53 protein-coding genes, 1 tRNA gene and 2 pseudogenes (1 of these 56 only partly in view) are annotated in these 55,360 nt (G+C 63.5%); 24 read left to right on the forward strand and 32 right to left on the reverse strand.

Annotated features, from left to right (window positions below; all coding sequences use genetic code 11):
* Both I6F35_RS09825 and I6F35_RS09830 read right to left on the reverse strand, forming a co-directional pair.
* Positions 1-440: the 5' portion of an AzlC family ABC transporter permease gene (locus I6F35_RS09825; RefSeq protein WP_225117438.1), read on the reverse strand. The gene continues 304 nt to the left of window position 1, outside the view; the window shows 440 of its 744 coding nt (coding positions 1-440); the start codon lies at positions 438-440; its stop codon lies off the left edge, out of view.
* A 227-nt stretch (positions 441-667) separates the two neighbouring features.
* Complete coding sequence (locus I6F35_RS09830) at positions 668-1,618, reverse strand: lytic transglycosylase domain-containing protein (RefSeq protein WP_225117439.1); 951 nt, start codon at positions 1,616-1,618, stop codon at positions 668-670.
* Between the two features lie 83 nt (positions 1,619-1,701).
* On the opposite strand from I6F35_RS09830, the gene I6F35_RS09835 reads away from it, so the two are divergent.
* Positions 1,702-2,349 (forward strand): HAD family hydrolase, encoded by a 648-nt coding sequence (locus I6F35_RS09835; protein ID WP_225117440.1) that lies wholly within the window; start codon positions 1,702-1,704, stop codon positions 2,347-2,349.
* A gap of 16 nt (positions 2,350-2,365) precedes the next feature.
* Positions 2,366-3,301, forward strand: coding sequence for a glycine/sarcosine/betaine reductase selenoprotein B family protein (locus I6F35_RS09840; RefSeq protein ID WP_225117441.1), 936 nt, complete (start codon positions 2,366-2,368; stop codon positions 3,299-3,301).
* Between the two features lie 57 nt (positions 3,302-3,358).
* On the opposite strand, the gene clpA is transcribed toward I6F35_RS09840, so the two are convergent.
* Together clpA and clpS are read right to left on the reverse strand one after the other, a co-directional pair.
* Positions 3,359-5,761: an ATP-dependent Clp protease ATP-binding subunit ClpA gene (clpA, locus tag I6F35_RS09845; protein ID WP_225117442.1), complete on the reverse strand. Its 2,403-nt coding sequence runs from the start codon at positions 5,759-5,761 to the stop codon at positions 3,359-3,361.
* Between the two features lie 277 nt (positions 5,762-6,038).
* Entirely contained in the window at positions 6,039-6,371 is a 333-nt protein-coding gene (clpS, locus tag I6F35_RS09850) for an ATP-dependent Clp protease adapter ClpS (RefSeq protein WP_225117443.1), read from the reverse strand.
* A 493-nt stretch (positions 6,372-6,864) separates the two neighbouring features.
* On the opposite strand from clpS, the gene I6F35_RS09855 reads away from it, so the two are divergent.
* Positions 6,865-8,685: a TadE/TadG family type IV pilus assembly protein gene (locus tag I6F35_RS09855; protein ID WP_225117444.1), complete on the forward strand. Its 1,821-nt coding sequence runs from the start codon at positions 6,865-6,867 to the stop codon at positions 8,683-8,685.
* 72 nt (positions 8,686-8,757) lie between these two features.
* On the opposite strand, the gene I6F35_RS09860 is transcribed toward I6F35_RS09855, so the two are convergent.
* On the reverse strand, positions 8,758-9,093 hold the full coding sequence (locus I6F35_RS09860) for a phasin family protein (protein WP_225117445.1): 336 nt from the start codon (positions 9,091-9,093) through the stop codon (positions 8,758-8,760).
* A gap of 406 nt (positions 9,094-9,499) precedes the next feature.
* On the opposite strand from I6F35_RS09860, the gene I6F35_RS09865 reads away from it, so the two are divergent.
* Positions 9,500-11,353 (forward strand): D-alanyl-D-alanine carboxypeptidase, encoded by a 1,854-nt coding sequence (locus I6F35_RS09865; RefSeq protein ID WP_225117446.1) that lies wholly within the window; start codon positions 9,500-9,502, stop codon positions 11,351-11,353.
* 231 nt (positions 11,354-11,584) lie between these two features.
* Here the strand turns inward: I6F35_RS09865 and I6F35_RS09870 are convergent, their stop codons facing one another.
* The 4 genes and pseudogenes from I6F35_RS09870 to I6F35_RS09885 all read right to left on the reverse strand — a co-directional run.
* Entirely contained in the window at positions 11,585-12,301 is a 717-nt protein-coding gene (locus I6F35_RS09870) for a DnaJ domain-containing protein (RefSeq protein WP_225117447.1), read from the reverse strand.
* A gap of 176 nt (positions 12,302-12,477) precedes the next feature.
* The gene (locus I6F35_RS09875) at positions 12,478-13,242 is read right to left on the reverse strand and encodes a VWA domain-containing protein (RefSeq protein ID WP_225117448.1); all 765 of its coding nucleotides are present in this window, start codon (positions 13,240-13,242) and stop codon (positions 12,478-12,480) included.
* Positions 13,243-13,326: 84 nt separating this feature from the next.
* A complete protein-coding gene (locus I6F35_RS09880; protein ID WP_225117449.1) occupies positions 13,327-14,241 on the reverse strand; it encodes an alpha/beta fold hydrolase in 915 nt (304 codons plus the stop codon).
* A gap of 303 nt (positions 14,242-14,544) precedes the next feature.
* Positions 14,545-14,655: pseudogene (locus I6F35_RS09885) on the reverse strand (transcriptional regulator); the annotation flags it as partial.
* A gap of 106 nt (positions 14,656-14,761) precedes the next feature.
* On the opposite strand from I6F35_RS09885, the pseudogene I6F35_RS09890 reads away from it, so the two are divergent.
* Together I6F35_RS09890 and panC are read left to right on the forward strand one after the other, a co-directional pair.
* A pseudogene (locus tag I6F35_RS09890) lies at positions 14,762-14,992 on the forward strand (hypothetical protein); the annotation flags it as partial.
* Between the two features lie 156 nt (positions 14,993-15,148).
* A complete protein-coding gene (panC, locus tag I6F35_RS09895) occupies positions 15,149-16,000 on the forward strand; it encodes a pantoate--beta-alanine ligase (RefSeq protein ID WP_225117451.1) in 852 nt (283 codons plus the stop codon).
* 12 nt (positions 16,001-16,012) lie between these two features.
* On the opposite strand, the gene I6F35_RS09900 is transcribed toward panC, so the two are convergent.
* The 8 genes from I6F35_RS09900 to mgtE form a co-directional block, all read right to left on the reverse strand.
* On the reverse strand, positions 16,013-16,453 hold the full coding sequence (locus I6F35_RS09900) for a DUF1489 domain-containing protein (RefSeq protein ID WP_225117452.1): 441 nt from the start codon (positions 16,451-16,453) through the stop codon (positions 16,013-16,015).
* 40 nt (positions 16,454-16,493) lie between these two features.
* The gene (locus I6F35_RS09905; RefSeq protein ID WP_225117453.1) at positions 16,494-17,483 is read right to left on the reverse strand and encodes a hypothetical protein; all 990 of its coding nucleotides are present in this window, start codon (positions 17,481-17,483) and stop codon (positions 16,494-16,496) included.
* A gap of 156 nt (positions 17,484-17,639) precedes the next feature.
* A complete protein-coding gene (locus I6F35_RS09910; RefSeq protein ID WP_225117454.1) occupies positions 17,640-17,843 on the reverse strand; it encodes a hypothetical protein in 204 nt (67 codons plus the stop codon).
* A gap of 247 nt (positions 17,844-18,090) precedes the next feature.
* The gene (locus I6F35_RS09915) at positions 18,091-18,747 is read right to left on the reverse strand and encodes a glutathione S-transferase family protein (RefSeq protein WP_225117455.1); all 657 of its coding nucleotides are present in this window, start codon (positions 18,745-18,747) and stop codon (positions 18,091-18,093) included.
* Between the two features lie 92 nt (positions 18,748-18,839).
* Positions 18,840-19,643, reverse strand: coding sequence for a hypothetical protein (locus I6F35_RS09920; RefSeq protein ID WP_225117456.1), 804 nt, complete (start codon positions 19,641-19,643; stop codon positions 18,840-18,842).
* Between the two features lie 85 nt (positions 19,644-19,728).
* Positions 19,729-20,547 (reverse strand): aldo/keto reductase, encoded by an 819-nt coding sequence (locus I6F35_RS09925; protein WP_225117457.1) that lies wholly within the window; start codon positions 20,545-20,547, stop codon positions 19,729-19,731.
* 36 nt (positions 20,548-20,583) lie between these two features.
* Positions 20,584-20,880 (reverse strand): helix-turn-helix domain-containing protein, encoded by a 297-nt coding sequence (locus tag I6F35_RS09930; protein ID WP_225117458.1) that lies wholly within the window; start codon positions 20,878-20,880, stop codon positions 20,584-20,586.
* A 65-nt stretch (positions 20,881-20,945) separates the two neighbouring features.
* Positions 20,946-22,367: a magnesium transporter gene (gene mgtE / locus I6F35_RS09935; protein WP_225117459.1), complete on the reverse strand. Its 1,422-nt coding sequence runs from the start codon at positions 22,365-22,367 to the stop codon at positions 20,946-20,948.
* 121 nt (positions 22,368-22,488) lie between these two features.
* Here mgtE and I6F35_RS09940 point away from each other — a divergent pair, with 121 nt between their 5' ends.
* Both I6F35_RS09940 and I6F35_RS09945 read left to right on the forward strand, forming a co-directional pair.
* Entirely contained in the window at positions 22,489-23,271 is a 783-nt protein-coding gene (locus I6F35_RS09940) for a polysaccharide deacetylase family protein (protein ID WP_225117460.1), read from the forward strand.
* Positions 23,272-23,368: 97 nt separating this feature from the next.
* Positions 23,369-24,673, forward strand: a complete 1,305-nt coding sequence (locus I6F35_RS09945; RefSeq protein WP_346283150.1) for a polysaccharide deacetylase family protein — start codon at positions 23,369-23,371, stop codon at positions 24,671-24,673.
* Positions 24,674-24,706: 33 nt separating this feature from the next.
* Here the strand turns inward: I6F35_RS09945 and I6F35_RS09950 are convergent, their stop codons facing one another.
* Positions 24,707-25,081 (reverse strand): hypothetical protein, encoded by a 375-nt coding sequence (locus I6F35_RS09950; protein WP_225117462.1) that lies wholly within the window; start codon positions 25,079-25,081, stop codon positions 24,707-24,709.
* 463 nt (positions 25,082-25,544) lie between these two features.
* On the opposite strand from I6F35_RS09950, the gene I6F35_RS09955 reads away from it, so the two are divergent.
* The gene (locus I6F35_RS09955; protein ID WP_225117524.1) at positions 25,545-25,892 is read left to right on the forward strand and encodes a hypothetical protein; all 348 of its coding nucleotides are present in this window, start codon (positions 25,545-25,547) and stop codon (positions 25,890-25,892) included.
* Positions 25,893-25,992: 100 nt separating this feature from the next.
* Here I6F35_RS09955 and I6F35_RS09960 read toward each other — a convergent pair.
* Both I6F35_RS09960 and I6F35_RS09965 read right to left on the reverse strand, forming a co-directional pair.
* Positions 25,993-26,077, reverse strand: a tRNA-Leu gene (locus I6F35_RS09960).
* 97 nt (positions 26,078-26,174) lie between these two features.
* A complete protein-coding gene (locus I6F35_RS09965) occupies positions 26,175-26,417 on the reverse strand; it encodes a FliM/FliN family flagellar motor switch protein (protein WP_066505938.1) in 243 nt (80 codons plus the stop codon).
* 60 nt (positions 26,418-26,477) lie between these two features.
* On the opposite strand from I6F35_RS09965, the gene lipB reads away from it, so the two are divergent.
* Positions 26,478-27,224, forward strand: coding sequence for a lipoyl(octanoyl) transferase LipB (gene lipB, locus I6F35_RS09970; RefSeq protein ID WP_225117463.1), 747 nt, complete (start codon positions 26,478-26,480; stop codon positions 27,222-27,224).
* 22 nt (positions 27,225-27,246) lie between these two features.
* On the opposite strand, the gene I6F35_RS09975 is transcribed toward lipB, so the two are convergent.
* The 4 genes from I6F35_RS09975 to I6F35_RS09990 form a co-directional block, all read right to left on the reverse strand.
* The gene (locus tag I6F35_RS09975; RefSeq protein WP_225117464.1) at positions 27,247-27,546 is read right to left on the reverse strand and encodes an acylphosphatase; all 300 of its coding nucleotides are present in this window, start codon (positions 27,544-27,546) and stop codon (positions 27,247-27,249) included.
* A complete protein-coding gene (locus I6F35_RS09980; protein WP_225117465.1) occupies positions 27,543-28,421 on the reverse strand; it encodes an isocitrate lyase/PEP mutase family protein in 879 nt (292 codons plus the stop codon). Before I6F35_RS09980 ends, I6F35_RS09975 begins: the two co-directional genes overlap by 4 nt.
* A gap of 18 nt (positions 28,422-28,439) precedes the next feature.
* A complete protein-coding gene (locus tag I6F35_RS09985; RefSeq protein ID WP_225117466.1) occupies positions 28,440-30,455 on the reverse strand; it encodes an acetyl/propionyl/methylcrotonyl-CoA carboxylase subunit alpha in 2,016 nt (671 codons plus the stop codon).
* 145 nt (positions 30,456-30,600) lie between these two features.
* Positions 30,601-30,810 (reverse strand): hypothetical protein, encoded by a 210-nt coding sequence (locus I6F35_RS09990; protein ID WP_225117467.1) that lies wholly within the window; start codon positions 30,808-30,810, stop codon positions 30,601-30,603.
* Positions 30,811-30,986: 176 nt separating this feature from the next.
* Here I6F35_RS09990 and I6F35_RS09995 point away from each other — a divergent pair, with 176 nt between their 5' ends.
* From I6F35_RS09995 to I6F35_RS10005, 3 genes are all read left to right on the forward strand, one after another.
* Positions 30,987-31,748 (forward strand): thermonuclease family protein, encoded by a 762-nt coding sequence (locus I6F35_RS09995; protein ID WP_225117468.1) that lies wholly within the window; start codon positions 30,987-30,989, stop codon positions 31,746-31,748.
* 71 nt (positions 31,749-31,819) lie between these two features.
* Positions 31,820-34,270, forward strand: a complete 2,451-nt coding sequence (locus I6F35_RS10000) for a PAS domain-containing protein (RefSeq protein WP_225117469.1) — start codon at positions 31,820-31,822, stop codon at positions 34,268-34,270.
* A 74-nt stretch (positions 34,271-34,344) separates the two neighbouring features.
* Positions 34,345-34,815, forward strand: a complete 471-nt coding sequence (locus I6F35_RS10005; protein WP_225117470.1) for a DUF6496 domain-containing protein — start codon at positions 34,345-34,347, stop codon at positions 34,813-34,815.
* A gap of 15 nt (positions 34,816-34,830) precedes the next feature.
* On the opposite strand, the gene I6F35_RS10010 is transcribed toward I6F35_RS10005, so the two are convergent.
* The 3 genes from I6F35_RS10010 to I6F35_RS10020 all read right to left on the reverse strand — a co-directional run bounded on the left by I6F35_RS10010 (position 34,831) and on the right by I6F35_RS10020 (position 37,035).
* Positions 34,831-35,277, reverse strand: coding sequence for a PPC domain-containing DNA-binding protein (locus I6F35_RS10010; RefSeq protein WP_225117471.1), 447 nt, complete (start codon positions 35,275-35,277; stop codon positions 34,831-34,833).
* Positions 35,278-35,293: 16 nt separating this feature from the next.
* A complete protein-coding gene (locus tag I6F35_RS10015; protein ID WP_225117472.1) occupies positions 35,294-35,854 on the reverse strand; it encodes a type 1 glutamine amidotransferase domain-containing protein in 561 nt (186 codons plus the stop codon).
* Between the two features lie 104 nt (positions 35,855-35,958).
* Complete coding sequence (locus tag I6F35_RS10020) at positions 35,959-37,035, reverse strand: flavodoxin family protein (protein ID WP_225117473.1); 1,077 nt, start codon at positions 37,033-37,035, stop codon at positions 35,959-35,961.
* On the opposite strand from I6F35_RS10020, the gene I6F35_RS10025 reads away from it, so the two are divergent.
* On the forward strand, positions 37,013-38,041 hold the full coding sequence (locus I6F35_RS10025) for a DUF6328 family protein (protein ID WP_225117474.1): 1,029 nt from the start codon (positions 37,013-37,015) through the stop codon (positions 38,039-38,041). The genes I6F35_RS10020 and I6F35_RS10025 overlap by 23 nt on opposite strands.
* A gap of 10 nt (positions 38,042-38,051) precedes the next feature.
* On the opposite strand, the gene I6F35_RS10030 is transcribed toward I6F35_RS10025, so the two are convergent.
* Entirely contained in the window at positions 38,052-38,591 is a 540-nt protein-coding gene (locus I6F35_RS10030; RefSeq protein ID WP_225117475.1) for a DUF4142 domain-containing protein, read from the reverse strand.
* Positions 38,592-38,785: 194 nt separating this feature from the next.
* Between I6F35_RS10030 and I6F35_RS10035 the strand changes: the two genes are divergently transcribed.
* Positions 38,786-39,019, forward strand: a complete 234-nt coding sequence (locus I6F35_RS10035; RefSeq protein ID WP_225117476.1) for a hypothetical protein — start codon at positions 38,786-38,788, stop codon at positions 39,017-39,019.
* A gap of 53 nt (positions 39,020-39,072) precedes the next feature.
* A complete protein-coding gene (locus I6F35_RS10040) occupies positions 39,073-39,639 on the forward strand; it encodes a phosphatase PAP2 family protein (RefSeq protein ID WP_225117477.1) in 567 nt (188 codons plus the stop codon).
* An 11-nt stretch (positions 39,640-39,650) separates the two neighbouring features.
* On the opposite strand, the gene I6F35_RS10045 is transcribed toward I6F35_RS10040, so the two are convergent.
* Positions 39,651-42,368 carry an EAL domain-containing protein gene (locus I6F35_RS10045; RefSeq protein WP_225117478.1) on the reverse strand — a complete coding sequence of 906 codons (2,718 nt, stop codon included), beginning with the start codon at positions 42,366-42,368 and terminating at the stop codon, positions 39,651-39,653.
* Positions 42,369-42,607: 239 nt separating this feature from the next.
* On the opposite strand from I6F35_RS10045, the gene I6F35_RS10050 reads away from it, so the two are divergent.
* Entirely contained in the window at positions 42,608-43,306 is a 699-nt protein-coding gene (locus I6F35_RS10050; RefSeq protein WP_225117479.1) for an ABC transporter permease, read from the forward strand.
* Here I6F35_RS10050 and I6F35_RS10055 read toward each other — a convergent pair.
* The gene (locus I6F35_RS10055) at positions 43,280-44,095 is read right to left on the reverse strand and encodes an extracellular solute-binding protein (protein WP_225117480.1); all 816 of its coding nucleotides are present in this window, start codon (positions 44,093-44,095) and stop codon (positions 43,280-43,282) included. The two genes, I6F35_RS10050 and I6F35_RS10055, sit on opposite strands and share 27 nt — an antisense overlap.
* A gap of 155 nt (positions 44,096-44,250) precedes the next feature.
* Between I6F35_RS10055 and I6F35_RS10060 the strand changes: the two genes are divergently transcribed.
* The 5 genes from I6F35_RS10060 to I6F35_RS10080 all read left to right on the forward strand — a co-directional run bounded on the left by I6F35_RS10060 (position 44,251) and on the right by I6F35_RS10080 (position 51,433).
* Positions 44,251-44,478 (forward strand): hypothetical protein, encoded by a 228-nt coding sequence (locus I6F35_RS10060; RefSeq protein ID WP_225117481.1) that lies wholly within the window; start codon positions 44,251-44,253, stop codon positions 44,476-44,478.
* Positions 44,479-44,540: 62 nt separating this feature from the next.
* Positions 44,541-44,906 carry a hypothetical protein gene (locus tag I6F35_RS10065; RefSeq protein ID WP_225117482.1) on the forward strand — a complete coding sequence of 122 codons (366 nt, stop codon included), beginning with the start codon at positions 44,541-44,543 and terminating at the stop codon, positions 44,904-44,906.
* A 112-nt stretch (positions 44,907-45,018) separates the two neighbouring features.
* Positions 45,019-46,233: an efflux RND transporter periplasmic adaptor subunit gene (locus I6F35_RS10070; RefSeq protein ID WP_225117483.1), complete on the forward strand. Its 1,215-nt coding sequence runs from the start codon at positions 45,019-45,021 to the stop codon at positions 46,231-46,233.
* On the forward strand, positions 46,226-49,456 hold the full coding sequence (locus I6F35_RS10075) for a CusA/CzcA family heavy metal efflux RND transporter (protein ID WP_225117484.1): 3,231 nt from the start codon (positions 46,226-46,228) through the stop codon (positions 49,454-49,456). Before I6F35_RS10070 ends, I6F35_RS10075 begins: the two co-directional genes overlap by 8 nt.
* Before the next feature lie 138 nt (positions 49,457-49,594).
* Entirely contained in the window at positions 49,595-51,433 is a 1,839-nt protein-coding gene (locus I6F35_RS10080; protein ID WP_225117485.1) for a nucleotide pyrophosphatase/phosphodiesterase family protein, read from the forward strand.
* Between the two features lie 33 nt (positions 51,434-51,466).
* Here I6F35_RS10080 and I6F35_RS10085 read toward each other — a convergent pair whose 3' ends face one another.
* Positions 51,467-52,009, reverse strand: a complete 543-nt coding sequence (locus I6F35_RS10085; RefSeq protein ID WP_225117525.1) for a hypothetical protein — start codon at positions 52,007-52,009, stop codon at positions 51,467-51,469.
* A 412-nt stretch (positions 52,010-52,421) separates the two neighbouring features.
* Between I6F35_RS10085 and I6F35_RS10090 the strand changes: the two genes are divergently transcribed.
* Entirely contained in the window at positions 52,422-53,081 is a 660-nt protein-coding gene (locus I6F35_RS10090; protein ID WP_225117486.1) for a peroxiredoxin, read from the forward strand.
* Between the two features lie 242 nt (positions 53,082-53,323).
* The gene (locus tag I6F35_RS10095; protein WP_225117487.1) at positions 53,324-53,599 is read left to right on the forward strand and encodes a hypothetical protein; all 276 of its coding nucleotides are present in this window, start codon (positions 53,324-53,326) and stop codon (positions 53,597-53,599) included.
* A 1,100-nt stretch (positions 53,600-54,699) separates the two neighbouring features.
* Here the strand turns inward: I6F35_RS10095 and I6F35_RS10100 are convergent.
* Positions 54,700-55,143, reverse strand: a complete 444-nt coding sequence (locus I6F35_RS10100; protein ID WP_225117488.1) for a hypothetical protein — start codon at positions 55,141-55,143, stop codon at positions 54,700-54,702.
* Positions 55,144-55,360: the final 217 nt, after the last annotated feature.

Genomic DNA, 55,360 nt, shown 5'->3' on the forward strand with positions numbered 1-55,360 from the left:
ATGAAGGCGATGCGCCGCTCCCGCGGCACCTGCGGCAGAAAGCGATGGCATTCGACCCACAACGTGACCGCGGTGAGGTGCGCGACCAAAATGAGATGCCGCCGCTTGGTCTGTGGCGTGCGCATCATCGGCAGCACCGACACCACCATTGGAAACAGGCGGATGGCGCTGACGGTCACCGCGATCGCGGATTGCAGGATGGTCGCACCCGAGCCGAGCGTCGACACCAGAATGATTTGCGCCGGTCCAGCCCAGACGAACACGGTGCTCGCCAATGTCCAGGCCAGCGAGAATCCTGTGTCGTGCGCGAGCGCGCCGATGCCGAGATAGGTCGCAAACAGCACCAGCGCCAGGATGGTGGAGCCGACCGACCGCACGCCCCAAAAGAAGGCGCGGAAGGAGGTTTGCCATTGCGGAGAATCGAGCGGAGGAAGCGCCACGGGAGACCGGTCACGGGTTGGATGGTGGCGGCATAGGGCTGACGAAGGCCGGCCACGTCAAGCAAGGCGGCTTCAGAGCTGTCATGCAACGACAGTTTGTCGTCCCGGAACGCCCGGACCCATAACCACAGGGAGTAGTTGTTCGGCAAAGGCGTCGACCAGATCACCTCACGGATAGATTCCGCGGTATGGGTCTCAAGGCCGGGACGACAGCGACGGCTATCTGCTCACACCCTGTTCCGTAGCACAAAGCAGGCGCCCCCGGCTTTGCGGATGCGGCTGCAGAGATTGTCGGCCTCGGGCCGCGTGTCGGTGCCGATGCGCACCTGGTAGAAGGTGGCCGTGCCGCGCGTGCGCAAGCGCGAGCTGAGCAGGCTCGGGTCCTGATCGCCGATCACGCTGCTCAGGCTCTTCATCGCACGCGCATACATCGCCAGCGCCTTGTCGCGATTGAAGCCCGCCGCAAGCTGCACGCCCCAGACCTTCGCCGCGGCCAGTGTTACGTGCTGCTCGAGCCCGGCGACGAACGGGTTCGGCGCACGCTTCAGGAGCGCCATCAATTCGCGGCAGCTCGAGGTCGGCGGACGCGCAGGCATCTTGCCGCCGCGGCCCGCCCCCGCCCATTCGTCCACACTGGAGCCGGTGATCGCGTACACATAGTTGCGCGTCTCCTGCGGCATGTAGCCGGAGCCGGCGAGCCAGTCCTGCACGCGGCGCGGGCCGGCATTGTAGGCCGCGGCGGCAAGGCCGAGATTGCCGAACTGACCGCGAAGCTCGCTGAGGAATTCGGCCGACTTCGGCAGTGCCTGCACAGGATTGAAAGGATCGAGCAGGCCGCGCTCGCTCGCCGTGCCCGGCATGAATTGCGCGATGCCCTGCGCGCGCTGGCCGTTCCGCGTCATTGGGCCCACCGCATCGGGCTGAAACCGGCTCTCCTGCCAGATCACGCGGGCAAAGAATTCGAGCGGCAGATCGTTCGCTCGCGCGGCAGATTCGATCATCAGGCACATCGCCTCCCGCGCCTCGCTTTCGCGCGCGGTCTCAGGCAGCTTTTCCGGGGGCTGCGCAAGTTCCTCGACGCTCGGATGCACGACCCGGCTGACAGGCTCTTCGGCCGAGGCCGGTGCCAGCCACAGCAGAATTGCGAGAGCAGCGCTGAAACGTGGGACTATCGGCATTATCCTGGGTCAGATAAATCAGTCCTTGACTTGGCCTGCGGGCCAACTAGCAACTCGGGCATTATCAACGCGCCAGGGCCGAAATGCGCACAATCTATTTTGATCTCGACGGCACGCTGACCAACCCCAAGCCCGGGATCACCCGTTCGATCCAATATGCCCTCGAGCGACTGGACCAGGCGGTCCCAGGCGAAGACGAACTGACCTGGTGCATCGGCCCTCCCCTGCACGCCAGCCTGAAGAAGCTGGTCGGCAACGATCAACTCGCAGATCGAGCTCTGGCGCTTTACCGCGAGCGCTTCGCCGATATCGGCCTGTTCGAGAATGAAACCTATCACGGCATTCAGGAGACGCTGTCGACGCTGGCCGCGTCGCATCCGCGCATGTTCGTCGCCACCAGCAAGCCCGCGGTCTATGCCGAACGCATCATCGATCATTTCGGCCTGCGTCCCTATTTCGAACAGGTGTTCGGCTCCGAGCTCGACGGCACACGTACCGACAAAACCGAGCTGTTGCGACATGCGCTCGAAACGACGAAGGTGGATCCTGTGCAGGCGATCATGATCGGCGACCGCAGCCATGATATGGTCGGCGCGCGGAGCAACGGCATGACTGCGATCGGCGTCCTCTACGGCTATGGCAGCGAAGCGGAGCTGAAGGGCGCCGGCGCACATCATATCTGCGCGACCCATCCGAATTTGCTCGACCATTGCACATCGCTTCCGGCTTGATTACTCGGAGTACGAGATGACGGCACCATCGGATCAGGAACTCGGCTTCGCACCCGACGATGACGCGCCGATCGGCTATATGAAACGCACGCGCGATTACTATGCTGCGATCGGCTACACCACGCCCTACCGCTGGGCGCATTACGTCAGCGCGCCGTTCCAGCCGCTGCAGAGGCCGCTCGCCGAATCCCGCGTCACCATCATCACCACGGCGGCGCCGTTCGATCCCGCCAGGGGCGATCAGGGACCGGGTGCGAAGTATAACGGCGGCGCCAAATTCTATCAGGTCTACGACGGCGACACATCGAAGCAGCACGATCTGCGCATCTCCCATATCGCCTACGACCGCGTGCACACCTCGGCCGAAGACAGCGGCACCTGGTTCCCGCTGCCGCAATTGCGACGGCTGGCGCGGGAAGGACGCATCGGCGAGATCGCGCCGCGCTTCTTCGGCGCGCCGACCAACCGCAGCCACCGCGTCACCATCGAAACCGATGCGCCGGAAATTCTGGCGCGCTGCCGCGCTGATCGTGTCGACGCCGCGGTGCTGGTGCCGAATTGCCCGGTGTGCCACCAGACTGTCAGTCTGGTCGCGCGACATCTCGAGGCCAACGGCATTCCGACCGTCGTGATGGGCTGCGCGAAAGATATCATCGAGCACGCGGCCGTGCCGCGCTTCCTGTTCAGCGATTTCCCGCTCGGCAATTCAGCCGGCAAGCCGCATGATGTGGCTTCGCAGGCGTTCACGTTGGAGCTTGCGTTGCGAGTGCTGGAGTCCGCACCGGGACCACAGACGACAGTGCAGTCGCCGCTGCGCTGGAGCGCCGATCACTCCTGGAAGCGCGACTACAGCAACGCGGACGCGCTGAGCGCGGAGGAGCTGGCGCGGCTGCGTCGCGAGTTCGATGCGCAGAAGCAGATCGCGCGCGGCATCCGCGAGAGCGCGGCTTAATCCCGCACAAAAAAGGCCGGCTTCGTAGCCGGCCTTTTCAATATCATCAGAACCTCGTCAGACCTTCACCAGCGGTCCGCGCGCCGGCCCCTTGGAGCCACCGCCGCCGTTGGGGCCGCCCGGCTTCGGCTTGCGCTTGCGGGCGCCGGGGAGTTTTTCCGGCTTCGGCGTAACCGGCCCCTCGACGAACTCGAAGCCGATCTTGTCCTTGGCCGCGGCCTCGTCCTTGACCAGGACGACGCGGACATGGCCGCCGCCCTTGAGCTGACCGAACAGAACTTCATCAGCCAGCGGCTTCTTGATGTGCTCCTGGATCACCCGCGCCATCGGGCGCGCGCCCATCTGCTCGTCATAGCCGTGCTCGATCAACCAGGCCTTGGCCGGCTCCGACAGTTCGATGGTGACGTCGCGGTCGGCGAGCTGCGCCTCGAGCTGCAGCACGAACTTCTCGACCACCATGCCGATGACGTCGGCGTTCAGGTGACCGAAGGAGACGATCGCGTCCAGCCGGTTGCGGAATTCCGGCGCGAACTGGCGATTGATCGCCTCATGGTCATCACCTTCCCGCTTGCTGCGGGTGAAGCCGAATGCCTGTCTGGCGAGATCCGCCGCACCGGCGTTCGTGGTCATGATCAGGATCACATTGCGGAAGTTGACCTGCTTGCCGTTATGGTCGGTCAGCCTGCCGTGATCCATGATCTGCAGCAGCACGTTGTAGAGATCCGGATGCGCCTTCTCGATTTCGTCGAGCAGCACCACGCAATGCGGATGCTGGTCGACGCCGTCGGTCAACAGGCCGCCCTGGTCGAAGCCGACATAGCCGGGAGGTGCGCCGATCAGGCGCGACACCGTGTGCCGCTCCATGTATTCGGACATGTCGAAGCGCAGCAGCTCGACGCCGAGCGACGCCGCGAGCTGTTTTGCAACCTCGGTCTTGCCGACGCCGGTCGGGCCGGAGAACAGGTAGCAGCCGATCGGCTTCTCCGGTTCGCGCAATCCGGCACGCGCCAGCTTGATCGAGGCCGACAGCGACTCGATCGCCTTGTCCTGACCGAACACCACGCGCTTCAGGGTCTGCTCGAGGTGCTTCAGCACCTCCGCATCGTCCTTCGACACGCTCTTCGGCGGAATCCGCGCCATGGTGGCGATCGTGGTCTCGATCTCCTTGATGCCGATCGTCTTCTTGCGCTTGTTCTCGGCAACCAGCATCTGCGCCGCACCGGACTCGTCGATCACGTCGATCGCCTTGTCGGGCAGCTTGCGGTCGTGGATGTAACGCGAGGAAAGCTGCACCGCCGCTTCGATCGCCTCATTGGTGTATTTCAGGCGATGGTAATCCTCGAAATAGGGCTTGAGGCCCTTGAGGATCGCAATCGCGTCTTCCACCGTCGGCTCGTTGACGTCGATCTTCTGGAACCGGCGCACCAAAGCGCGGTCCTTCTCGAAATGCTGGCGGTATTCCTTGTAAGTCGTCGAGCCCATGCAGCGGATCGTTCCCGATGCCAGTGCCGGCTTGAGCAGGTTGGACGCATCCATGGCGCCGCCCGACGTGGCGCCGGCGCCGATCACGGTGTGGATCTCGTCGATGAACAGGATCGCGTTCGGATGCGCCTCGAGCTCCTTCAGCACCTGTTTCAGGCGCTCCTCGAAATCGCCGCGGTAGCGCGTGCCGGCGAGCAGCGTTCCCATGTCCAGCGAGAACACGGTGGCCGCCGCCAGCACTTCCGGCACTTCGCTGTCGACGATGCGCTTTGCGAGGCCTTCAGCAATCGCGGTTTTGCCGACGCCGGCTTCACCGACGAACAGCGGATTGTTCTTCTGCCGGCGGCACAGCACCTGGATCGCACGGTTGATCTCGGCATTGCGCCCGATCACCGGATCGATCTTGCCGTCGCGCGCCTTCTTGTTGAGGTTGACGCAATAGGTCTCGAGCGCCTCGCCCTTCTTCTTGGCGTCCTCGTTGCCCTTGGCCTCGGTCTCCTCGTCGACGCCGCGCACCGGCCGCGCCTCGGAGACGCCCGGCCGCTTGGCGATACCGTGGCTGATGTAGTTGACTGCGTCGTAGCGCGTCATGTCCTGCTCTTGCAGGAAATAGGCGGCGTGGCTCTCGCGCTCGGCGAAGATCGCGATCAGCACATTGGCGCCGGTCACTTCTTCGCGACCCGACGACTGCACATGGATCACCGCGCGCTGGATCACGCGCTGGAAGCCGGCGGTCGGCTTCGCGTCATCGGCGCCGTCAGTCACCAGGTTTTCGAATTCGGTCTCGAGATAGTTGACGAGACTGGTCCTCAGCTTGTCGAGATCGACGCTGCAGGCCCGCATCACCGCGGCCGCATCCGAGTCATCGATCAGCGACAGCAGAAGGTGTTCAAGCGTCGCGTATTGATGGTGACGCTCGTTTGCAATCGCCAATGCACGATGCAGGGATTGTTCAAGGCTTTGGGAAAAAGTAGGCATTCGCGTCCTCTGTGGCCCCCGGCCATCATGATCGCCATTACCCGGTCAGGCAACAACAACCTTCATCATCCCCTGTCATATAGTCACGTACGATCGTGGCAAAAGACCGGCCCATGCAGCGGTCAGCCAATCGAGTGAAGCCGCCGCGACCGAGAGCCACATCCCGCAAGTTAACGGGAACGCCGTCCGCTTCCGTCAGGCCAAGCGCTTCCGTCAGGCAGGTCAAATGCAAGACCCGTTCCGCTTCCCGGCGGGTCTTCTCGATGCTGGGCCCGCGCTACTTTTTTTCCATCACGCATTGCAGCGGATGCTGGTGCTTCCGCGCAAAATCCATCACCTGGGTCACCTTGGTCTCGGCGATCTCGTAGGTGAAAACGCCACACTCCCCGATGCCGTGGTGGTGGACGTGTAGCATGATCTTGGTCGCAGCTTCCGCGTCCTTGTTGAAGAACTTCTCCAAAACATGGACGACGAACTCCATCGGCGTGTAGTCGTCGTTCAAGATCAGGACGCGATACAGATTGGGGCGCTTGGTCTTGGGCTTGACCTTGGTAATGACCGAAGTGGACGGACCTCCGGTCCCCCCACTACGGCCCTCGTCGTTGCTCATCCGGGGCGCTGATGGTGCGGCAAGCGCCGATACAGGCGAATTGGTTGCAAAAATTGTCTGCGACATGGCTCAGGCGTTCGACATCCCCAAAGGAAACACGTCAGCGCATATGGAGGTTGCGCAACGCCGAAGGCAGCCGTCACGGAACTTCCAGCACGCTCAAGAGATCGCCGTTTCCCGGTCCGATCCTTTGCTGGGTCGGCCAAAATCAATATGGGCCCGGCCTCGTCCCCTCGCAAGCACGGAAGCAACGCTCGCGTGGGGCCAGCCCGGCCCGACTCCCGGGTCTCGGCGCTCAAGCCAAGGTTAATCGTTTCTGGCGGGTTTGACAAAGGTGGCCGGCCGCCTGTTTAGCAACCGTTGACAATAGGGCCGCTTTCGCCCGGCCGCTCGGCTTTTGCCTTGGCTTTGACCCGTTTTTATGAGGACCGGTTTACCACCTATTTAGCGGCGCACTGAGAAATGGCGGCACAACCAGATTGCGGTGAGCGCCATGTTCGTCACAGCCATTTTCAACCGCCTGCGCACGGCGGCCCGCCGGTTTGCCGGCGCGGACCAAGGCAATATAGCGGTAATTTTCGCTCTGGCTTCGGTTCCGGTCGTCACCTTCGTCGGTGCCGCGATTGATTATTCTCGCGTCAACGCCGCGCGGTCCTCGATGCAGGCGGCGCTCGATTCGACAGCGCTGATGTTGTCCAAGGATCTTACCAACGGAACCATCAGCACCTCGGACATCGAAGCGCGGGCAAAGACCTATTTCGCGTCCCTCTATACCGACAAATCCGGCACGGTCTCCGCCAGCGACGTCCATGCGAGCTACACGCCAAAGGACAGCAGCGGGATAGCAACCATTCAGGTGAACGCTTCTGGTACCCTGCCGACCGATTTCCTGAAAATGGCCGGCTTGCCGACCCTCAAATTCGGTACCAGTTCAACCGCAGCCTGGGGCAACAGCCGCATGCGCGTAGCAATGGTCCTGGATAACACTGGATCCATGGATCAGAACAACAAGATGGCCGCCATGCAAAAAGCGGCCAAGGACATGATCGATACGCTGTCGACCTATAACAACGCCGCCGGCGACGTCTACATTTCCATTGTTCCATTTGCCAAGGACGTCAACTTCGGCACTGCGAGCGACGGTTCGTCGAACGTCAATGCGTCCTGGATCAACTGGACGGAGTGGGAGGCCGAGCCGCGTATCCTCACGGATAAGAACTATCCGATCAATGTGACGTACAACAACATTACCTATACCTGGGCGGATATCGGTCCCGGCGCGCCTTGCCCGTTCGATACCAGCGGATCCTCGCGGCCAACCAACAATAGCACCGTAAGGACTTATGGCTTCGTGTGCATGGATCGGCCAGCGACGATCACCGGCTCTCCCAGTCCTACCGACCTAAGCAAGCTTTCGACGAACAAATATTTGATTCCCTCGAGCGGCACCTATGCCGGCATGATTTGCCCGGGCTTGGATAGCGGCGCGAATTACCCGGGAAAAAGCAGAATCTTCTACAACGGATGCTATACTAGCGTCGTGGACCAGACCATTGTCCTGACCAGCGGGTGGAACGCGTCTTGTCCCACGGGCAAACCGAATTGCCAGTGCAGCGGCAATGGCAACAACAGGCAATGCAAGCAAACTACATATAAGCATTACTGGCGCAATCATCCCACTGATTCAGCTCAGGCTGCTGCGGCGGCTCCCGGGCACGGCACCTGGACCGGCTGCATCAATGATCGCGACCAAGCCTATGACACGACGAATGTCGATCCGGGATCGTCGACTGGTGGAACCCCGTCCAAACAGTTCTACGCCGAACAGTGGGCCGACTGCCTCCCTTCCACGGTAACTGCGATGAGCAACCAGTGGCAGACCCTCAAGGACCAGATCACCGCAATGAAGGCGAGCGGCAATACCAATCAGGCCGTAGGGCTGGCCTGGGGCTGGCAATCTCTCAGCACGACCAATGGCCCGGTCAAGGCGCCGCAAAAGGAAACCGGCTACATCTACAAGGACTACATCGTGCTGCTGTCCGATGGTCTGAACACCCAGAACCGATGGAGCACATCGCAGTCAGCGATCGATGCCCGCCAGAAGATCCTCTGCCAGAATATCCAGGCCGACAAGGACAACCCGGTCACGGTGTTCACGATCCAGGTCAACATCAACAATGGGGATCCACAATCGCAGGTGCTGAAGGATTGCGCGACCAACGGAAGCTTCCAGATGATCACCAATTCGGATCAGACCTCCGACGCATTCAAGAACATCCTGACGCAAATCTCCAAACTGCGCGTAGCCCGGTAGTCGGAGATCTCCTCCAGAAAAAAAGCCCGGCCGAACGGCCGGGCTTTTCGTTTGGAATTCGGGCCGCGCCGGTCAGTGCGCCGGGTTGAACTTGGCGACCAAGCCCTCGAACGGCTTGAAGGTCTGCTTGGCGCAGTCGCTGTAGAGCCCGGCGATCTTCTGCGATTCCGCGACGAAGGTTTCATAGGCCGAGCGGGCATACTCGGTCTGGGCTTCCAGCGCTTTGTCGAGCGACCTCACGCCGGACAGCTTTTCCACAAACGATTTGGTGTCCTCGAACGACTTCTTCGCGTAGTCGCCATAGGCGGTCGCGATCGCCTGGACGCCGTTCTGGAGGTTGCTCGCGGAAGCTGAAATCGTCTCAAGCTGCTCTTTTCCGTAATTTTGAATGTCTTCAACCTTGACCATCGGAATCCTTTCCCAAGACCTGTTCGCGCAAACCCTTCGTCGGCGCGCGCCGACGCCCCGAACGCGCCGCCAGACTAGTGCTGCACACAATCAAGTCAAGAAATATTGTGCATTGCACAAATCGATCGAATTTGGCGAAAACCCCGGGTCTCTACGCAACGCTTAATTAAGCTTTTGGAAACTTGGGCCGCCTAACCTTGATTCCCGGACGGGTTCATCTTCCGACAAGCAGCCTGAAAACTGTTTGTGAACAGCATCTTAGCCAGAACAGCGACCCTAGTCTGCCGGTGCAGCCGGAGCCTCGTTTCCGGAAGCCATCGTCGAACAAGGGGATTTCATCGGACCGTCGGGCACAATTTCGCCTCACGTGCCGGTGATCAAGATAGAAATTGGGACGGGGAAGTAAATGCTTCGTACAACCTTGGCTTCCTCGCGCGTATTGCGAGTTGGCGTTCTCGGGCTCATCACCTTCAGCACCGCGATCCTGATCTCAAGCGAGAGCGCCGAGGCGCGTCGCTACCGGCACCGCCATCAGGTGCGCCATCATCAGGTCGATCGCGACAGCTACAGCCCCCAGTTCTCCTCCATCATCGTCGATGGCAATTCCGGCTCGGTGCTGGCATCCAACAATCCCGATGGCCTTCGTCACCCCGCCTCGCTGACCAAGATCATGACGCTCTATCTGCTGTTCGAGCGCCTCGAGGCCGGCAGGATGAAGCTCGACACGGAAATGCGGGTATCCGAGCACGCCTCCGAGCAGGCGCCCACCAAGCTCGGCCTGCGGCCAGGCCAGACCATCAAGGTCGAAGACGCCATCAAAGGTCTGGTGACCCGTTCGGCCAATGACGCCGCCGTCGTGATCGCCGAAGCCATTGGCGGCGAAGAGGACGACTTCGCCAGGATGATGACGCGGAAGGCCCGCGCGCTCGGCATGACCAAGACCGTCTACCGCAACGCCTCTGGCCTGCCCAATGACGAGCAGGTCACGACAGCACGCGACCAGGCCACCCTCGGCCGTGCGATCCAGGACCGGTTCCCGCGCTACTATCGGTTCTTCTCGACCACCGTGTTCAATTATCGGGGACAATCGATCCGCAATCACAATCGCCTGCTCGGTAGTGTCGAAGGCATCGACGGCATCAAGACCGGCTACACCCGCGCGTCCGGTTTCAATCTCGTCAGTTCGATACACCGCGGCAACCGCCATCTGGTCGGCGTGGTGATGGGTGGTCGCAGCGGCGGCTCGCGCGACGCCATCATGCGTAGCCTGCTCGCCGAGAACCTCGAAAAGGCCGCAACCGTCCGCACCGCGGCCGCCATCACCGAGAGGAATATCGCGGACGGCAATACCGACGTCGCCGAAGCCGACACCGCGCCGCGCGGCAACGAGCAGCCGGCGCAGGTCACGTCCAGCGCCGCGGCCTCCGCGGAGCCCGCTATGGCTGCGCTGACGCCGGCCGCCCCGCGACCGGCCGCAAAGGCCTCGCTGGTGGCCGCGGCGGCCGCTGCCCTCCCCCCGCCGCCGGCGAAGGTTGAGCCGGCAGCTAAGCCCGAACCCAAATCAGAACCGGCGCCCCTGACCAACGGCGTGATCCAGAGCCAGCCGATGGCCATCATTCCGGGTTCGGCCGAGCCGATGAAGCCGGTCAAGGTGAAAACGGTTCAGGTCAAGGCCGGCGGCACCAAGCTCGCCTCCGCGGGGCCGTCGCAGCCGGCGCCGCCGATCACCAATGCGATCTCGGCCCGCCCGGAAGTGGCCGAGACCTCCAGCGCCGTCGTGGCAAGCGTCGAAGTCGCCAAGACGGACGTCCCGAAGACCGAAGCCCCGCGGCCTGCGGCCAGGACCGAAATGCCGCCGCAGCCCGCCGGGTTCGGCACCGGCAATGGCCTCCTTGGCGTATTGCCAGCGTCGAGCCTGCAGCCCTCCACCTCGGCGCCGCAAACGATTGCCGCGGTCCAGCCGCAAGCGGCGCAGCCGGTGGCGGTCGCCAAGCCGACCCCGCCCGCCGTCCACACCGGCTGGATCATCCAGGTCGGCGCGCTCGAAAGCGAAGACGAGGCACGTCAGCGCATCGATCTTGCGCGCAACCAGTCGCGCGGCCTCCTCGGCAAGGCCGATCCCTTCACCGAGACCATCGTTGCCAAGGATAATCGCAAGCTCTATCGCGCCCGTTTTGCGGGCCTCGAGCGCGAGCAGGCCGAGGCGGTGTGCCGGACACTGAAGCGCGCCGACATTTCCTGCATCACCATCCGCAACTGATCCATCGTTGATCTGAGAAAAAAGAGCCGGCGCCACCCGCGCCGGCTTTTTTGCATCGGCATGCGGCAGCGAAGGCTGATTGTTCCCGCGCGAAAACTTCTCGGCAAGGATTTGCGGTTAAACTTTCGAGAACAGGCGATCGACCGCGTCGGACAATGGCGGGCGAGATGGGCGTCAGCACAGAGAAGCAGAGCAACTCTCGGTTTGTAGCGTTTGGTAGCGTTGCCGGAGTTAGCTGGAATGCGCGCGAAGCAAGGTATCCTTGGCCTCGTTTACACGGGCAGCGAGGTACGTCGACCCCCCCTGGTCGGGATGCAGTTTCTTCATCAGGGTGCGGTGCGCCCGGCTGATCTCGTCGCGCGACGCTCCCGGCTGCAGGCCAAGGATCTCGTAAGCCTCCTGTTCCGTCATTTTGCCGCCCGGCGCCGCGCGACGCTGCCCCCCTGCCCCGTTGCCCTGCGCGTCTTGACGCCAAGCGGGAAACCGGCGGTCCAGATAGCTTTCAAGTAAGGTGGCGCTCTCGGCGTCGAAGCTGGCGGCCATCGCCAGCAATCCCTGAAGGTCGAACTCGTCGAGCGAGCGGCCGGCATTCGGCCCTTCCACGATCCGGCCCGACAGCACGCCAGTGTCGTGGTCGAGGCTCATCTCGAGATATTTCGAGCGCACGCGTGAACTCTGTCCGGCGGAGCGCTGGGCGCCGCCGAAGATGCTGCCGATATTGCCGAGTACGTTCGGCGACCAGCCGAGCAGGCCGGCACCAAAGATCCCGAGCGGGATCGCCACCGCAAGCTCGCCCCTCAGCCCGGTATAGGCGGCAACCGCGAGCGACAACACGCCGCCGACGATCTTGATCGCGCGCGCCAGCATCGCCGGATTGGCGGCGCGAAACATCTGCAGCAAGAGATAAAGCGTGACAACGGCAACGATGCCGGCAATCAGAGTTGGCATGGGCGCAATATAATCGCAGCGGCAAGGAAAAGCACCGCAAGCGGCCTCCTGACGCAAGCGTGAGACAACATGGCTCGGCGTCCTCGTGGCGGAGCGGCGGCTGCCGTCAGCAACATGTCGGCCGCGCTCGATGCGGTGGCGAAAGCGGCGACGTCATCGATGCAGCCGAGGCGCGGTCACTTCATCTGGCCGATCAACCTGGCTGCGCCGCTTGCTGTCTTCGACAGTTGCAGCAGCGCTTCGCGGCCGCCGGCGGCATAGGCCGCCGCCGCGCGTAACAGCTCGCGCAATTGCGCCGCAGCGCCGGGATCGAAGCGGCAATAGGCGCCGCCGGTTAACCGCGCAATCTCGCGGAACGCCTGCTCGGCCGTGGCGTCGCCACCTTCCTGGAACATGAAGACGGGGACCTTGAGCAGCCCGAGCTCGCCGGCCCTGGCGCAGAGTTCATCGACCGACTCCTCCATGGCGTCGCCGACGAACACCACGGCCCGGACCCCCGAGGCCACCGCCTCGCGGCGCGTTTCGGACAATACTTTGCCGATCTGGGTATTGCCGCCCTGGCAATCGATCTTGCTCATCAGTCGGGCAAGCTGGGCACTGTCGGAAATCCATCCGGTCGCCCGGCATTCGTTGAAGCCGCGGTAATAGACCAGACGGATATCGAGACTGCCGAGGGCGGCAGCCTCGCGAAACATGTCCGCCTGCAGCGCGCAGGCCATGTCCCAGGTCGGCTGCCTGCTCATCGTGGCGTCGAGCGCAAAAATTAGCCTTCCGCGCCCTCCGGCATGATGTGGCGACATCGCGCGCGCCTTGGCGACGAAGGCGGCGATGTCCTCGGAGCTCGACGGAGATGCTTCCGGCAAGCGGCCGGAGTTGCGGGCCTCGGCTGCCTGCGCAGCGACGTCGCTACCGGATTTCGGTTTGGTCGGTTCGGCAGCCATCAATCCTCGCCCTCGTCGTGAGGATTATGTGGGCCGGGATCGGGGGAGCGTCAATGCGCGGCGTGGCTGAACCAGGCGTAGAGGTCAGTTCGGGACCGACGAGTGATTTTTCTCGGTCTCGGTCTTCTTGACCTTCTTGGCCGAAGGGTCGGGAACGTAGAGCGAGACCGGCCCTGGCTCGAGGATTTTCGGCGGCGCACTCTTGGTGTCGACCGGCGCCACGTCGCTGTCGGTATCGACCAGGAACTTATCGAGCATCGCCTGGATCGAGTTCTTCGCGGCGTCCGGACCGGTGTCGCGCATGTCGTTGTGCTGGAAATCGGTGTTCACCACGGTGATACCGGACTTCTCGCACTGGTCGGCATCGGGCACGACACCAGGGTCAGGCTTGAACTGGGTGTCCTTCGAGCGGAAGGACAGGATCTTGAACTTGGCGTCGGTCAGGAACGGCACACGCAGATTGTCCAGCGTCACGACCTTCTTGATCTCGTCGGGATACTGCTTGGCGAAGTACATCGAGATGTCGCCGCCCATCGAATGTCCGACCATCGTAACCTTGGCATAGTCGGCATTGGGCTGGATTTTCTTCATCTCCTCCATGGCGAAGTGAATGTTGGCCACGCCGCGCTGGATCTGCGGCAAGCGTCCGACATAGAGCTCACCAACCTTGGTCACCATCGGCGGGTCCGTCGGCAGGTCGTGCTGCGGGCTGATCACCAGGTAGCCGCGCGCCGCAAAGATATTAGCCAGAAACGAGTACTCGCTGTTCTTGACGGTGTTGCCATGGTTGAGGATCGCCACCGGCAGGGTGATCATGCCCGCGTTGGCCTGCATCTCCTTGTCCCAGCGCACAGCCACGTTGACGGCAACGAGGCGGTTATCGCGGGCCGGGTCATAGAACCTGAGAGTCTCGTGGCGAATCGCCCACTTGCTGGCGGTGAAATACGCGCCGGCTACAAGCACGGAGAGTGAAAGCAGAATGGCAATTCCACGTTTCATATTCGTCCTCGGCGCCCGCCTCTGGCGCTATATCCCGTTGTGCGGACTCTGGCGGTCCTTCTTGATGATATATGTCACAGCGGCGTGACAGGAAGTCCAAATGTTGTGTGTTGACCGCCTGATCGTTGTGCGACGCACCTAATCCTTGTGCATCTGCACAGTCCGCTGGGGGATGGTGGCGTTCCTCCTAACCTTATGACGGCGCCCGCGAAATTCGGGTTTAGCCGCTCAATACATTTGTAATGAAACGGGCCATCTCCGAGTTTGTTCCCCGTTTTGGGTCCTCCCCCGTAGTCGCACGGGTCAGGCCGCCGCGTAGATGATGAGTTTCAGCGCCGGATCGTCATTGGCCTGAAAACTCGCATATTCGAAGGCCAGGCGGCCTCTCTCGGGGTGGCTGAGCACCTCGCAGCCCGGCACACTGCGCGCGCCCAACCGTTGGCCGAATTCCCGGCATCCCTGCCCGCCGAGCAGACGTTGGTCCCGACCGAGAACGTCAGACCATCGGGACCATCGATGCGTCATGCGCGGCTGCATCAGCATCCACGGCGTGTGGATGCATCCACCTGAAGCGACGCTCGGCCCCGTTGGCATGATCCGGGCAGGCCTGCTGCCGCTCGACCTGTTCAAGGTGACCACCTTCGACCTTGACCACGTCAACGAGGCGGTCGCGCATGCAGCGGCCAATGGCGGACCGTTCAAGATGACGATCCTGCAGCCGGCGCAAGGTGCACGCGTCGCATTGCGATGATGTCGTGGACCCCGAGCGGACCGGGTGCGCGCGCCTGCCGCCTTGGCGTCAATGGCTTCCGCTTGGTATGGTCTTGTGCCCACCGCATCGAGCGAGTCCAAGTCCGTCTCGCGCCCCGCCAGATCCTCCAGAGCCAGCCCTAGAGATTGAATCCAGATGTCGCGAAGCCCCATGGTCGTCCGCACCGTCCCTGCCTTGCGCCGCGCCGTCGAGGCTTTGCGCGGCCGAAAGGCAATGACGGCGCTGGTGCCAACCATGGGAGCGCTCCACGACGGGCACGTGTCGCTGGTTCGGCTTGCCAAACGACGCGCGCAGCGCGTCATCGTCTCGATCTTCGTCAACCCGACCCAGTTCGCGCCGACAGAAGATTTCGGCTCCTACCCGCGCACCTGGAAGGCCGACGTCGCGAAGCTCGCCGCCGAGAAGGTCGACCTGATCTGGCATCCCGACGTCAAGACCATGTACCCGGACGGCTTTGCCACCCGGATCGCGCCGGAGGGGCCCGCCACGGTCGGCCTCGAAGATCGTTTCCGCCCACACTTCTTCGGCGGGGTTGCGACGGTGGTCGGCAAACTGTTCACGCAGTGCCGGCCGGATTTCGCGATCTTCGGCGAGAAGGATTTTCAGCAGCTCCGCGTCGTGACCCAGATGGCGCGCGACCTCGACCTCGGCGTCAAGGTGATCGGCTCCAGGACGGTGCGCGAGCGCGATGGGCTCGCAATGTCCTCCCGCAACGTCTACCTCTCGCCCGAGGAACGGCGCGTGGCGCCGGAACTTTATCGCGTCATGAAGGAAACCGCTCGCCGCATCCGTGGCGGCGAAGAAATCGAGCCGGCGGTCGCCGGCGGGGCCGAGTTGATCGAACAGGCCGGTTTCAAGCTCGACTATCTGGAGGTGCGCCACGCGGAGACGCTGGCGCCGATCACCTCGATCAAGGACGGCCCGTTGCGGATGCTGGTGGCCGCAAGGCTCGGCACCACGAGGCTGATCGACAATATCGCGGTATAACCCGACCGGCCGTTACAGCAGTCCGAGATCGCGCAGTTCGCGCCGCATCGGCTCCGGCATCGCCGCGACGCCAGAGGCCGCCGATTTGGTCAGGTCGGGTGGCGCCGCATCGGCGGTGAGGTAGCGCCAGCCCTGGAACGGGCGCATCGGGCGCGACGATACCGAGATCACCTTGGGCTGCATCACGATGCGGCAACGGCCGATACCGTCCTTGTCGCGGAACGGCTCGATCGCGATGATCTTCTCCCGCGCGGCGATCTCGCCACGGATCACCCAATAGAGCGAGCCGCCGGCTAGGATCTCCTCCTCCCGCTTCGGCGTCATCCGCGTGATGTGGATATGACGCTGCGGCAGGCCCTTCTTTTTCGCGGTCGCCATCCGCTCTGCAACCCAGGTCTTGAGTTCCTTGACCGAGTCGCAGCCGACGGCGAGCTTGATGAGATGAAGCGGCATGGTCGTTCCGCTTTAGCCGCCGACACGGGCTTTGAAAAGATCAGTCGTCCGAAGCTGCGGGAGCGGCTGTGGACGCCGGTGGAGCCGGCGCGAGCGGCACTGGCGCAGGTGCCGGCGGACGCTTGGCAGCCGCCTGTTTCTTGGCGGCGGCCGGCGGCGTCGTGGAAGCCGCTGGCGCCGCCCGTGGCGCAGGCGGAGTGGTGGCGGCTGCCGCGGCCGGCGGCGACGGCTTCGATGCGGGCTCAGGTGACATGATGCTGATCGGCGGGGTGTTCGCAGCCGACGGGAATTCGGCGTTGGTGGGCTTGCCCGTCGGGACCGATGTCGGCAATGCGCCGAGCACCCCGGCTCCTGGTATCGCTCCGGCCGCCGCCGCTGTATTGGCAGGCTGAGGCGCGTTCCAGGACGGCGCATAGCGGGTGATCAGGTTCTCATAGAGGTGCTCGTCCATATTGGACGCGATCTGCTGGGTGGTCCCGAGTGAGCTGAACGCCGCGCATGAGGCCGGCGTGCAATGATCCCGCACCGTCAGCACATAGGCCATGAGCCCGTAGCGGTCCCGCTCGATCGCCCGACGCAGCGCCTGCAGTTCGGGCGATGTGTTGCGCTCGGCGGTCGCGATATCGCCCAACGACGTCAGGCGGCTGATCTTGGAAGCTGCATAGGCAACTGCGGCAGCCGTAGAGTCCGCGGAGCCGAACAACACCTTTTCGCAGGCGTTCAGCACGGCATCGCCTGCAAGGTCGTCGATGCAGGCCAACGCCGCCGGTGCCGCGACGATCGGCTGCGTTAGCCGGGTATCCGTGGAAGCAGCCCGGCTACCGGAATCAAAGCCGCGGATGGTTGCGGCAACTGCGATCGCGATCGCGAGCAAGGTGATGACCGTCAGCGCGCCATTGGCCACGGATTTCTCCGCGCGCAACAGCGTGATCAACAGGATCAGTCCAAAAAATCCTGCAGCGGCGAGCGTCAGCCACATCGGAAAGGTCGCGGAGCGCCAGATATGATCCAGCGAAGAAGCCCAGTTCATGCGCGGTGTCCCTCAACGCAGCATAAGGCACGGTCACCGAAGGCGAATACCTTCTTTCGGGCATTCGGCCTTCGGCAGAGTGGTTCTGCGAACGGGGCCTTTTGACGGCGACCCATCAGGGAACCGCGTCAAACGGTTGCTTGCGCACAGGTCTCTTCAGGACAGGACGAGCTGGCTTTCCTTGGCGACCCGTTCGAAAGCTTCGGTCGAGCTCTTGATGCGGTACTGGCAATCGTCACCGTCGGTCGGCAGCAGCCGGACCACCTGGTAGGTCCCGCTGGCGGCCGGACGAGATACGTTGCTCGCAGTGAAATAGACAATCTCTCCAACGGAGTACTTATGCTTCAACGCCCTCTCCATTTTTCTTGGATCGTTGGCGCGCCGCCTAAGGTCCCACAGCAGCGGCCAACATTGAGAACCCTGCGTCAAGCTAGCACAGCAGGGGCCGCGAAATCCAGCAGGATCGGGGCATGCCAAATGCGCGAAATTTGCAGATTTTTCAGTATGATACGAGGCTGGCCAGCGGATCGGCCGCGTTCCGCGGCGAGAACGGCGAAAAGTCCCGGTTCCCGCAATCGGGAGCTACCGCGGGCATCCCCATTTCGAGTTACACGGTCTCGAACCGCTCGATGATGAGCGTTTCGGCAAGCCCGTCTCGGGTCCATTCCTGGAACGCCGGCAACGACGTCATCGCATCGACATAGGCCTGCGCTTCGGGCTTCACCGGGATCGCATAGGTGCGGAAGCGGTGCACGACGGGGGCGAACATCGCATCAGCGCCGGAGAACGCACCGAACAGGAACGGACCTTGCCTGCCGTAGCGCGCATGGCAGTCGGCCCAGATCTCCTGGATCCTGGCGACATTGGCGCGCGCGTCGTCCGACAATGGGATCGCCCGAATCGGACGATGCAGGTTCATGCCGCATTCAGCGCGCAGCGGCATAAAACCCGAATGCATTTCCGCCGAAATCGAGCGCGCATGAGCCCGGCTGGCGCGGTCCTCTGGCCACAGCTTGGTTTCTGGATACTTCTCGGCAAGGTATTCGATGATCGCAAGCGAGTCCCAGACCGTGACATCGCCATCGATCAGTGCCGGCACCTTGCCGGCACGAGAGAAGCTGAGGATGCGATCCTTGTCCGCCTTCACATCGGTGTAGAGCGGAATGAAGATTTCCTCGAAGGGAATGTTGTTGGCGCGTAGCGCCAGCCACGGCCGCATCGACCATGACGAATAGTTCTTGTTGCCGATGACGAGCTTCAACATGTGCGGGGAATCCCGTTGGGCTGCTATTTTGCCATAGCGCGGCGCGGCCGTCCAACCGGCGGGCGATCGCCGCGCGCAGCGAATGTCGAAGTCTAGGAAGCAAAGTCCTGCGGCGTGAAGCTGAGGTCGAGCATCTTCCACTCGCCATAGCGATCCGCCGGCAGCATCGTATAGGGCTGGCACGCTTCCAGTGCACTCATCGCACCACGCATCAGCACCGGTCCCTTCTCGGAGGCGCTGGCCTCGATCAGCAGCGGCTCGTCCGCGAGCCTCCCCTGTGGCGTCATGAACACGCGCAGCGTGACCTTGACGTCATCGGACGGTTTCAGCGATGCAGGCAGCTTCGAGCAGGTCTTGAGATGGCGGCGAAACTCGGCGATGACGCTCGGGGTGAGGTCGGCCGATCTGATTGCCGGTGCATCGAAATCCTCGTCCACCTTGCCACCGTAGCGCGCGGCCGGGGCCGGGGCTGGCGCTGCCATCGTCGGGAGATGCGGCGGCAAGCCGAGTTGGACATGATATTTGATCGACAGATCGGGCTCCGGCGGCGTGTAGGCCGGGGTGGCCAGCGGTTGAGCCGCGGGCTGCGGCGGGACCGAGCCCGATTCCGCGGGTGCCGGCTGCTTCTGCAGCGGCGGGGCCGACGGTGACGGCTGCGGCGCCGGTGCAGGCGGATCGCTTGCGGCCGGCTGCTGCAGCGCGGACAGGTCGATGGTCGGTGACGGAGAAGGCGACGGCGATGGGGTCGGCTCGGGCTGCTTCTCGAGCTCTTGCGGCGTGACGATGTCGACCGGGACGGTGTCAGCCGCCACGACATCGAACGGATGGACTTCGGACAGGAGCAGCACCAGGGCCAGCACCGACAGGTGCGCAACCGCCGACGCCGTCACGTCCACAGGAATGAGCTCCCGCAGGTTCATTCGCAACTGATCAGGTTTGACAGCCCCTGCCTGTCAGCATAGCCGCCCATCGAGGCGTGTCTCAATCCCATTTCGGCGCAAAGCCGGAATCGGTCAGGCGGCGTGAGGCGTCACTCATGCCCGAGATCAGGCTCATGTCGTCCACCGACAATTCGAAATCGAAGACGTTGATATTCTCCGACAGCCGTTCGAGCTTGGAGGTCCGCGGGATTGCGGCAACATTCTGTTGCACCAGCCAGCGCAGGCAGACCTGGGCCGCCGTCTTGCGATAGCGGTCGCCGATCCGCGCCAAGGTACGGTCATTCCTGACGCGGCCCTTGGCGATCGGGCTGTAGGCGACCACCGCCATGCCGTGCCGGGCGCAGGCGGCCCTCACCTTCGTCTGGTCGAGATAGGGATGATACTCGACCTGGTCGCACACCAGCGGCTCCGCGCAAGCCGCCACCGCCTGCTCGATCAAGGCGACGGTGAAGTTGGAGATGCCGATATGGCGCGCCAGCCCGAGCTGTTTGGCGTGCGCCAGCGCGCCCACCGTTTCCGCCAGCGGCACCTGCGGGTTCGGCCAGTGCAGCAACAACAGATCGACTTCGGTCAGCCGCAGCCGCGCCAGGCTTTCCTTTGCCGAGCGCTCGAGGTCGTTGGGCCTGAAGTGGGTGGTCCAGACCTTGGTCGTGATGAAGACGTCGTCGCGCCTCACGCCGGACGCGCGCAGCCCCTCGCCGACCTCGCGCTCATTGTCGTACATCTGCGCGGTGTCGATATGGCGATAGCCGAGCCTGAGCGCCTGCTCGACGATCCGCGCGCAGGTGCGTCCGCGCAATTCCCAGGTGCCAAGCCCGATCGCCGGGATCCTGGCGCCATTGGCTTCGATGATGGTCATGCGTCCAGTATGGGCTGCCGTGGCCCGGCTGCCAACTCAGGCCGCGGAGGATTCTGTTGCCAGTGCCGCAAAGACCGTTTCCGGCGAATGGGCGATGACCGCCAGAAGCGCCCGTGCCGGTCCACGAGGGGCCCGTTTGCCCTGCTCCCAGTTGCGGATCGTTTCCACGGGCACGCCGAGCTTGGCGGCGAATTCGAGCTGGGTCAGATGCGATCGGCGGCGGAGATCGCGGACCGTCAGCGGCCCCGTCGGCGTCTCGGGCGCCAGCGGGAACTCCTGCCCGTCACGCAGCTCGACGATCCGTCCATCCGCTTTCAGCCGCAGGCGCTTCATGGTCTGCTCCGGAAAGCCGCATTGTGGGCGAACCGACTTAAGCGTCGCTTAACGCTAGCAGGGTGCTAATTCAGTCCGAACCACAAAGTGGCGATGCCGAGAAAGCAGAAGAAGCCGACCACATCCGTGATGGTGGTAACGAAGGTGCCGGACGCCACGGCCGGATCGGCGCGCACCCGCTCCAGCACCATCGGGATCAAGATCCCGCCGAGCGCACCGGCAACCAGATTGCAGACGATGGCGAGCCCGATCACGACGCCGAGGCCCGGGATCTTGAACCAGGCCACCGCGGCGATCCCGGTGATGACGGCAAAGGCAACACCGTTGACGAGGCCGACCATAACCTCGCGCAGGATCACGCGAACGGCGTTGTAGGATCCGAGCTCGCGGGTCGCCAGCGCGCGCACCGCAACCGTCATGGTCTGGGTCGCGGCATTGCCGCCCTGGCTCGCGACGATCGGTGCCAGCACCGCAAGCGCCACCATCTTCTCGAGCTGGCCTTCAAACAGGCCCAGCACAGAGGATGCCAAAAAAGCGGTGGCGAGATTGATCAGCAGCCAGTTGAAGCGTCCCCGCGCAATCGTCCAGACATTGTCCGACAACTCTTCGTGACTGGTGACACCACCGAGCGCTTTCAGGTCTTCGTCGGCTTCCTCCTCGATGACGTCGACGACGTCGTCGATGGTGATGACGCCGACCAGCCGATCCGTGGTGTCGACCACGGGAGCGGCCACCAGATTGTACTTGCCGAACATCCGCGCGACCTCTTCCTGGTCTTCCAGGGCCGAGACGCGGCGGCGATCTTCGTCGATCAGCTCAGTGAGCGGCACCGGACGGCGCGAACGCAGCAATACATCCAGCGGCACCGCACCCAGCCAGTGCCTGTCGGCGTCGACCACGTAGATCTCGTAGAACCGGTGCGGCAGATCGGGCGCGTCGCGCATGTAGTCGATGGTCTGACCCACCGTCCAATCCGGCGGCACCGCGATGAACTCGGTCTGCATCCGCCGGCCGGCGGAGTTTTCCGGATACAGCAGGCTGCGCTCGAGCTCCGCGCGCTCGGACGGCGGAAGCCTTTCGAGGATCTGTTCCTTGTCCTCCTCGTCGAGACCTTCGAGAAGCTCGATCGCGTCATCGGACGCCAGTTCGCGGACGCCTTCGGCGACGGTCTCCGGCTCGAGCTCTTCGAGGATTTCCTCGCGCACGGCATCGTCGACCTCGTTCAATGCCGAGAAGTCGAAGTCGGCGCCGGTGATCTCGACAAGGCTGACGCGGTCTTCCGGCGCGAGCGCCGCGATGAGATCGCCGAGATCCGCCTCGTGCAGTTCCGCTACGACCTCACAGAGGAACGGCCGGTCGGCCGCGTGGATCGCGCCCGTGATCTCCTCGACGAATTCGTGGCGGAGTTGCCCCTCCTCGTCCCGCATCGACAGCCGATCGAGGATGGACACTTCGGCGGGATGGGCAGCGTCGATATTCTCGGCCATGCCGCGCCTCACCGTTTGACAGAGGGAAGGAACTCGTCTGAGTTATCACCGCACGCATTACCCAATCGGTTGCATCCCGCGCAATGCCAAATGTCGCCGACCGCGAAGAACAGGTGTGCTTATGAGAACGTTCGGTGCAGCCATTCTTGCCTTGCTCGCGTGGACCGACGCAGCGCAGGCCGCCGTCGAATGTCCGCGCAAGGATGCGCTCGGAACGTCGCGTGTCCTGACCGTCGATCCCGCGGCCTATCCGCGCATCGGCACCAAGAGCTTTCCGGGCACATTACCCCTACAGGATCACGAGGTGGTGTTGACGTTCGACGACGGGCCATGGCCGGCAACCGACCGGAAGATTCTCGCGGCACTCGCCCATGAATGCGTGCGCGCCACCTTCTTCATGATCGGAAAGCCGGCCTCCGAACATGCGGAGCTGGTCCGCCAGATCGCGGCGCTCGGCCACACCGTCGCCCATCACACCTGGACGCATCATAACCTCAAATACATGAAGCCGGACGACGCCATTGGCGAGATCGACAAAGGCATCGCCGCAGTCGAAACCGCGCTGCATGGGCGGGCGACCACGACGCCGAGCACACCGTTCTTCCGCTTTCCCTATTTCGAGATGTCGCCGGAGACGCTCGCCAACCTGGAGAAGCGCGGCATCGCAGTCTTCGGCGCCGACCTCTGGGCCAGCGACTGGAACAAGATGACGCCGCAGGAGGAGCTGAAGATCCTGACCGAGCGCCTGAACGCCGCCGGACGGGGCATCATCCTGCTGCACGATCCCAAGACACATACAGCGGCGATGCTTCCGGCCTTCTTGCGCTATCTGCGCGAGCACAATTACCGGATTGTGCATATCGTGCCGCCGGGTCAAAAAACCGTGTCGGATCAGACACATTGAACCAAACAATGGCTATGGGTTACAAACCATTAACGCGGCATTCATGACGCCGTGGGTAGGGATTTGGCGTCGGACCAGAGAATGCAGCCGGGGTGTCATGATCGCTAGCGTTGGCGCGGGATTTTGGAAGGGGTCATGGACCGCCCTCTCCCTGGTGGTTTTGATCTGCGCAAGCAGCCAGTCCGCGGCCGCCGCCGATTGTCCCGGCCATCCCGACGCGCTCGGCACCTCGCGCACGCTGGTGGTCGATCCCCGCGAGCATGCCAGGATCGGCACCATGCAATATGCCGAGACCCTGCCGCTCGACGATCACGAAGTGGTGCTGACATTTGATGACGGCCCGCTGCCGAAATACAGCAACCAGGTGCTGGACATTCTTGCCAGCCAGTGCGTGAAGGCGACCTTCTTCATCATCGGCCGACAGGCCAATGCCAATCCGCAAGGTGTCCGCAAGCTCATCGCCGCCGGCCACACCGTCGGCACCCATAGCCAGAATCATCCGCTCACCTTCAACAAGATGTCGATCGAGCAGGCCAGGCAGGAGGTCGATGCCGGCATCGCCTCCACCGTGGCCGCCCTTGGCGATGCGAGCAAGCTTGCGCCCTTCTTCCGCATTCCGGGGCTGCTGCGCGCCGCAGCCGTCGAGGATTATCTGGCGTCGCGGGGAATCCAGGCCTGGAGCGCCGACTTCCCCGCCGATGATTGGCGCCATATCCCTCCTTCGCGCGTCTACGATCTCGCGATCCAGCGCCTGGAAGCCAAGGGCAAAGGCATCCTGCTGCTGCACGATATCCAGCCGCGCACGGTGGCCGCGCTGCCGAGGATCCTGCAGGAGTTGAAGGCGCGCGGCTATCGCATCGTCCATGTGGTGCCGGCGACGCCGGAGCGGCCGGCCACGCCGACCGACCCGGTGCAGTGGCTGTTGCACCCACCGACCGAGACCGTGGCGAGTGTGCGCTGGCCGAAGATTCCGAATTTCGTGTTCGCCCAGGCGCAGACACTGCCCGTCCCGGGACTGTCGAATCTGGATTGGCGCGATCCAGGCCTGTTCGATCGACTGCGCCGCCCGCGGGCCGCTCTCGTCGCGCAAACGGCATGGCCGGGACCATTGCGCGTCTCCGAGAACAGCCGCCCGGCGCTGCCCGTTCCGGCCTCCTCCGTCTTCAGGATGCCTGAGGGCGTCCGCGTGACGTTGCTGGCATCGCGTTCGCCTGCCAACCGGCCGGACCACGCCGCAAATGCGATCGGGCCGATTTCCGCACGAGCCCGCACCGTCGGTGCGCCCCAGGCAGCGCATTCCCGGCATGCCGCGCATCAGAATCCGCAAGCGGGCCACGCGGGCCGTGGCGCGCCCAAGCATGCCGTGCAGGCGAAGCCGGCGGTTCACGTGGCAAAGCGCTGAAGAACACGGCGCGGAGATTGCCGCGCCGTGCGCTCAGTTCGTCACGATCTTGGCGATGCAGAGCAGGATGACGAGCGCCAGGAACAGCAGATCGATATAGGACTTGATCTCGCCGGCATGACGCAGCTCGGTGACGGCGCCGACGATCTGCTTGCGTGAGGCCGCCGAACTCGGCCCCTCGACCACGGCCATCCCGAGCCGACGCGCCTCCCCTTCCAGGCGTTCGATCCGCTGAAAGAAATAGAACGAGCGCAAGGCCGACGCCGCATGCATTGCGGCATAGATCAGCACCAGGAACGCGACGATCGCGCGGTGCTGGTATTTTTCCATGAAGTTGAGGCTGAAATAGACCAGCGCCAGAAACACGAAGTTGGAAACGAAGCGATAGACGTAGCTGAGCAGGATCATCCTGTTCCCCGGATTTCCGAATCGGGCGCGCGATCGGTGAGCGATGGCGCTCATCGGTCCGGAATCGCCGGCCCGCGAGCTTGCACACCTTTAGCGTACGCGAATGGTGTTACGGAAAGGCATCCACCGGCCTCGAGGCGGAAAATTTGCCACCGCGCCACTGTGGGCTGCTCGTTGCGATGGTCACTGACCCCCTCTTGGCCATCACTCCGGCGCCGCTTGCCATTGTCCGAGCCGGGTTCGGAATTGCCATTGCCGCCGCCAAAGCCGATGACTTCGCCTATGATGACCGGGGGGCCATACCGTCCTGTTTCGGAGCAGCCGTTTGCTGTGACGCCCCCCGCAGTATTGCTGGCAGACGTCAATGCGCCGACATTCGGCGTTTTCGTGGATACGCCTAGCGAGCAGAATATGCCGGAACAACTGATACAGTGGTGATCAACGGATCCCGATCTTGAAGCTGATGACCGAACATAATCCGATCGACGAGATTTCAGAGATCGAAGCGCGGATCGAGGAGCTTGCCGAGGTCGCCGAGCGATGCCGAAAGATTATTCTGTTCTCCAAGGCGGCAATCGCCGGCGGCGTCGCATTGCTGCTCGTTACGATGCTCGGCCTGTTCGGGCCCAATCAGGTCGCGGCCCTCGGATCGATCGCCGCGGTGCTGGGCGGAATCGTATCGCTCGGATCGAATGTCAGTACGTTGCAACAGACGAAAGCCGCCATAACCGCCGCGGAGGCGCTTCGTTCGGATCTAATCAGCAGGATCGATCTTCGAGTGGTCGGCGATAGCCCAATGAGACTGGTTTGACGTGCCGCGTGCAGGCATACGGCGAGAGTGCGCAAAGATCGACCAGGCACTTCAGGCAATTTCTGAAATGAATGTCTTATGTTCCAATGAGTTATGCGTTTGGTGCGCTCGGAGGGACTCGAACCCCCACGGTGTTACCCACTGCCACCTCAAGGCAGCGCGTCTACCAATTCCGCCACGAGCGCTGGGATGCGGAGGGAACCCTTGGGGCCGCCGCCGGATCGACGGCGCGGGATGTAACAAATCGGAAGGTGGGGGACAAGCCGGTAAGTAGCCAATTAACTACCTAACATCAGGCGATTTTGGCAGCATTTGCTTGACCTCGACGGCGATCCGGTTGCGGTCGACCAGCACCACGCCGCTGGCGACCGGCAGGTTGTTGGCGAGGATCTTGACCTCGTCGGCCTCCGTGGCATCCAGTTCGATAATGGCGCCGCGGGAAAGCCGCATGACCTGGTGGATGGGCATCGTGGTGGTGCCGAGCACCACCATCAGATCGACACTGACTTTATCGAGGGTAGCCACTTTTGAACCGCCAAACCGAGACTAGATTGTGGTTCCACCTGACCACGTCATGGTTAGCCAATGGTTAACATCCGCCAGGACCTTGATTTGACGACTTTCGCGCACCCATCCGGCGGCGCTGCGGCGGAATGGCGGATTTCGGACGCCCCGGTGCCCTACCCCGACGCAGTCTCCGAGATGGAATCGCGCGTCGCCGACATCGCAGCCGGAAACGCGCCCGAACTGGTCTGGCTGCTGGAGCATCCCCCGCTCTACACATCCGGCACCAGCGGCAAGACCGGCGACCTCCTGGAGGCGCGATTCCCGATATTCCAGACCGGGCGCGGCGGTCAGATCACCTATCACGGCCCCGGCCAGCGGGTGGCCTACGTGATGCTGGACCTGAAGCGGCGCCGGCCGGACGTACGCGCCTATGTCGCGTCGCTGGAGCAGTGGATCATCCACACTCTTGCCGCCTTCAACGTCCGCGGCGAGCGCCGCGAGGATCGCGTCGGCGTCTGGGTCAAGCGACCCGACAAGGGAGCCGGCTTCGAAGACAAGATCGCGGCGATCGGGGTGCGGCTGAAGCGCTGGGTGTCGTTCCACGGCATCGCGATCAATGTCGAGCCGGATCTTTCGCATTTCTCCGCGATCGTGCCCTGCGGCGTGGTCGACCCGCGCTACGGCGTCACCTCCCTGGTCGACCTCGGCCTGCCGGTGACGCTGCCGGACGTCGACGTCGCGCTTCGGCAGGCGTTTGCGGATGTGTTTGGCGAAACCATCGCGACCCCGGCGCCGCGCGCGCAAGCCGCCAATGTCGTGAGCTGACGGACAGGCGCCGGCGCCCGGCCTACACGGTCGGCAGCACGGAAAATCGATCCCCTGCCTCTCGCAGGTTGAGCCAGTCCGGAGCGCCTGCATCGTTGTCGACGGCATCGACGCGCGCCGCGCTCGGCCCACGTCGGCACGCATCGATCATTTCCGATATGACGGCCTCGGGTCCGGCAAACACCGCCTCGACGCTGCCATCCCGGCGGTTGCGCACCCAGCCCTCGAGCTGGCGCAGGCGCGCCTGGTGCTCGACCCAGGCACGATAGCCGACACCCTGCACACGCCCACGGATCACGACGTGCCGGATCGCGTCGGTCATTTCTTCAATCCGAGGAATTCGGCTACCCTTGCCCTCACGTCGGCGTCACGCATCAGTCGGGCGGTAACCTCCGCTGGTGGAAGTCCCTTCAGCTCCCTGGGTTTCACGCCTTCGCGCAGCGCCTTCAGGGTGTCGTATATTGCCTGCGTGGCGGCCGCGAACGGTGCATGCCCCTGCAGCGCGATCTTGACGCGATGGCTTGCGAGAAACGCCGCATCGTCGAGCTCACCCTGGGTGTTGCCGAGCACCAGCGGAAGCGTTGTCACCGCCGCGATCGCCTCAAGCTCCCGCCGCGTCGTCAAACCCGTGAAGAACAGCGCATCGACGCCGGTCGCGTCGTAGGCCTTGGCCCGCGCCAGACAATCGTCAAATTCCGACGCCTGGGCACCACCGCCTCGCGTTCCGGTGCGGCCCATGATCACCAGGCTCGGATCGCTGCGGCCGTCGAGCGCCGCCTTCATCTTGCCGACGCCCTCCTCGAGCGGGATCAGTTGCGGGCCCGCGACGCCGAACGCCTGCGGCAACAGCGTATCCTCGATGGTGAGGCCGGCAGCGCCCGCTACCTCGAGCTCCTGTATCGTGCGGCGGACGTTGAGCGCGTTGCCATACCCGTGGTCGGCATCGACCAGCACCGGCAAGGTCGAAGCGCGCGACATCCGCCGCGTCTGCTCGGCAAGCTCGGTGAGCGTGATCAGGGCAATGTCGGGATCGCCGAGGATGGCAAGCGACGCCACCGAACCGCCGAACATGCCGAGTTCGAAGCCGAGATCTTCGGCAATACGGACCGAGATCGGATCGTATACCGATCCGGCGCGAACGCAGGTCGATCCGGCAAGGATCGCACGCAAGGCTTGGCGGCGCGTTGCGAAAGCCATTGCGGCCTCCTTTTTTTCTTACGCGAATTCCAGGATCAGCGCGTCCACGGCCAGCGTCGCGCCGGGGGCGGCGTGGATCTTCTTCACCGTGCCGTCACGCTCGGCACGCAGCACGTTCTGCATCTTCATGGCCTCCACGACCGCAAGGGTCTCGCCGGCCTTGACCTCCTGCCCTTCACTGACCGCGATCGACACCACGAGCCCCGGCATCGGACACAGCAGCTTCTTGCCGGTATCGGCCGCCGACACCACCGGCATCAGACGCGCCGACGTCGCTTCCGCTTCGGTGAAGACGTAAATCGGAACCTCAAATCCCTGATGCGCGAGGCGGAAGCCGTTGTTGATCGCGCGCACCTGCAGCGCCACCAACTGGCCGTCGATCGTGCCCTGCCAGACCGGCTCGCCCGGCACCCAGCTTGATATCAGGTTATGCGGGTTGCCCGGCAGGCCGTCGGCACCGACAAAGCGCACCGCAATGGCATCGCCCTCGCGCGCGATGTCGAGCGCGATCTCCTCGCGGTCGAGCCATACCGCGCGGCGCCGCTCGCGCTGGACGACGCGGCCACCCATTTGGCCCGAGATCTGCCGCTTGCGCTCGCCGAGCACGTGATCGATCGCCGCGGCGACAGCCGCCAGCCGTCGCGCGATCTCGCCCTCCGGCGGCCGCGCCGAAAATCCCTTCGGATATTCCTCCGCGATGAAGCCGGTGGAGAGCTTGCCTTCGCGCCAGCGCGGATGGTTCATCAGCGCCGACAGGAACGGAATGTTGTGCCTGATGCCGTCGACATAGAAGGCATCGAGCGCGGTCGACTGCGCTTCGATCGCCGCGGCCCGCGACGGCGCGTGCGTGATCAGCTTGGCGATCATCGGATCGTAATGGATCGAGATCTCGCCGCCCTCCTGCACGCCGGTATCGTTGCGGACGGTGACGCCGTCCTGGCTCTTCTCGGCCGGCGGACGATATTTCACCAGGCGCCCAATCGAAGGCAGGAAATTGCGGAACGGATCTTCGGCATAGACGCGCGATTCCACCGCCCATCCGGTCAGCGTCACGTCCTTCTGCGCAAGGCTGAGCTTCTCGCCGGCGGCCACGCGGATCATCTGCTCGACGAGATCGATGCCGGTGACGAGCTCGGTGACGGGATGCTCGACCTGCAGGCGCGTGTTCATCTCCAGGAAGTAGAAGCTCTTGTCCTGGCCCGCGACGAACTCGACGGTGCCGGCCGAGTCGTAGTTCACGGCCTTGGCGAGCGCGACCGCCTGCTCGCCCATCTTGCGGCGCGTGGTCTCGTCGAGCAGCGGCGACGGCGCCTCCTCGATGACCTTCTGGTTGCGGCGCTGGATCGAGCATTCGCGCTCGCCGAGATAGATCACATTACCATGCTTGTCCCCGAGCACCTGGATCTCGATGTGGCGGGGATCGACGATGAACTTCTCGATGAACACGCGATCGTCACCGAACGACGATTTCGCTTCGGCCTTCGCGAGATTGAACCCTTCCGCGACTTCCGCTTTCGAATGCGCGATCCGCATTCCCTTGCCGCCGCCGCCGGCGGAGGCCTTGATCATCACGGGATAGCCGATCTCCTCGGCGATCCCAACGGCATGCTTGTCGTCCTCGATGACGCCGAGATGGCCGGGAACGGTGGAGACCTTTGCCTTCGCGGCCGCCTTCTTGGATTCGATCTTGTCGCCCATCGCGGCGATGGCACCGGGGTTGGGACCGATGAAGACGATGCCGGCTTCCTCCAGCGCACGCGGAAACGCCTCGCGTTCGGACAGGAAGCCATAGCCGGGATGAACGGCCTCGGCGCCGGTCTTGCGGCAGGCATCGATGATCCTGTCGATCAACAGATAGCTCTCCGCCGCCGCCGGCGGACCGATCAGCACGGCCTCATCAGCCATCTCGACGTGCAGCGCATCGCGGTCGGCCTCAGAGTAGACGGCTACCGTCTCGATTCCCATCCGACGTGCAGTCTTGATGATCCGGCAAGCGATCTCGCCGCGATTTGCGATCAGGATTCGTTTGAACATGTTCTTCTTGCTTGAGCGTTTAGGCAGGATCCTCGCCCGCGATATGGCACGGGCGGCGAGCGTCTCAATTGACGTGGTACAGGAAAACTCAGGAGAGGCAACGGTCTATATCGAGGCGGCGGGCTTGCTCCAGCGCCCGACGCCGTCAACCCGAATAGGTATTAAATCTACCACGCGCATGGGCGCGAGAGACGGCCTTCATCAGCTCGCTTATCTCGTTTTCCAGATAATCATTGGCCACGATCAGCGCGCGGATCGTTGCCCGCATATCACCGCCGCAGGCCGCGATCGCCTCGTCCACGGCAGTCTCCAGGCCGTCGATATCCTCGGTGCTGGCACTGGGAAGGGAGGACATCTGGCGATTTCCGGGATGCGGGACGGGCATTAATGTTCTCTTTTTGTTCTCTCATGTCAACCCACGGATCGGTCGCTACCGACCGGTTCCAACGGCTTTTTTCCAACGCGGAATAGCTTCGCGGGCGCTTCGTGCTAGAAGGCTCTCCCCCGCACGCCATCCCATCGATATAGACCATGTCATTACGCACATTGATCGCAGGGCTGATCCTGATCGCCCTTCCCGCGAGCCAAGCGCTCGCCGCCAACGCCACCGTCAAGGACGGCAGTACGCTTCAGCTCGGCAACACGACCTACCGGCTCGATGGCATCGACGTGCCACCTGTCGACCAATTGTGCATCGACGAGCACGCCGAGAGCTGGACCTGCGGCATCGAGGCCCGTGACCAGCTGGCGAGGCTGATCGGCGACCGTCAGGTCCGCTGCGACGATCTCGGCCCTGACCTGACCTACAAGAAACGGCGTCTCGGCGTGTGCAAGATCGAAGGCGATCCGACCAGCCTCAGCGAGCTGATGGTCCAGCAGGGCTTTGCCCTCAACGTCGAAGCTTCGGCCACCGGCCGCTTCAAGCCCGACGAGGCGCGCGCCAAGGAAGACCGCCGGGGGCTGTGGAAGGGCTGCTTCGTCGCGCCGCAGGAGTTCCGCCGCGGCAAGCAGGATGGCGCGCTGCTCGGAGGATCATGCCCCGCCGATCGCGATCGCGCGATCCGCGACGTGATCTTCCCCGACGATCTCCCGATGCCCGCAAGCTGTAACATCAAGGGCAAGTTCGCCGTGCGTGCCCGGGTCACCGGCGACATCGGCATCTATCATTTGCAGGCATGCCGCAGTTACCCTGGATTAACCAAGCCCGACCGCTGGTTCTGCTCCGAGGATGACGCGCAGGCCGCGGGATTCCGCAGGGCCTATAATTGCCGGCCCGGCAGCAAGGCCAAATGACTGTTGGCAAGCCCTCTTCCGTTGTGTGAGACTACGCGAAGAGGTCGCCCGCCCCGATGCCGTCAGACCCTATGAACGTCCTTCCCGAGACGCTCGCCGCTGAACGGCTGCGCCAGCATCTGGAAGAGATTGCGCGCGAACGCGACCGCGCGCATCGCGCATTGCAGGAGCGCGAGGCGGACCTGGCGCGCATCCAGCGAATGGTCCGGGTCGGCGGGTTGGAAATCGATTTCCGCGACGGCGCCAAGACCCGCCGCTCCCCTGAATATCTCCTCGTTCACGGGCTGCCCCCCGACGCCATCAACGAGACCTACGAAGACTGGGTCGATCGCATCCACCCCGAGGATCGCGAGCGCACGATCAAACACCTGTTCGGGGTCCTGAAGAGCAACGGCGAAGATTATTCGGCAGAGTACCGCATCATCCGGCCAAGCGACGGCGACATCCGATGGATCCGCGTCGTCGCCAAGATCGAGCGCGACCGCAACGGCCGCGCGCACCGCATGGTCGGCGCCGATCTCGATGTCACCGATCAAGTGCTGGCGCAGGCTACTTTGCGCGAAAGCGAGGAGCGCTTTCGCCTGATCGCCGACAGCGCGCCGGTTCCGATCTGGGTGACGAAACTCGATCGCACCCGCTCCTTCGCCAACCAGGCCTATGTCGATTTCCTTGGCCTTCCCTATGAAGAAGCCATCAAGTTCGACTGGCGCAAGCGACTGCATCCTGACGACATGTCTCGTATCGTTCAGGAATCGATCGCGGGCGAAGCCTCGCTGAAACCATTCGTGCTGGAGGCACGCTACCGGCGCGCCGACGGCGAATGGCGCTGGCTGAGGTCGGAGTCGCAACCGCGCTGGGATCCGAACGGCAACCATATCGGGTTCATCGGGGTCGCCCACGACATCACCGCGGCCAAGCAGGCCGAGATCGAGCTGCGCCGGCTGAACGAGACACTGGAGTTGCGCATCTCCGAGCGCACCGCGCAGCTCGAAGCCAGTGAAGCGCAAATGCGCGCAATCTTCGAGACCAGCCACCAATATCAGGTGCTGCTCAATCAGCGCGGCGAAGTGCTCCATGCCAACCGGACGGCACTGAACGGCATCCGCGCCGAGGCCCGCGATGTCGTTGGCAAACGGTTCTGGGAAACGCCATGGTTCGCCGCGACCGACGGCGCACCAAACCTGGTTCGCAACACGTTTATGGCCGTCATGACGGGCGAGGACGCCAAGACCGAGCTGATGCTCCGGCTTCCGACCGGCGAGCGCTATTTCGATTTCGCGATGCGGCCACTCCGTGACCAGCACGGCACCGTGATCGGCGCCGTGCCGGAAGCCATCGACATCACCGAACGCCGCCAGGGCGAAGAAGCCCTGCGGCAATCGCAGAAGATGGAAGCTGTCGGCCAGCTCACCGGCGGCGTGGCGCACGACTTCAACAATCTCCTGACCATCATCCGCTCCGCGACCGACTTCCTGCGCCGCCGCGACCTGCCCGAGGAGCGTCGCCATCGTTACATCGACGCGATCTCCGAAACGGTCGAGCGCGCGTCCAAGCTGACCGCGCAGCTACTGGCGTTCGCCCGCCGCCAGCCGCTGAAGCCGCAGGTCTTCAACGTCGGCGCGCAGGTCGACAGCGTGACCCAGCTTATCCGGCCACTGGTCGGCGCGGGCATCCAGATCGACGTCGAGATCGAGGATCCCGATTGCTTTGCGATCGCGGACATTGCCCAATTCGAGACCGCACTGATCAACCTCGCGGTGAACGGCCGCGACGCCATGGATGGCGAAGGCCGCCTCGCGATCATGGTGCGGAAGGTGCAGGGCATCCCTGCCCTGCGTGCCCAGCCGACGCGCCGCGGCGACTTTGTCGCGATCACCATGACCGACACCGGTACCGGCATCGCGCCCGATCATCTGCAATCGATCTTCGAGCCGTTCTTCACCACCAAGGAGGTCGGCAAGGGAACCGGGCTCGGCCTGAGCCAGGCATTTGGCTTCGCCAAGCAATCCGATGGCGATATCGAGGTCGTGAGCACGCTCGGACGCGGCGCGACCTTCACGATCTATCTGCCGCAGGCAGCACGCCCGGCCGATGCAGCGTCGGCCGCCGCCATTGCCAGCGAACCCGCAACCATGGGCCGCGGCTACCGCGTCCTCGTCGTGGAGGACAATGACGAGGTTGGCCAGTTCTCCACCGAGCTCTTGGAAGATCTCGGATACTCGGTCAAACGCGTGGCGAATGCCAATGCGGCGCTTGCTCTGTTGTCGGAAGACGAGTTTTCCGCCGATCTCGTATTCTCCGACGTCATCATGCCTGGCATGAACGGCGTGGAGCTCGCCAGCGTGATCCGCGACCGCTATCCCGGCCTGCCTGTAGTGCTGACCAGCGGATACAGCAACGTGCTCGCCGAAAACGCGCATCGTGGATTCGAGCTGATCCAGAAACCCTATTCGGTCGAGTCGCTGTCGCGCATTTTGCGGAAAGCGATTGCGGATCGCGGGGCGATCAGCTCGACCGCCTGAACCTCAACTCCGTCACCCTATTGGAACCACATCCCTCATCGGCGGTTCTTGCCGGAGAAACGGAGGATAACACGATGGCAACTTCATCACGTCAACGACGAGTCACCGGCAGGGTGATGCACGAGTTCAAGCATGGCGAGCTGAAGAGCGGACGTGGCGGCCGCGCGGGCAAGGTCAAGAACCGGCGGCAGGCGATCGCCATCGCGCTGCAGGAAGCCGGCGCCTCAAAATACCAGAGCGGACGCCGCAACCGCCGTAACCTGCGCCGCACCGAGCGGAAGGAAGCCCAAGGCCGCACCGCCCAGCAGGAGCGCGAGGGCAAGTCGCGCGTCGGCGCTTCCCGCAAACGCGAAAGCACCCGCGCGATGGGCGGCCGCAATGCCCGCAAGCCCACCGCCCGCGGGCGCAAGGCCGCAATCTCCCGAGCCCGCAAGCGCGACGGGCATACGCGGCAGGAGCTTTACGCCCGGGCGCAGCGGCGCGGCATCGAAGGCCGCTCGAAAATGACCAAGCAGCAACTGGAGAACGCGCTCGGCATCCGCTGAGCGCGTTTTCTTCCGCTATTGGCCGGAAATATCGATGAGGGCGATACCGATATCTGCCCTTTTCTTCCGACGTAACCTTGCCGGCGTCTCCGTCAGCACCACCTCGAGGGTCGGCCGCACCACGCCGGCGAGCAGGTGGCCGCCGCGCGTGGAGCCGTCCGACAGCCCGAGCACGATGTGAACGTGCAGGCTGGCCTTGCCGTCATCGCCGATCGCGACGTCGCCGATCGCGCTCAACACCTCGCATTGCTCGTTGACCTCGATCTTCCGGTAGGATTTCGAACCGAAATCGAACCAGCCGACGGTCGCCCTCTCGAACGCCCCGATTGCGGTCAGCGACGCCGCCGAAATCTCGGCCGCATCGGCAAACTTTGTCAGCGCCGCGAACGCTTCGTCGCCGGTGTCGAGGATGATGACATGGACCTGCGCACCCGGCTCGTCGGAGATCAATTTGCTTCGCATCGGCTGGTTCGCTTCGTCAGGCTGCGCTGCGTTGGGCGTGGCGGCCTTCCTTCACCTCCTCGATGATCTTGGCACTGAAAGCCTCGAGATCGCCGGGATTGCGGGACGTGATCACGCCCTGATCGGTCACCACCTGGGAATCCTCCCACTTGGCGCCGGCATTCATCACGTCGGTCTTGATCGACTTGTACGAGGTCATCCGCCGCCCTTTGGCGATCCCGGTTTCGATCAGAAGCCAGGGCGCGTGGCAGACCGCCGCGACGACCTTCTTGGCGTCAAATATGTCCTTGATGAACTTCAGCGCCTTCGGCTCGGCCCGCAGCAGGTCCGGATTGATCTGTCCGCCCGGCAGCACGATCGCGTCGTAGTCGGAGGCGGAAACCTGGTCGAGCGTCTTGTCGACCTTCACCGGCCTCCCCCAATCTTTCAGGTCCCAGCCCTTGATCTCGCCCGCGGCCGGCGAAACCACGTCGACGGTCGCGCCGGCCTTCTTGAGCCGATCGCGCGGCACTTCCAGTTCCGACTGCTCGAAGCCGTGGGTGGCGAGGATTGCGATCTTCTTGCCTTTCAAGTCCATTGGAAACTCCGTTCGCAAATGCATGGGAGATGCCGACCAATCGGCAACGCCGGACATCGTTCCCGTACACCGCCGAATTGATCCACCCTCGCCAGGAACCCATGCTATTTCGGCTTCGGCTCGACCAGCCCCGCTGCCGGATTCCGCAGCTTGCCCTCACGCGCGAGCTTCACGGCGTTGCCAAGCGTTCGCGCGACATTCAAGGTCTCCTCCTGGAACGCCCTGTCCTCATCGAGCGACCGATGCGAGGTCGCGTAAGGCTCCATGTAGCCGATATACCCGTCGAGTTCGCCCGCTCGACCCGCCGAGATCAGCTCCATATCCGTCAGCCAATCCGACAGCGACCGCCGCATCGTTTCCGCGCCAACGGAGTCGCCGTGCACGACGAGGCCGAAATAGCGGCCGGCGAGATGCCGAGGATAAGGCCAACCCTTCAACTCGAGCGCCTTGGCTTCATCGGCATGCTTGCCATGGGTGGAGGTCGGATCGGGATTGCAGCCATCGGCGCAGACCATCCGATCCATCATCGCCTTCAGCCCGGTCGGCGCGTGATACCAGTTCACCGGCGACACGATCAGGATGCCATGCGCGGCCACCCACAGGGGATAGATCTCGTTCATCCAGTCGTCGGTCTGGCCGAGGGCATAGTTCGGATAACAACTGCAGGGCCAGTGGCAGAGCGCCGGCGATGTGGAGAGACAGGACTTGCAGGGATGGATCTGCTTGCCGAACTCGGACGCCAGCCGCGAGAGGTCGAGGATGTCGACGGCAAGTCCCATTTCGATGAAGACAGCCTCGGCGAGCTTGACCAATCGCCAGCTCTTGGACATTTCGCCGGGACAGGTGTGCTCGCTGCGGGAGGAGCCGTTGATGATCAGGATGCGGGGCGTCTCCGCCGCATCGTCATGGCGCCGCTGGGCCGCCAAGATCGCGTCGCGCGCGGCGAGCCAATCCACCGCCAGTTCGTATTCCGGATCGGCGAAGCCCGGCCCCGCCTTGCGCGTCAGCGGCGCCTTGCGGGAATGGCTGTAGGCATCCCATGCCGCATCGATGATGGCGTCGACTTCCCGCTGCAGCGGCTTGAAGGCGGGATCGACGAAACGGCTGCGGTAGCGTCGCGCGAACTCCTCGCGCGGCAATTTGACGGGCGGCATCCCCTTGCGGACGTCCGGCGCCGTCATGTCGCACCCCTCTCGGAACTGTGAACGTAAGATGACATGTCGCGTTAACAACGTGACGCCCGCGAAGAGAGTTCCGGCCCCAAGAGGAGCGCCGCCACCGATGTCCGAGAAGCTGGATCGCAAGGTCAAGACGGCGCTCGACGAAACGCGCCTGCTCGTCCTCGGCATCCAGGTCCTGCTCGGCTTTCAATTCCAGGCCTTCTTCCAGACCGGCTTTCCGGCGCTCTCCTCCGCGTCGAAAACGCTGTGCGCCATCGGGCTTGCGCTGCAGATGCTGTCGCTGGGGCTGCTGATCGCTCCGTCGATGGAACACCGTCTCGTCGAGCAGGGTTCTTCATCCAAGCGCCTGGTCCGCGCGACGTCCTTCTATACGACCGCCGGGCTGGTTCCTTTCTCTTTAAGCCTTGGTCTCGCCGCCTACGTCGTGATTGAAGGACATTTCGGTTGGCTCGCGGGAGTCACAAGCGGACTCGCGCTAATATTCGCATCAAGTTTTGCATGGTTCGGAGTGGAGATGTTTCACCGGGAGAAACCGCCGATGCCCGATTCAGAAGGAACGACTCCGCTCACGACAAAGGTCGAGCAAGTGCTGACCGAGGCACGCGTCATCATCCCCGGCGCGCAGGCCCTGTTCGGCTTTCAATTCATCGCCATGCTGACCACCGGCTTCGAGGAAATGCCGCAGACGGCAAAGATCGTGCACGCCGTCGCGCTCGGCCTCGTCGCCATGAACGTCATCCTGCTGATGACGCCGGCTGCCCTGCACCGGCTTTCCTATGGCGGCGCGGATTCGGAGAGCTTTCTGCGCGCTGCTTCCGCGCTGGTAACAGCAGCGCCATTGTTTCTCGCTGCCGGCATCGCCGCGGAGAGCTACGTCGTGCTCGGCAGGATCACGAGCAGCACACTCGCCGCCACTTACGCAGCGGCGAGTTTTCTTTTCCTGATCGGATTCTGGTACGCCCTGCCGCTGACCGTGCGATGGGCGGATACTTACCGCAAGCCGTGACGCCGCGACGTCACTTGCGATTCTTGTCCAGCGCCTGCGCCATCTCGAGATGATGCCGCAGCGCCGGCAGCGTCTTGCCGGCCCATTCCTTCAGCTTCGGATTGTCGCCGCCGTTGGCGTAGCGTTCGAACAGCGAGACCGCATCCTTGTGCGCACTCACCTGCATCGGGTCGTACTGGCTTGCAAAGCTCTCGGGCTTGGTGTCGCGCAGCTTGTCGAGCTTGCTTTGCGCGGACGAATCCAGCCCCGATGGAAGCTGCGCGCCCTCGCCGCTCGTGACCAGGCCCTTCAGCTCGTTGCTTGTCTTGGTGTGATCGGCGATCATCTGCGCCGCGAACCTCTTCTCCTCCGCGTTGCCTTTCTGCTCGGCGATCTTGCCCGCCTCGATCTCCAGCATGTCGCTGATTGCGGCTTCCTTGACGAAATCGGCCGTCGAGGGAGCGACGCCCAACACCGAGTTGACGCCGGTCTTCTCGCCGACCGATTGCGCGGCTGCCGAGGTGGAAATGAAGGCGACGGCGATCACCGTCACCACGATCGATCTTTTCATAGGCTTGCCTCTCGTTAAGGTTGTGAGCGGCAAACCCGTGGCTGGAATTTTCGTTCCTATGAGCGTTCACCGCCTCCGACGCGAGGATTTACCGCGGCGGCGTTTCGTCCTTCGAAGGCGAGCCTGCCGGACCCGTCGTTGATTTCGGAGGCTGCGCGGGAGCGCCGTTGGGACCTCCGCTCCGATCCGCTCCCATGCCTGTGGTCGTGCCTTCCCGCATGCTGTTCGGCGTGGCCGGCTCGGGCACATTCGCGCTGGGATGTCCGGGCGAATCGGTGTTCCTGCCCTGGTTCGATTGCGCCATGGCGCTGGAACTTGCGAGCGCGAGGGCAGCAGTCAAAAGTAGCTTGTTCATGATGATCTCCTTGTTGAGCACCACGCGGTCAACGGGTCCCTATTCGATGCGTTCCGCAGGGCCAGAAGAATGACGCCGCGAAACCATCACGGCCGTCAGAGGTTTATAGTCTCGAAGGAGAATCTGATGGCGCGTTTTCGGGTCCAGCCGACCCGCGCTGACAAGGCGATAGCCGGCGCTGTGTCGGAATACACGACGCCGACAACCGAGCGGGCCGCCAAGGTGCTGACTTGGGGCGCGGACGAGCACGTACTCTGCGCGCTTGCGCTGGGCTGGTGGCTCTATTCGCTCGACAAGGACGCGAGGCAGCGCCGCAACAGCAACCACATCCTTCTGACCGCGATCGTCACGACCGCTCTTCCCCACCTGCTGAAGACGGTGTTCGACCAGGAGCGCCCAGATCGGCAGACTGCGCGCGGCCACCTTCATGGCGTGCCGTTCTCCGGCAAGCCGTTGGACGCCTTTCCGTCTGGTCATGCGATTCACGTCGGCGCAATCGCCTCGGCCGCAACCGTGCTTGCGCCGGCCAAGCGCAATGCCGTCTGGGCGATCGGCGGAGGCCTTGTGCTGACGCGCGTCGTGCTGCTTGCGCACTGGATGAGCGACGTCGTTGCCGGCCTTGCGATCGGCGCGCTGACCGAGCGGCTGCTGCGCTTCATCACGGGCTACGGCAGGGATCGGCGCGGACGCTGAAGCCTCGCCGATCAGGCGGCGTCCTCCACCTCGGCCGCTTCGGACGCCAGCATCGCCCGGATCTCCCGCGCCGTGCGCGCCGCGCTGAACAGATAACCTTGCATCTGAGTACATCCCAGCATGTGCACTGTGTCGCGCTGCTGCTCGGTCTCGACCCCTTCCGCCGTCGTGATCATGTCGCGGTCAGCCGCGATGCTGACCACCGCGCGGATGATCGACGCAGACGAGCTGTTGCGGGTGACTTCCTTGACGAAGCTGCGGTCGATCTTGATCTTGTCGAATGGGAAGCGCTGCAGATATTGCAACGAGGAATAGCCGGTTCCGAAATCGTCCAGCGCGATGTGAACGCCGAGCCCACGGAGCTGGTTGAGCGCGACCAATGCGGCATCATCGTCCGCGATCAGCACGGCCTCCGTGATTTCGAGCTCGAGGCGGCGCGGATCGAGTCCGCTCTCGGCCAATGCCGCCGCGACCTTCAGCGATAGCGCCTCCGACTTGAACTGAACTGGCGAGACGTTGACCGCAACCCGCACATGGGCGGGCCAGGTGGCAGCTTCCGTGCAGGCGGTCCGTAGCACCCACTGCCCGATCTCCTCGATCAGGCCGGTCTCCTCCGCGACCGGAATGAATTCGGCCGGCGATACCATGCCGCGCACCGGATGCCGCCAGCGCACCAGCGCCTCGCAGCCGGTTACCTCGTCGCTGCGCAGATCGACCAGCGGCTGATAGTGGATTTCAAATCCGCCCTCCACCAGCGCGGTGCGCATATCGGCTTCGAGCTCGCGGCGGAGTTTGGCCTCCTGCTCCATCTCCGGCTCGAAGAAGCGGTGAGTGCGGCGTCCGGCAGCCTTGGCAGCGTACATCGCAAGGTCCGCGCGCTTCAATAGACCGAGCAAATCAGTGCCATCCCGCGGCGCGACCGCAATCCCGATGCTGGCGTCACCGGACAGACGATGGCCATGGCAATCGAATGGCGCCCGCAGCGCCTGATAGACTCGTTCGACCAGCACGCTGACGTCATCATCGGCGGTGACGCCGCGCTGCACGATCGCGAACTCGTCCCCGCCGAGACGGGCGATGAAATCCTCCGGCCCGATCGACCGGCGCAATCGTTCGGCGACACCCTTGAGGAACTCGTCGCCGATCAAATGGCCGAGCGAGTCGTTGATGCGCTTGAACTCGTCGATGTCGGTATAGAGAATCGCGAACTGCACATGGGCCGTCTCGAGCAGCAGTCCCTCGGCGTGACGCTGGAACAGCGTCCGGTTCGGCAGATTGGTCAGCGGATCGTAATGGGCGAGATGTTCGATCTTCGCCTCGACCCGCCGCCGCTCGGTCACGTCTTCCATCGTCGTGGCCCACCCGCCGTCGGGCGAGCGCTTGAAGATCATGCGGATCGTTCGTCCATCCTGTGTCGCGAAATGGCTCTCGCCGACGTCGCTCTGGTTCGGCCCGATGAAACGCGCGCAATATTCGTCGACATCGCCGAGAAAGGATCCGATCGATTGACGATGCAGCACGAGGTCACGCAGGTGGCATCCGGGCTTGGCGACATCAGGCGATACGCCGAGCATATCGAGATAGCGCTGGTTGCAGATCACGAGCCGGCCCGACGCGTCGAACAGCAGCAAGCCCTGGGTCATGTTGTTGACGGCGGTATCGAGGTGAAAGCTCTTCTCCGACAGCTTCCGCTGCGCGGCGTCGTGCTGGCGCTGCAGTTGCCTCACGATCAGAAAGATCGTGATCATGACCACGACAATCGCCAGGACCGCGGCACTGAACTGCAGTTTCGTCTGCGCGCGCCAGTCGGCGAGCGCCGTCGAGGTCCTGGTCGTGGCAACGATCAGGATCGGGAAATGAGTTAGCGGTCGAACGGCGCCGATCTTGTCTTCGGCATCTTCGGAGCTGAAGCGCCCCGAAATGTTTCCATCAAGCGTCAGCGCCTTCTGGAACGACGGGAGACTGGCTACGCTCTTGCCGACCGCCCCGTCGTCCTTGGGATAGCGGGCGATGACGGTGCCGTCGCGATGGATCATCGAGATGATGGTGTCGCCGTTCAGCGCCAGGGATGCGACAAACTCCTCGAACTGGCTGGATTCGACACCCCGGCTGGAAAAGCCGATGATGGCGCCACTGCGGCCGACGATCTTGCGGGCGAACAGCATCGTCCACTTGCCCGTGACGCGGCTCACGGCCGGCTCGACGATGACATCAGGTGTCGGCTTGCCGGAGGTAAACTCCCTGAAATATTGCCGATCCCTGACGTTCAGGTCGGGCACCGGCCACATCTCGGAGGAATTGATCAGCCACCCATCGGCATTGAACAGGTTGAAGCCACCAACATGCGGCAGGGCCGCAAGCCTGGTGCGCAGCATTTCGTGCGCGCTCAGGAGTGACATCGTCTTCTCGAACTGATCGGCGGTATCGACTCCATCAGCCCGCATATAGGCGACGACATCATCATGCACGTGCTGGAGATCGGAGAGCTGCTGATCGAAATGGCGGGACAGCAGGAGCGCCGTGTTGGAGAGTTCGCGTTCGGCAAGATCGAGCGCGCGCTGGCGGAATTGCAGCGCCAGGTACCCGGTGCCGAGCCCGATCGCGACCACAAGCGCTGCCGCGCACAGGACGAGCCAATGGATTGCGCTCAATCGCAAGGCCGCCATGGCCGCCAATTTCGGCCACCACCGGCTCCGTAAGATCTGGCTCTTGGCCGAGCTGTCTGACATTTCCCTGCCCCTGCAAGCGCTTGTTGTAAGGGGCACAACCCAAGAGAGCGTTAGGAAAATAAGTTATCGAGCAGTTAACATGGAACCTTGCTTCTGAGCGTTGCCGGATTTGGACCGCGACATCGCTGCGCAGCATTGGACCTTATGCAGTTTATGAGAGATTGAGATGTTTGCTGGATGATGCCCGTGGGCAATCTTCATTCGGGCGATCTCACCGGGGCAGCCAAGCGCACAACAGAATGAACGATTTCATGCAATCGGTGGCGACGGCGCTCTCGCTGATCGTCAGTCTTGACCCTGAGCTGATCCGCATCGTCCTGTTATCATTGCGCGTCAGCCTGTCGGCGAGCCTGCTGGCGCTGCTGATCGGCGCGCCCCTCGGGATCCTGCTCGCGATCAGTCGGTTTCAGGGCAGGCAAGCCATGATCGTGCTGGCGAATGCCATGCTCGGCCTGCCGCCGGTGGTGGTCGGACTGGCGCTTTATCTCCTGCTGTCGCGTTCGGGTCCGCTCGGCTTTGCCGGGCTGCTGTTCACGCCGGGCGCCATGGTTATCGCGCAGACCTTTCTCGCCACGCCGATCGTGGTCGCGCTCGTGCACCGTCCGGTCTCGCTGTTGTGGGCGGAATATTCCGATCTCATGCGGACCGATGGCCTCTCGCGCCTGCGCAGCATGGCGCTGTTGTCGTCGCTTGGCCGTGCCTCGTTCTTGACCGCGTTCCTTGCCGCCTTCGGCCGCGCCATCGCCGAAGTCGGCGCCATCATCATCGTCGGCGGCAACATCCGCGGCTACACCCGGACCATGACGACCGCGATCGCGCTGGAAACCAGCAAGGGTGAGTTGCCGCTCGCGCTCGGACTTGGCCTGATCCTGCTCGGCCTCAGCGTGACCGTGAGTACGGTCGCCTTCCTGCTAGTCGGACGCGTTGGGGAAAAATAGCTGCTCACCGCCGACCTTGTAGTCGGCGATCACCTTCTGCCCCTCGGCGGAGATCAACCAGTCGACGAAGGCCTGCCCATCCTTGGCCTTCACGGCTGGGTGCTTGGCCGGATTGACGAGCATCACGCCATACTGGTTGAACAGGCGCCGATCGCCCTCGGTCAGGATCGCGAGATCGCCGCGATTCTTGAACGACAGCCAGGTGCCGCGATCCGAGAGCACATAGGCATTGTCGGATGCGGCCATGTTGAGCGCGGGGCCCATTCCCTGCCCGATCTCGCGATACCAGGATCCCTTGTCGACCGCGATGTCGATGCCGGCCTCCTTCCATAGCCGCAGTTCGGCCTGGTGCGTACCGGAGCGGTCGCCGCGCGAGACGAAGGTCGCCTTCGCGGCGGCGATCTTCTTCAGCGCTTCCGTAACGTCCTTGCTGCCGGCGATGTGCGCCGGATCGGCCTTCGGCCCGATCACCACGAAATCGTTGTACATGACCTCGTGGCGCTTGACGCCAAAGCCTTCGGCCAGGAATTTTTCCTCTGCCGGGCGATCATGCACGAACACCACGTCGGCATCGCCCCGCCGTCCGATGTCGAGCGCCTGGCCGGTGCCGACTGCGACCACCTTGACACCGATCCCCGTCGCCGCCGTAAAGCGCGGTAAGAGGAAATTGAACAGCCCGGACTGCTCGGTCGATGTCGTCGACGCCACGGTGATTGAGTGCTCCTGCGCGAATGCGCTGGAAATCATGAGAAGCGTTGCGACCAGAATTCGTGCGAGCATTTTCCTCATCTCCGCAAGGTCCGATGTTTTGCACGTTTACTTGGTCTCGGCCTGCCCGACCATAGCAAGGCGATCCGACGTCCGGGCTTTACAATCCCCTCAAACTGCGCGACTCCCTCGTCACGCCGTCATGGTTGGCGTAACAGGGAAACTGCAAGAAGCTGATGGACGCATTGACGATCTTCGGGCTGTTCGCCGTCACCATCATGCTCGTGTGCTATGCGGCCGAAGACCGCAGCCCATGGTTCATCCTGGCTTTCGCTGTCGCCTGTGCGCTCGGCTCAGCCTATGGCTTCCTGCAAGGCGCCTGGCCGTTTGGGCTGGTCGAGGCGGTCTGGGCGGTCGTCGCATTGCGGCGCTGGATGCTCAAGCGGCTGCCGGCGAAGGCGTAACGTTATAGTATTCAGCGATCTCCTGCCTTGAATCGGTACCGGGGCGGCGCTAACAAGCCGACATGGACTCGCGCTTCGCCACACCGGTTTCTTCGACCTGCACGGCCCCGTCGCGCCGGTGGCGCAGCCTGCTTGCGGGACTGATCTCGCTGGCGCTCGTGCTGTCCTTCTTTCACGGTCTCGGCTTCGACAGCGACGATGCAGTACCGGCGCTGTCGATCGCGCAACTCGCCGGTGATGCCACCGACAAGGCTCCCATCCATCCAGCACCGCTCCATGGCGACCACTGCCTGACTCACGTATCGACAGTGGCAACCCAGGATACGTCAGTCACGATCGAATACGCCCCGCACGCCTATCGCCTCCTCGCCGTGCGTGCCCCGGATACGGCTGAACCGATCTCTCCCTTCAAGCCACCGCGCGCCTGATCCGATCGGCATGACCGATCTGGCCGCTGCCTTCCGGCAGCGGGTCTTGCTTGCACAGATTGCAATGACGGCAGCGCGGGGCTTCGGACCCGCGCGCGGTGGGAAGGCACATATGAGACGGATTCTTCTTTTCGTTGCCGGCATCATCGTCGGCGGCCTCGGTATCGCGATTTGGTCACATTGGCCGCTGTCGGGCACGCATGCGCACCTGGAAACGGCGACGGGCGGAGTGGCAAAAGCCGAAACCGAAGATCACGGAACCGAGCGCATCGCGCTGAGCGACGAGCAGATCAGGGATGCCGGGATAACGCTGGCTCCGGTCGCAGGGGGTACGCTCAAGCGCCACTTCCTGGCGCCAGGCTCGCTTATTCCCGACGCTGACCATATCGGCCGCGTCTCCGTGCGCGTGCTGGCGACGGTCGCGGAACTGCGCAAGCGCCTGGGCGACAATGTCGAAAAAGGCGAGATCGTCGCCGTCATCGAAAGCCGGGAGGTCGCGGATGCCAAGAGCCAATACCTCGCCGCGCGGCTGACCAACGATCTGCAGCAGACGCTCTACAACAAGCAGAAAACGCTGGTCGAGAGCCGGGCCATGTCGGAAAATGAATTCCTGCGCGCCCAGTTGAACGCCAATGATGCTCGCATCAAGCTCGACGGCGCCAGGCAAAAACTGTTCGCGCTGGGGCTGTCAGAGAGCGAGATCGCCGACCTCCCGAACCAGCCGCCGGAAAACCTGCGCGAACAGTATTTGCGTGCGCCGATCTCGGGTCGCGTGTCGGAGCGGCGCGTCGACCTCGGCGGGCTGATAGGCCGCGAGGGCCAGGAAAGCGAGCTGTTCGTCATCGTCAATCTCGACGATATCTGGGTCGATCTCGCCGTCTCTCCCGAAGACATCGCCGCCGTGCGCGAGGATGGATTGGTCACGATCCGCGCCATCGGCAGCGACGATGAAGCGGTCGCACGGGTGATCTTTGTGAGCCCCCTGCTCGATCGCGAGACCCGCAACGCCCGCGTCATCGCAACCCTGCCGAACCGGGATCACCGATGGAGGCCCGGCACTTTCGTGACCGCGGAAGTGCCGCTCGGCGGTGAACCCTCCAAGGTGATCGTCTCGAAGAAAGCGCTGCAGACGGTCAAGGGCAGCGCGACCGTATTCGTGCGCAATGCCGACGGGTTTGAGGCGCGACAAGTGCGTACCGGCCGCGAGGATGATGACGACATCGAGATCGTGAACGGACTTGCGCCGGGAGAGACCATCGCCGTCGCCAACACATTCACGCTCAAAGCCGAGTTGGAAAAGGCCGAGGCGGAGCACGGCCATGATTGAAGCGATCATCGGCTTCTCCATTCAGCGCCGCTGGGTGATCGTCGCGCTCTGCGCCATCGTCATGGCGCTCGGCGGCTTCGCGCTGACGAAAGTCTCGATCGATGCGGTGCCCGACATCACCAACAAGCAGGTGCAGATCAACACCACGGCCCATGCGCTGTCGCCGCTCGAAATCGAAAAGCAGGTCACCTTTCCCGTCGAGACAGCGCTCGCGGGCGCGCCGGGCCTGGAGAGCACGCGCTCACTGTCGCGCAACGGTTTTTCGCAGGTGACCGCGGTCTTCAGCGAAGCCACCGATATCTACTTTGCGCGCCAGCAGGTCAGCGAACGCCTCGCCGAGATCCGCGCGCGCTTGCCGCAGGGCATCGAGCCGCGGATCGGTCCGATCTCGACCGGGCTCGGCGAGATCTACATGTGGAGCGTCCGCTTCGCCGACGAAGCGGTCGAGGCCGACGGCACGCCGGGCCTGCAGCGCGACGGCAGCTTTGTCACCAGCGACGGGGCACGGCTCAAGGGCGAGATCGAGAGGAGCGCCTATTTGCGCACCGTGCAGGACTGGATCATCAGGCCGCAGATCAAGACTGTTCCCGGCGTTGCCGGCGTCGATACGATCGGCGGCTATCTCAAGCAGTACCAGGTCCATCCGGATGCGGCGAAGCTGATCGCGCTCGGCCTGACCTTTGCCGATGTGGCTAACGCGATCGAAACCAATAATGTCAGCCGGGGCGCGCGCTACATCGAAAAGAATGGCGAGGGCTTCGTCGTGCGCTCCGGCGGGCGCATCGAGAACATCGAGGAGCTCGGCGCCATCGTCGTCACCACGCGAGGCGGCGTGCCGGTGCGAATCCGCGACATCGCGACGCTGACGATCGGCGGCGAGAGCCGCACGGGCAGCGCCAGCGAGAACGGCCGTGAGGTGGTGGTCGGCACGGCGCTGATGCTGATCGGCGCCAACAGCCGCACCGTGTCGTCGGCGGTCGATGCGCGGCTGCGCGAGATCGCGCCGACGCTGCCGCCCGGTGTCGAGGTCACGACCGTGCTCGACCGCACCCAACTGGTCGACGCCACCGTCGCGACGGTAGCGACCAATCTCGGCGAGGGTGCACTGCTGGTCATAGCCGTGTTGTTCGTGCTGTTGGGCAATTTTCGCGCAGCACTGATCACTGCGCTGGTGATTCCCGTGGCGATGCTGATGACCGCTATCGGCATGTGGCAGGGCCGCATCAGCGCCAATCTGATGAGCCTGGGCGCACTCGATTTCGGCCTGATCGTCGATGGCGCCGTCATCATCACCGAGAACAGCCTGCGCCATCTGGCGGAGCGCCAGCGCGAACTTGGGCGCGCCCTCTCCCGCGACGAGCGGCTGGCCACGGTGCGCGCCTCTGCGGTCGAGATGATCCGCCCGAGCCTGTACGGCCAGGCCATCATCCTCCTGGTTTACGTGCCGCTCCTCACCTTCACCGGGGTCGAAGGCAAGATGTTCACGCCGATGGCCGTGACCGTGATCCTGGCATTGGCGTCGGCATTCGTGCTGTCGCTGACGTTCGTTCCCGCCGCGATCGCCATCGCGGTCACTGGGCGCGTTCAGGAGCATGAAAGCTGGCTCGTTGCCGCCCTGAAGCGGCTGTACCGGCCGCTGCTACGCTATGCGATTGCGGCCCCCCTGCCCGTCGTCGCAACGGCAGCCGTGCTGTTCGCCGCTGCACTCGCGGGCTTCACGCGCCTCGGACAGGAGTTCATCCCGTCGCTGGACGAGAAGAACATCGCCATGCATGCGCTGCGGATTCCCAGCACTGCGCTATCGCAATCGCAGGCGATGCAGCTTGCGGTCGAGAATGCCGTCAGCCGTCTGCCGCAGGTCGCCTTCGTCTTTTCCAAGACCGGCACGGCCGAGGTCGCGAGCGACCCGATGCCGCCGAACGCGTCCGATACCTTCATCATGCTGAAGCGGCGCGATCAATGGCCGAATCCCTCGATGAGGAAGGAGGAACTGGTCGAGCAGATCGCAAAGGCTGTCAATCGCGTTCCCGGAAACATCTATGAGTTCACCCAACCGATCCAGATGCGCTTCAACGAACTGCTGGCGGGTGCGCGCGGCGACATCGCCATCAAGGTGTTCGGCGACGAGTTCGAGCCGATGCTGAAGGCGGCCAACGAGGTGGCCTCAATCCTGCGCTCGGTGCACGGGGCGACCGATGTGAAGGTGGAGCAGGCCGGCGGCCTTCCCGTCCTCGACATCAGGGTCGACCGAGCCGCGATCGCTCGCCGCGGTCTGAGCGCAGCAGCGGTGCAGGACGTGATCGGCGCCGCAGTTGGCGGCCAGGAGGCAGGCGTCGTGTTCGAGGGCGACCGTCGGTTCGACATCGTCGTGAGGCTGCCGGAAGGCTTGCGATCCGACCTCGAGGCGCTCGGCAATCTTCCGGTGGCGCTGCCCAGAGCAACGCCCAACTCGCCGGTCCAGAGCCTGCCGCTCAACCGGCTGGCGCGCTTCTCCTTCACCGAGGGACCGAACCAGATCAGCCGCGAGAACGGCAAGCGGCGCATCGTCATCACCGCCAATGTCCGCGGTCGCGACCTCGGCTCGGTCGTCGCGGAAGCTCAGGCCAAGGTCGGCCAGCACGTCAAGTTACCGCCCGGGTACTGGATGAGGTGGGGCGGACAGTTCGAGAACCTTGCGGCCGCCCGGCAAAGACTCGGCATCGTCGTGCCGGCGTGCTTTGCATTGATCTTCCTGCTGCTGCTCGCCGCCACGGGATCGGCGCGCGATACGCTGCTGGTGTTCAGCGCCGTGCCGCTCGCGCTCACTGGCGGCATCGCCGCGCTCTGGCTTCGCGGCATGCCGTTCTCGATCTCGGCCGCGGTCGGCTTCATCGCGCTGTCAGGCGTCGCCGTATTGAACGGCCTCGTGATGCTGAACCTGGTCCGCAAGCTCCATGACGACGGCATGCCGCTGCGAGAGGCCGTCGAGAATGGCGCCCTCACCCGGCTTCGCCCGGTCGTGATGACCGCGCTCGTGGCGGCGCTCGGATTCGTGCCGATGGCGTTCGCCACCGGCACCGGCGCAGAGGTGCAAAAGCCATTGGCAACGGTGGTCATCGGCGGCCTGATCACCGCCACCCTGCTGACGCTGGCCGTCCTCCCGGCGCTCTATGCACGGTTCGGCCAGCGGGATGAGCAGGCCGCCGAACAGCGGGCCGGGCTACCCAGCGCCGCACACAACTGAGCGCCATGGGACGCCCGGGGAGACGAACTCGACAGTTCGACGGCCATCGTGGTCTGATGTAACAATTCTGTCATACAGCAAAACTAAACGGGTGCGACGATCGATCGCAGAAGCTGCTTCTGACAGGGGGACATGAAGATGCGCCGCACCATTGCGTTGTTATCGGCAGGCTTGATCACGCTCGCAGCCGGGGCCGCATCGGCGCAGAACAATACGCCACGTAACGTGATCCTGTTCATCCCCGACGGCCTGCGCTCCCGTATCGTCACGCCGCAGACGGCGCCGACGATGGCCGATATCCGCGACAAGGGTGTCAACTTCAAGAACGCGCATTCTCTGTTTCCGACCTTCACCATGGCCAACAGCTCGGCGATGTCGACCGGCCACTATCTCGGCGACACCGGCACTTTCAGCAACACGATCTACACCGGCTATTCTTCGGCGCCCGCCGGCGACACAGTGGTGCCGTTCATCGAGAACGACGCGGTGCTGGCCGACATCGACGAGCATTTCAACGGCGATTATCTCAACGAAGAGACCATCCTGAAGATGGCGCGCGACAAGGGTTTCAGCACCGCGGCCATCGGCAAGGTCGGCCCGACGCTGCTGTTCGACCATACCGATCGCGGCAAGCACACGATCATCTTCGACGATTCCACCGGCGGCAAGAGCGGCGTTCCGCTGTCCGACGAGGTGAAGGATGCCCTCGCCAAGGCCAGCCTGCCGCTGACGACGCCCAGCCGCGGCGACAACGCCAAGGCCGGCGACGCCAGGACGCCCGGCACCACCGTCGCCAATGTCGCCCAGCAGGCCTATTTCGCCGACGTCGCCACCAAGGTGGTGCTGCCGATGTTCAAGGCGCGCAACAAGCCGTTCGTGCTGGTGTTCTGGTCGCGCGACCCCGACGGCAGCCAGCACAACACCGGCGACAGCCTCAACACGATCACGCCCGGCATCAACGGGCCGACCTCGATGGCCGGCATCAAGAACGCCGACGACAACCTCGCGCAATTGCGCAAGGCGCTCGACGAACTCGGGCTCGCCTCTTCCACCAACATCATCGTCTCCGCCGATCATGGCTTCTCGACGATCTCCAAGGAGAGCAAGACCAGCCCCTCGGCCAAGGTCTCCTACGACGACACGCCGAAGGATTTCCTGCCGATGGGCTTTGTCGCAATCGACCTTGCGAAGGCGCTCGACCTGCCGCTGTTCGATCCCAACGACAAGAACGCCCGCGTCGCCGACAACGCCCATCCCAAGGCCGGCAATGGCGTGCTCGGCCGGGATCCCGCCAAGCCCGATGTGGTTGTGGCCACCAATGGCGGGTCGGACCTGATCTATCTGCCGAAGCGCGACAAGAAGCTCGCCGAGCGCGTCATCAAGGCGCTCCTGGAGCAGGACTACGTCAGCGGCCTCTTTGTCGATGACCGGCTCGGGCGCTTCCCCGGCACGCTGCCGATTTCCCAGCTCAATCTCAGGGGCAAGGCGGTGACGCCGACGCCGTCGATCGTGGTCAATTTCCGCTCCTGGTCGTCGGGCTGCGAGGAGCCGACCAATTGCTCGGTCCAGGTTGCCGACACCATCCTGCGTCAGGGCCAGGGCATGCACGGCAGCTTCAGCCGTGGCGACACGCTGAACTTCATGGCGGCGATCGGACCTGACTTCAAATCCGGCTATGTCGATCCCCTCCCCGTCAGCAACGCCGATATCGGCATGACCGTCGCCAAGCTGATGGACCTTCGCACCAGCGGCAATGGCGGGCTGGAAGGCCGGGTGATGTCGGAAGCCTTCCCGAACGGCATCGTCCCGAAGATGGCCGACGGCACCATCACCTCGAAGCCCGCCGCCAACGGGCTGCGCACCGTGATCAAGTTCCAGCGCGTGCTCTCGACCCGCTATTTCGACGTCGCCGGTTTTCCGGGGCGGACGCTGGGGCTCGAGGTCGAGAGCGGCAAACAGAAAACGGCGGGGAAATAGCCCCCGCCGCTCATACGCTTCTCATCGGGTGACTTACACCAGCCCGATATCGAACACATTCGGCAGCTGCACCAGCGGCAGCGCCGCGGCGCCGACCAAAGTGGCGACCATCGCTGCGAGCGCGTGGCTGGTGCGGCGGCTGCCACGCATCTGGCTTGCGATCCACTCCAGCACCTTGGTGTCGATATTGGCGGCGTGCGCGGGCGCCCAGCTCTCGATGTCGGTGTCCGGCGACAGCGCGACGTTGCGCGGCGGCACCGGCAGGCCGGACATCGATGCGGCGTGATGAGCGACCGCCTTGGCCAGCAGGTCGTCGAAACGACCGTCGTCGCTGCGCTCGGCGGCGGCTTCATTGATCTCGAACAGCGCCGCGACCTCCTCCCGGCTCACCGGCTGGTGGGCAACGGCGGAGGCGGTCAGGATGCGCGCGCACCAGGCGGCATCGTCGGCATCGAGCGCTCGGGAAAAATGGATGCGGCCCTTGGTGGTGGGACCTTCGCCGGTGATCACGCCATCGCGTACGATGGTCAGCGCATGGGCGGCAGTTTTCCGGCAGGACGGTTGCAGGGCGACCATGACATCGGTCGCCTCGATACTAGGGGCAGACATAGCGAGACTTCTCAGTTCCTTATTTCAGTCCAGCATTTCCATGCCGGCGTAAACGAGTGGTTACCGATTCGAAACCGGCGTTCCGACATTTGTACATAGTTGCCGATTGGTCGCTGTGACAGCCGTCACGGTTCGGACCTCTTAGCAGGTTGGGCTCGGAGATGGGGGCCATAAACGGCAAATCCGTGGTCTTGCGGGAGCTATGGGTTTTTTCGCCGCAGGCAGGCCGATCAAAAGAAATTGCTCGGGGTTCCGTCACAAAAGAGAATGATTTCACCTTTTAGCTACAGTGGTTCACTTAAGTCCTTGCAGCGCTTATAATCTCAGCCCACCGAGAACAAGAAATTCTTTAGCCACTTCAATAGCAGGAGGCAAAACCATGACACTCCCGATTGGCGCTACCGCCCCCGATTTCGAGGCCGAAACCACCGAGGGCAAAATTAAATTCCATGACTGGATCGGCAATAGCTGGGCACTTCTGTTCTCGCACCCCAAGGATTTCACGCCGGTCTGCACCACCGAGCTCGGCGCGCTCGCCAAGCTGAAACCGGAATTCGATAAGCGCGGTGTCAAGCTGATGGGCCTTTCCGTCGATCCCGTCGACCGCCACGCCAAATGGTCCGTTGACATCGAGGAGACCCAGGGCGCCGCGCCGAACTATCCGATGATCGCTGACACCGACTTCAACGTCTCCAAGCTCTACGAGATGCTGCCCGCCTCGACCTCCGGCGATCCCCTGACCCGCACGCCGGCGGACAACCAGACCGTCCGGAATGTCTTCATCATCGGTCCTGACAAGAAGATCAAACTGGTGCTGGTCTATCCGATGACCACCGGCCGCAACTTCCAGGAGATACTGCGCGTCATCGACTCGCTGCAGCTCACCGCCAAGCATCGCGTCGCGACGCCCGCCGACTGGAAGCAGGGCGAGGACGTCATCATCGCGGGCTCCGTCAGCGACGACGAGGCCAAGACGATCTACCCCGAAGGCTGGAAGGCGCCGAAGCCCTACATCCGCATCGTCGGGCAACCGAAGTAAGACCTCGCGCCATCGATACCCGACCATCATGCCCGGTCCTTTGCCGGGCATGATGGAGTTATTCCAATTTGCATTTTCTTCTCCCTCCGGATTGCCCTCTCCGCCTTCAAATCGCGCATCGGATCAGAGCGATCGCGCTTGCCGACTAAGCCGAAGTGCGCAGTGTGCAAATGACGACATCGATTTGACGCTTCCAAGAATCGGGCTATCGTTGTGGTCTCGTTCAACTGTTGGGGGATGACATGGACGACGACAGGCCCGTAATCGACCAGGTGACCGACACGCTCGGCGCCGCCGCAACGGCAACCACCGAAGCCGCCGCGACAACGGTGAAGAAGGTGCGAAGGGCCGCCAAGAAGGTGGCGAAGAAGGTAGCGCCGGCGAAGAAGAAGAAAGCAACGAAGACCAAGAAGGCTGGCAAGAAGACCGCCAAGAAGTCGGCAAAGAAGGCCAAGAAGGCGCCGAAGAAAGCCGCCAAGAAAAAGAAGGCCAAGAAAGCAAAGAAGGCGAAGCGCTGAGCGCGGGCCGCGGACCTCGCGTCAGCGTCGGTCCGACGAAGGCCGGGACGACAGCATCGTTGCGAGCCACCGGGTCGGCGCGAAGCGCCGCCCGATGACAGGCTCCACGAAGCAATCCACGGCGCGGCAAGCGGTGAGATGGATTGCTTCGTCGCTTCGCTCCTCGCAATGACGGCCGCCGAGTTCTGATTCAAATGTCAAACAGCTTCTCCGCGGTCATCGTCCGCGAAAGCGGACGATCCAGTATTCCAGAGGCAGTGGTGCTTGAGCCGAGAAGCCGCCGGGTACTGGATGCCCCGCCTGCGCGGGGCATGACGGTGGAGTGTGGGAAGAGGATGTGAGTTCGCATTCTCGCGGCATTGATTGCCCGAGCTTTGCGTCTCGTTTCGCCCTCGCATTGAAGTGAGGGCGCAGGGAAAGCCGGGTGCCGGTTGCACCCGTGGGCCCCGTGCAACAAAAAGCACGGGGGTAGGACCACAGGTCAACCGGAGCAACACCGGCTTTCCCTGCGCGATGGTTTACAGGCTTACTTCGTGCTCTTCTCGGTGACCGGGCTTTCTTGCCACCGCCATCTCTCGCGCGAACCTCTTCGCGCAAAAAACTTAGCGCCAGCGTCGGGGCGCCAGAACCACACGACTTCGCCGTCCACGGATAGCTGCGTTCGTCGTTCACAGCACCCGCGTCCACCGCATCTCACCGCAACGTTCGTGACGATCGCGAGCCGCCCCTCATCCGCGCTGAGACGCGCGGAGTTAAATCACTGATTTGCCCGACGACGGAAGCGGAATGTTTTTTGCGCGAGGAGTGGACAGGGCAAATCACCATGAAATCGCTGGCGAATTTTTCTCCACCGTCATTCCGGGGCATCGCGCAGCGATGAGCCCGGAATCCATTTCACCACTCGCTCCTGTGGCCCGATGGATTCCGGGCTCGTCCTCCGGACGCCCCGGAATGACGGAGACCGTGGCCCATCCCTCGAGACGCCGCTTGCGCGGCTGCTCGCGATGAGGAGCGCATCAAGTCGGGGCACTCGTTAGCGCGAGCCCGACAATGACGATTGAGGATTGGGGAGTGTACGAACGGCCCGAAGCGCCCCGGCGCTACCACTCTTCCGGGCAGGGATCGACGATCTTCCAGAGTTCGACGCCGTTCTTGATCTTCTTCATTTCGGTGGTCAGCCCGCCGTTGCGGCGGATCCAGTCCTTCACCGTCTGCGGGTAATAGGACATCAGGTCGGAAGTGCCATCGAGACTCGTGACCTTGATGCCGAAGGTGAAGGCCTTGTCGTAATAGGCCTGGTGGAAACCGACGCTTGCCCTGGGGGTGACGCAGATCTTGTTCATCGGCACGATGCCGAACACCAGCGTGCAGGCGGAATTGCAGATGCCGTCGATGATGACGCGCTCGCCGCGGTCGCGGATGCGCTTGTACTTGGCCTTGTACTCGTCGACATAGCCGCCATGGTCGCGCGTGATGTGCAGCACCGCGCGCGCCGGCGCCACGGCGAGAGCAAGGAAGACCAGGGCAAGAAGCGTGATGCGCATGAACAAATGTGACGCGTAGCCTTGGTGGCCTCAAAACGGAGCCGGCTGTAACGCCCGGACCAGACCCCAAAACTCTGGCCGGACTGTGTTGGGAAACCGTTAAGCATCAGGAAAGGGCCAAAAATTGACGTGATGTGGCCGATTTCCCGCAGTTTTTCCCTGCGAACCGCGCTAAATGAGGGGCCGGATCGGCCAGAATCGCCCGGCTGGCCCTGGA

The sequence above is a fragment of the Bradyrhizobium sp. BRP22 genome (assembly GCF_020194175.1).
Classification (GTDB): domain Bacteria; phylum Pseudomonadota; class Alphaproteobacteria; order Rhizobiales; family Xanthobacteraceae; genus Bradyrhizobium.

Excerpts from the sequence above, each read along its gene's own strand:
- I6F35_RS10015 (WP_225117472.1), bottom strand. The coding sequence starts at position 35,854 with ATGGACTTGAAAGGCAAGAAGATCGCAATCCTCGCCACCCACGGCTTC.
- panC (WP_225117451.1), top strand. The coding sequence starts at position 15,149 with ATGTCGCGAAGCCCCATGGTCGTCCGCACCGTCCCTGCCTTGCGCCGC.
- I6F35_RS09995 (WP_225117468.1), top strand. The coding sequence starts at position 30,987 with ATGTCATTACGCACATTGATCGCAGGGCTGATCCTGATCGCCCTTCCC.
- mgtE (WP_225117459.1), bottom strand. The coding sequence starts at position 22,367 with ATGGCCGAGAATATCGACGCTGCCCATCCCGCCGAAGTGTCCATCCTC.
- I6F35_RS09870 (WP_225117447.1), bottom strand. The coding sequence starts at position 12,301 with ATGCCAACTCTGATTGCCGGCATCGTTGCCGTTGTCACGCTTTATCTC.
- I6F35_RS09990 (WP_225117467.1), bottom strand. The coding sequence starts at position 30,810 with ATGTCCTCCCTTCCCAGTGCCAGCACCGAGGATATCGACGGCCTGGAG.
- I6F35_RS09980 (WP_225117465.1), bottom strand. The coding sequence starts at position 28,421 with ATGGCTTTCGCAACGCGCCGCCAAGCCTTGCGTGCGATCCTTGCCGGA.
- I6F35_RS10065 (WP_225117482.1), top strand. The coding sequence starts at position 44,541 with ATGGACTCGCGCTTCGCCACACCGGTTTCTTCGACCTGCACGGCCCCG.
- I6F35_RS10030 (WP_225117475.1), bottom strand. The coding sequence starts at position 38,591 with ATGAAAAGATCGATCGTGGTGACGGTGATCGCCGTCGCCTTCATTTCC.
- lipB (WP_225117463.1), top strand. The coding sequence starts at position 26,478 with ATGGTTAACATCCGCCAGGACCTTGATTTGACGACTTTCGCGCACCCA.
- I6F35_RS09945 (WP_346283150.1), top strand. The coding sequence starts at position 23,369 with ATGATCGCTAGCGTTGGCGCGGGATTTTGGAAGGGGTCATGGACCGCC.
- I6F35_RS10000 (WP_225117469.1), top strand. The coding sequence starts at position 31,820 with ATGAACGTCCTTCCCGAGACGCTCGCCGCTGAACGGCTGCGCCAGCAT.
- clpS (WP_225117443.1), bottom strand. The coding sequence starts at position 6,371 with ATGAGCAACGACGAGGGCCGTAGTGGGGGGACCGGAGGTCCGTCCACT.
- I6F35_RS10085 (WP_225117525.1), bottom strand. The coding sequence starts at position 52,009 with ATGGTCGCCCTGCAACCGTCCTGCCGGAAAACTGCCGCCCATGCGCTG.
- I6F35_RS10095 (WP_225117487.1), top strand. The coding sequence starts at position 53,324 with ATGGACGACGACAGGCCCGTAATCGACCAGGTGACCGACACGCTCGGC.
- I6F35_RS10090 (WP_225117486.1), top strand. The coding sequence starts at position 52,422 with ATGACACTCCCGATTGGCGCTACCGCCCCCGATTTCGAGGCCGAAACC.
- I6F35_RS09975 (WP_225117464.1), bottom strand. The coding sequence starts at position 27,546 with ATGACCGACGCGATCCGGCACGTCGTGATCCGTGGGCGTGTGCAGGGT.
- I6F35_RS10055 (WP_225117480.1), bottom strand. The coding sequence starts at position 44,095 with ATGAGGAAAATGCTCGCACGAATTCTGGTCGCAACGCTTCTCATGATT.
- I6F35_RS09925 (WP_225117457.1), bottom strand. The coding sequence starts at position 20,547 with ATGACCATCATCGAAGCCAATGGCGCCAGGATCCCGGCGATCGGGCTT.
- I6F35_RS09875 (WP_225117448.1), bottom strand. The coding sequence starts at position 13,242 with ATGGCTGCCGAACCGACCAAACCGAAATCCGGTAGCGACGTCGCTGCG.
- I6F35_RS09910 (WP_225117454.1), bottom strand. The coding sequence starts at position 17,843 with ATGGAGAGGGCGTTGAAGCATAAGTACTCCGTTGGAGAGATTGTCTAT.
- I6F35_RS10040 (WP_225117477.1), top strand. The coding sequence starts at position 39,073 with ATGGCGCGTTTTCGGGTCCAGCCGACCCGCGCTGACAAGGCGATAGCC.
- I6F35_RS09900 (WP_225117452.1), bottom strand. The coding sequence starts at position 16,453 with ATGCCGCTTCATCTCATCAAGCTCGCCGTCGGCTGCGACTCGGTCAAG.
- I6F35_RS09955 (WP_225117524.1), top strand. The coding sequence starts at position 25,545 with ATGACCGAACATAATCCGATCGACGAGATTTCAGAGATCGAAGCGCGG.
- I6F35_RS09985 (WP_225117466.1), bottom strand. The coding sequence starts at position 30,455 with ATGTTCAAACGAATCCTGATCGCAAATCGCGGCGAGATCGCTTGCCGG.
- I6F35_RS09855 (WP_225117444.1), top strand. The coding sequence starts at position 6,865 with ATGTTCGTCACAGCCATTTTCAACCGCCTGCGCACGGCGGCCCGCCGG.
- I6F35_RS10050 (WP_225117479.1), top strand. The coding sequence starts at position 42,608 with ATGAACGATTTCATGCAATCGGTGGCGACGGCGCTCTCGCTGATCGTC.
- I6F35_RS10075 (WP_225117484.1), top strand. The coding sequence starts at position 46,226 with ATGATTGAAGCGATCATCGGCTTCTCCATTCAGCGCCGCTGGGTGATC.
- I6F35_RS09830 (WP_225117439.1), bottom strand. The coding sequence starts at position 1,618 with ATGCCGATAGTCCCACGTTTCAGCGCTGCTCTCGCAATTCTGCTGTGG.
- I6F35_RS09860 (WP_225117445.1), bottom strand. The coding sequence starts at position 9,093 with ATGGTCAAGGTTGAAGACATTCAAAATTACGGAAAAGAGCAGCTTGAG.
- I6F35_RS10035 (WP_225117476.1), top strand. The coding sequence starts at position 38,786 with ATGCCTGTGGTCGTGCCTTCCCGCATGCTGTTCGGCGTGGCCGGCTCG.
- I6F35_RS09940 (WP_225117460.1), top strand. The coding sequence starts at position 22,489 with ATGAGAACGTTCGGTGCAGCCATTCTTGCCTTGCTCGCGTGGACCGAC.
- I6F35_RS09865 (WP_225117446.1), top strand. The coding sequence starts at position 9,500 with ATGCTTCGTACAACCTTGGCTTCCTCGCGCGTATTGCGAGTTGGCGTT.
- I6F35_RS09905 (WP_225117453.1), bottom strand. The coding sequence starts at position 17,483 with ATGAACTGGGCTTCTTCGCTGGATCATATCTGGCGCTCCGCGACCTTT.
- I6F35_RS09835 (WP_225117440.1), top strand. The coding sequence starts at position 1,702 with ATGCGCACAATCTATTTTGATCTCGACGGCACGCTGACCAACCCCAAG.
- I6F35_RS09930 (WP_225117458.1), bottom strand. The coding sequence starts at position 20,880 with ATGAAGCGCCTGCGGCTGAAAGCGGATGGACGGATCGTCGAGCTGCGT.
- I6F35_RS10100 (WP_225117488.1), bottom strand. The coding sequence starts at position 55,143 with ATGCGCATCACGCTTCTTGCCCTGGTCTTCCTTGCTCTCGCCGTGGCG.
- I6F35_RS10080 (WP_225117485.1), top strand. The coding sequence starts at position 49,595 with ATGCGCCGCACCATTGCGTTGTTATCGGCAGGCTTGATCACGCTCGCA.
- I6F35_RS10060 (WP_225117481.1), top strand. The coding sequence starts at position 44,251 with ATGGACGCATTGACGATCTTCGGGCTGTTCGCCGTCACCATCATGCTC.
- I6F35_RS10070 (WP_225117483.1), top strand. The coding sequence starts at position 45,019 with ATGAGACGGATTCTTCTTTTCGTTGCCGGCATCATCGTCGGCGGCCTC.
- I6F35_RS09950 (WP_225117462.1), bottom strand. The coding sequence starts at position 25,081 with ATGATCCTGCTCAGCTACGTCTATCGCTTCGTTTCCAACTTCGTGTTT.
- clpA (WP_225117442.1), bottom strand. The coding sequence starts at position 5,761 with ATGCCTACTTTTTCCCAAAGCCTTGAACAATCCCTGCATCGTGCATTG.
- I6F35_RS10020 (WP_225117473.1), bottom strand. The coding sequence starts at position 37,035 with ATGACGGCGCCGGACGTCCGCAAGGGGATGCCGCCCGTCAAATTGCCG.
- I6F35_RS09915 (WP_225117455.1), bottom strand. The coding sequence starts at position 18,747 with ATGTTGAAGCTCGTCATCGGCAACAAGAACTATTCGTCATGGTCGATG.
- I6F35_RS10045 (WP_225117478.1), bottom strand. The coding sequence starts at position 42,368 with ATGTCAGACAGCTCGGCCAAGAGCCAGATCTTACGGAGCCGGTGGTGG.
- I6F35_RS09880 (WP_225117449.1), bottom strand. The coding sequence starts at position 14,241 with ATGAAACGTGGAATTGCCATTCTGCTTTCACTCTCCGTGCTTGTAGCC.
- I6F35_RS09840 (WP_225117441.1), top strand. The coding sequence starts at position 2,366 with ATGACGGCACCATCGGATCAGGAACTCGGCTTCGCACCCGACGATGAC.
- I6F35_RS10005 (WP_225117470.1), top strand. The coding sequence starts at position 34,345 with ATGGCAACTTCATCACGTCAACGACGAGTCACCGGCAGGGTGATGCAC.
- I6F35_RS10010 (WP_225117471.1), bottom strand. The coding sequence starts at position 35,277 with ATGCGAAGCAAATTGATCTCCGACGAGCCGGGTGCGCAGGTCCATGTC.